This is a genomic window from Bradyrhizobium sp. ISRA430 (genome assembly GCF_029909975.1).
Lineage (GTDB): Bacteria > Pseudomonadota > Alphaproteobacteria > Rhizobiales > Xanthobacteraceae > Bradyrhizobium.
The window spans coordinates 5,216,233-5,269,560 of the sequence record NZ_CP094516.1; the positions used below are offsets into that span (position 1 = coordinate 5,216,233).

General features: G+C 62.7%; 69 protein-coding genes (2 of these 69 cut by a window edge). 24 read left to right on the forward strand and 45 right to left on the reverse strand.

The features are described 5' to 3' along the window. Positions 1-352 carry the 5' end (the start) of a UDP-glucose 4-epimerase GalE gene (galE, locus tag MTX21_RS24700; RefSeq protein ID WP_280967281.1) on the reverse strand. Its footprint begins 761 nt before the window's first position, so the window shows 352 of its 1,113 coding nt (coding positions 1-352); its start codon is at positions 350-352; its stop codon lies off the left edge, out of view. Positions 353-579: 227 nt separating this feature from the next. On the opposite strand from galE, the gene MTX21_RS24705 reads away from it, so the two are divergent. Next, positions 580-2,277: a hypothetical protein gene (locus tag MTX21_RS24705; protein ID WP_280967282.1), complete on the forward strand. Its 1,698-nt coding sequence runs from the start codon at positions 580-582 to the stop codon at positions 2,275-2,277. Positions 2,278-2,353: 76 nt separating this feature from the next. Here the strand turns inward: MTX21_RS24705 and MTX21_RS24710 are convergent, their stop codons facing one another. The 10 genes from MTX21_RS24710 to MTX21_RS24755 form a co-directional block, all read right to left on the reverse strand. Next, complete coding sequence (locus MTX21_RS24710) at positions 2,354-2,764, reverse strand: DUF2304 domain-containing protein (RefSeq protein WP_280967283.1); 411 nt, start codon at positions 2,762-2,764, stop codon at positions 2,354-2,356. Beyond that, positions 2,761-3,450, reverse strand: coding sequence for a glycosyltransferase family 2 protein (locus MTX21_RS24715; protein ID WP_280967284.1), 690 nt, complete (start codon positions 3,448-3,450; stop codon positions 2,761-2,763). Before MTX21_RS24715 ends, MTX21_RS24710 begins: the two co-directional genes overlap by 4 nt. Positions 3,451-3,455: 5 nt before the next feature. Continuing rightward, positions 3,456-3,824, reverse strand: coding sequence for a hypothetical protein (locus tag MTX21_RS24720; protein ID WP_280967285.1), 369 nt, complete (start codon positions 3,822-3,824; stop codon positions 3,456-3,458). Then, entirely contained in the window at positions 3,821-4,714 is an 894-nt protein-coding gene (locus MTX21_RS24725; protein WP_280971152.1) for a methyltransferase domain-containing protein, read from the reverse strand. Before MTX21_RS24725 ends, MTX21_RS24720 begins: the two co-directional genes overlap by 4 nt. 159 nt (positions 4,715-4,873) lie before the next feature. After that, the gene (locus MTX21_RS24730) at positions 4,874-5,047 is read right to left on the reverse strand and encodes a hypothetical protein (RefSeq protein ID WP_280967286.1); all 174 of its coding nucleotides are present in this window, start codon (positions 5,045-5,047) and stop codon (positions 4,874-4,876) included. Positions 5,048-5,334: 287 nt separating this feature from the next. Continuing rightward, the gene (gene merB, locus MTX21_RS24735) at positions 5,335-5,658 is read right to left on the reverse strand and encodes an organomercurial lyase (RefSeq protein ID WP_280967287.1); all 324 of its coding nucleotides are present in this window, start codon (positions 5,656-5,658) and stop codon (positions 5,335-5,337) included. 168 nt (positions 5,659-5,826) lie between these two features. Next, entirely contained in the window at positions 5,827-6,054 is a 228-nt protein-coding gene (locus tag MTX21_RS24740) for a GDCCVxC domain-containing (seleno)protein (RefSeq protein ID WP_280967288.1), read from the reverse strand. A gap of 8 nt (positions 6,055-6,062) precedes the next feature. Next, positions 6,063-7,406, reverse strand: coding sequence for an NAD(P)/FAD-dependent oxidoreductase (locus tag MTX21_RS24745; protein ID WP_280967289.1), 1,344 nt, complete (start codon positions 7,404-7,406; stop codon positions 6,063-6,065). Positions 7,407-7,458: 52 nt separating this feature from the next. Further along, positions 7,459-7,743, reverse strand: coding sequence for a mercury resistance system periplasmic binding protein MerP (merP, locus tag MTX21_RS24750; RefSeq protein ID WP_280967290.1), 285 nt, complete (start codon positions 7,741-7,743; stop codon positions 7,459-7,461). A 14-nt stretch (positions 7,744-7,757) separates the two neighbouring features. Continuing rightward, a complete protein-coding gene (locus MTX21_RS24755; RefSeq protein WP_280967291.1) occupies positions 7,758-8,153 on the reverse strand; it encodes a mercuric transporter MerT family protein in 396 nt (131 codons plus the stop codon). A gap of 48 nt (positions 8,154-8,201) precedes the next feature. Here MTX21_RS24755 and MTX21_RS24760 point away from each other — a divergent pair, with 48 nt between their 5' ends. Next, positions 8,202-8,651: a helix-turn-helix domain-containing protein gene (locus tag MTX21_RS24760; protein ID WP_280967292.1), complete on the forward strand. Its 450-nt coding sequence runs from the start codon at positions 8,202-8,204 to the stop codon at positions 8,649-8,651. Here MTX21_RS24760 and MTX21_RS24765 read toward each other — a convergent pair. The 8 genes from MTX21_RS24765 to MTX21_RS24800 all read right to left on the reverse strand — a co-directional run bounded on the left by MTX21_RS24765 (position 8,648) and on the right by MTX21_RS24800 (position 14,188). Then, entirely contained in the window at positions 8,648-8,788 is a 141-nt protein-coding gene (locus MTX21_RS24765) for a hypothetical protein (RefSeq protein ID WP_280967293.1), read from the reverse strand. The two genes, MTX21_RS24760 and MTX21_RS24765, sit on opposite strands and share 4 nt — an antisense overlap. Positions 8,789-8,797: 9 nt before the next feature. Next, positions 8,798-9,493 (reverse strand): cytochrome c biogenesis protein CcdA, encoded by a 696-nt coding sequence (locus MTX21_RS24770; RefSeq protein WP_280967294.1) that lies wholly within the window; start codon positions 9,491-9,493, stop codon positions 8,798-8,800. Then, positions 9,493-9,753, reverse strand: coding sequence for a thioredoxin family protein (locus MTX21_RS24775; RefSeq protein WP_280967295.1), 261 nt, complete (start codon positions 9,751-9,753; stop codon positions 9,493-9,495). Before MTX21_RS24775 ends, MTX21_RS24770 begins: the two co-directional genes overlap by 1 nt. Positions 9,754-9,756: 3 nt before the next feature. Continuing rightward, positions 9,757-10,176, reverse strand: coding sequence for a heavy metal-responsive transcriptional regulator (locus MTX21_RS24780; protein WP_280967296.1), 420 nt, complete (start codon positions 10,174-10,176; stop codon positions 9,757-9,759). 71 nt (positions 10,177-10,247) lie between these two features. Next, entirely contained in the window at positions 10,248-12,704 is a 2,457-nt protein-coding gene (locus MTX21_RS24785) for a cation-translocating P-type ATPase (protein ID WP_280967297.1), read from the reverse strand. A gap of 44 nt (positions 12,705-12,748) precedes the next feature. Next, complete coding sequence (locus tag MTX21_RS24790; protein ID WP_280967298.1) at positions 12,749-12,982, reverse strand: cation transporter; 234 nt, start codon at positions 12,980-12,982, stop codon at positions 12,749-12,751. A gap of 252 nt (positions 12,983-13,234) precedes the next feature. Further along, on the reverse strand, positions 13,235-13,465 hold the full coding sequence (gene nrtS, locus MTX21_RS24795) for a nitrate/nitrite transporter NrtS (protein ID WP_280967299.1): 231 nt from the start codon (positions 13,463-13,465) through the stop codon (positions 13,235-13,237). 24 nt (positions 13,466-13,489) lie between these two features. Further along, positions 13,490-14,188 (reverse strand): haloacid dehalogenase type II, encoded by a 699-nt coding sequence (locus MTX21_RS24800; protein ID WP_280967300.1) that lies wholly within the window; start codon positions 14,186-14,188, stop codon positions 13,490-13,492. A 374-nt stretch (positions 14,189-14,562) separates the two neighbouring features. Between MTX21_RS24800 and MTX21_RS24805 the strand changes: the two genes are divergently transcribed. Next, a complete protein-coding gene (locus MTX21_RS24805; protein WP_280967301.1) occupies positions 14,563-14,925 on the forward strand; it encodes a thioredoxin family protein in 363 nt (120 codons plus the stop codon). 2 nt (positions 14,926-14,927) lie between these two features. Next, positions 14,928-15,653, forward strand: coding sequence for a cytochrome c biogenesis CcdA family protein (locus tag MTX21_RS24810; RefSeq protein WP_280967302.1), 726 nt, complete (start codon positions 14,928-14,930; stop codon positions 15,651-15,653). A gap of 132 nt (positions 15,654-15,785) precedes the next feature. On the opposite strand, the gene MTX21_RS24815 is transcribed toward MTX21_RS24810, so the two are convergent. Continuing rightward, a complete protein-coding gene (locus MTX21_RS24815) occupies positions 15,786-16,022 on the reverse strand; it encodes a hypothetical protein (RefSeq protein WP_280967303.1) in 237 nt (78 codons plus the stop codon). A 356-nt stretch (positions 16,023-16,378) separates the two neighbouring features. Next, entirely contained in the window at positions 16,379-17,410 is a 1,032-nt protein-coding gene (locus MTX21_RS24820) for a DUF3179 domain-containing protein (protein WP_280967304.1), read from the reverse strand. A gap of 401 nt (positions 17,411-17,811) precedes the next feature. Between MTX21_RS24820 and MTX21_RS24825 the strand changes: the two genes are divergently transcribed. The 11 genes from MTX21_RS24825 (at position 17,812) to MTX21_RS24875 (ending at position 24,829) form a co-directional block, all read left to right on the forward strand. Continuing rightward, positions 17,812-18,159, forward strand: a complete 348-nt coding sequence (locus MTX21_RS24825) for a DUF2282 domain-containing protein (protein WP_280967305.1) — start codon at positions 17,812-17,814, stop codon at positions 18,157-18,159. Positions 18,160-18,219: 60 nt separating this feature from the next. Then, positions 18,220-19,107 carry a DUF692 domain-containing protein gene (locus MTX21_RS24830; protein ID WP_280967306.1) on the forward strand — a complete coding sequence of 296 codons (888 nt, stop codon included), beginning with the start codon at positions 18,220-18,222 and terminating at the stop codon, positions 19,105-19,107. Further along, entirely contained in the window at positions 19,091-19,879 is a 789-nt protein-coding gene (locus tag MTX21_RS24835; protein WP_280967307.1) for a DNA-binding domain-containing protein, read from the forward strand. Before MTX21_RS24830 ends, MTX21_RS24835 begins: the two co-directional genes overlap by 17 nt. After that, the gene (locus MTX21_RS24840; RefSeq protein ID WP_280967308.1) at positions 19,876-20,379 is read left to right on the forward strand and encodes a DoxX family protein; all 504 of its coding nucleotides are present in this window, start codon (positions 19,876-19,878) and stop codon (positions 20,377-20,379) included. The genes MTX21_RS24835 and MTX21_RS24840 overlap by 4 nt, the downstream gene beginning before the upstream one ends. Before the next feature lie 58 nt (positions 20,380-20,437). Beyond that, a complete protein-coding gene (locus MTX21_RS24845) occupies positions 20,438-21,070 on the forward strand; it encodes a sigma-70 family RNA polymerase sigma factor (protein ID WP_280967309.1) in 633 nt (210 codons plus the stop codon). After that, positions 21,067-21,738, forward strand: a complete 672-nt coding sequence (locus tag MTX21_RS24850; RefSeq protein ID WP_280967310.1) for a DUF1109 domain-containing protein — start codon at positions 21,067-21,069, stop codon at positions 21,736-21,738. The genes MTX21_RS24845 and MTX21_RS24850 overlap by 4 nt, the downstream gene beginning before the upstream one ends. A gap of 123 nt (positions 21,739-21,861) precedes the next feature. Then, on the forward strand, positions 21,862-22,431 hold the full coding sequence (locus MTX21_RS24855) for a peroxiredoxin-like family protein (RefSeq protein WP_280967311.1): 570 nt from the start codon (positions 21,862-21,864) through the stop codon (positions 22,429-22,431). Positions 22,432-22,502: 71 nt separating this feature from the next. Continuing rightward, positions 22,503-23,489, forward strand: coding sequence for a hypothetical protein (locus tag MTX21_RS24860; protein WP_280967312.1), 987 nt, complete (start codon positions 22,503-22,505; stop codon positions 23,487-23,489). Between the two features lie 21 nt (positions 23,490-23,510). Next, positions 23,511-23,708, forward strand: coding sequence for a hypothetical protein (locus tag MTX21_RS24865; protein WP_280967313.1), 198 nt, complete (start codon positions 23,511-23,513; stop codon positions 23,706-23,708). 268 nt (positions 23,709-23,976) lie between these two features. Next, positions 23,977-24,642 carry a hypothetical protein gene (locus MTX21_RS24870; RefSeq protein ID WP_280967314.1) on the forward strand — a complete coding sequence of 222 codons (666 nt, stop codon included), beginning with the start codon at positions 23,977-23,979 and terminating at the stop codon, positions 24,640-24,642. Between the two features lie 16 nt (positions 24,643-24,658). Further along, complete coding sequence (locus MTX21_RS24875) at positions 24,659-24,829, forward strand: hypothetical protein (RefSeq protein ID WP_280967315.1); 171 nt, start codon at positions 24,659-24,661, stop codon at positions 24,827-24,829. A gap of 28 nt (positions 24,830-24,857) precedes the next feature. Here MTX21_RS24875 and MTX21_RS24880 read toward each other — a convergent pair whose 3' ends face one another. The 3 genes from MTX21_RS24880 to MTX21_RS24890 are packed head-to-tail and all read right to left on the reverse strand — an operon-like array spanning position 24,858 to position 27,653. Beyond that, positions 24,858-25,688 (reverse strand): class I SAM-dependent methyltransferase, encoded by an 831-nt coding sequence (locus MTX21_RS24880; RefSeq protein ID WP_280967316.1) that lies wholly within the window; start codon positions 25,686-25,688, stop codon positions 24,858-24,860. Then, positions 25,685-27,250: a radical SAM protein gene (locus MTX21_RS24885; RefSeq protein ID WP_280967317.1), complete on the reverse strand. Its 1,566-nt coding sequence runs from the start codon at positions 27,248-27,250 to the stop codon at positions 25,685-25,687. Before MTX21_RS24885 ends, MTX21_RS24880 begins: the two co-directional genes overlap by 4 nt. Before the next feature lie 7 nt (positions 27,251-27,257). Then, entirely contained in the window at positions 27,258-27,653 is a 396-nt protein-coding gene (locus tag MTX21_RS24890) for a vitamin K epoxide reductase family protein (protein ID WP_280971313.1), read from the reverse strand. 792 nt (positions 27,654-28,445) lie between these two features. Between MTX21_RS24890 and MTX21_RS24895 the strand changes: the two genes are divergently transcribed. Next, complete coding sequence (locus MTX21_RS24895; RefSeq protein ID WP_280967319.1) at positions 28,446-30,029, forward strand: cytochrome c/FTR1 family iron permease; 1,584 nt, start codon at positions 28,446-28,448, stop codon at positions 30,027-30,029. 74 nt (positions 30,030-30,103) lie between these two features. Here the strand turns inward: MTX21_RS24895 and MTX21_RS24900 are convergent, their stop codons facing one another. The 5 genes from MTX21_RS24900 to MTX21_RS24920 all read right to left on the reverse strand — a co-directional run bounded on the left by MTX21_RS24900 (position 30,104) and on the right by MTX21_RS24920 (position 33,301). Continuing rightward, positions 30,104-30,307 carry a VOC family protein gene (locus MTX21_RS24900; RefSeq protein ID WP_280967320.1) on the reverse strand — a complete coding sequence of 68 codons (204 nt, stop codon included), beginning with the start codon at positions 30,305-30,307 and terminating at the stop codon, positions 30,104-30,106. Between the two features lie 136 nt (positions 30,308-30,443). Beyond that, the gene (locus tag MTX21_RS24905) at positions 30,444-30,875 is read right to left on the reverse strand and encodes a nuclear transport factor 2 family protein (protein WP_280967321.1); all 432 of its coding nucleotides are present in this window, start codon (positions 30,873-30,875) and stop codon (positions 30,444-30,446) included. Continuing rightward, a complete protein-coding gene (locus MTX21_RS24910) occupies positions 30,875-31,114 on the reverse strand; it encodes a hypothetical protein (protein WP_280971314.1) in 240 nt (79 codons plus the stop codon). The genes MTX21_RS24905 and MTX21_RS24910 overlap by 1 nt, the downstream gene beginning before the upstream one ends. A gap of 122 nt (positions 31,115-31,236) precedes the next feature. Then, positions 31,237-32,544: an MFS transporter gene (locus MTX21_RS24915; protein WP_280967323.1), complete on the reverse strand. Its 1,308-nt coding sequence runs from the start codon at positions 32,542-32,544 to the stop codon at positions 31,237-31,239. A gap of 397 nt (positions 32,545-32,941) precedes the next feature. Continuing rightward, a complete protein-coding gene (locus MTX21_RS24920; RefSeq protein ID WP_280967324.1) occupies positions 32,942-33,301 on the reverse strand; it encodes a hypothetical protein in 360 nt (119 codons plus the stop codon). Positions 33,302-33,459: 158 nt separating this feature from the next. On the opposite strand from MTX21_RS24920, the gene MTX21_RS24925 reads away from it, so the two are divergent. Then, positions 33,460-33,684: a hypothetical protein gene (locus MTX21_RS24925; protein WP_280967325.1), complete on the forward strand. Its 225-nt coding sequence runs from the start codon at positions 33,460-33,462 to the stop codon at positions 33,682-33,684. Between the two features lie 86 nt (positions 33,685-33,770). Here the strand turns inward: MTX21_RS24925 and MTX21_RS24930 are convergent, their stop codons facing one another. The 3 genes from MTX21_RS24930 to MTX21_RS24940 all read right to left on the reverse strand — a co-directional run bounded on the left by MTX21_RS24930 (position 33,771) and on the right by MTX21_RS24940 (position 35,529). Further along, the gene (locus MTX21_RS24930) at positions 33,771-34,199 is read right to left on the reverse strand and encodes a CBS domain-containing protein (RefSeq protein ID WP_280967326.1); all 429 of its coding nucleotides are present in this window, start codon (positions 34,197-34,199) and stop codon (positions 33,771-33,773) included. A gap of 136 nt (positions 34,200-34,335) precedes the next feature. After that, positions 34,336-34,629 carry a hypothetical protein gene (locus tag MTX21_RS24935; protein WP_280967327.1) on the reverse strand — a complete coding sequence of 98 codons (294 nt, stop codon included), beginning with the start codon at positions 34,627-34,629 and terminating at the stop codon, positions 34,336-34,338. Positions 34,630-34,842: 213 nt separating this feature from the next. Beyond that, positions 34,843-35,529: a DNA-3-methyladenine glycosylase I gene (locus tag MTX21_RS24940; RefSeq protein WP_280967328.1), complete on the reverse strand. Its 687-nt coding sequence runs from the start codon at positions 35,527-35,529 to the stop codon at positions 34,843-34,845. Between the two features lie 241 nt (positions 35,530-35,770). Between MTX21_RS24940 and MTX21_RS24945 the strand changes: the two genes are divergently transcribed. Continuing rightward, positions 35,771-36,598 carry a metallophosphoesterase family protein gene (locus MTX21_RS24945; protein ID WP_280967329.1) on the forward strand — a complete coding sequence of 276 codons (828 nt, stop codon included), beginning with the start codon at positions 35,771-35,773 and terminating at the stop codon, positions 36,596-36,598. Here MTX21_RS24945 and MTX21_RS24950 read toward each other — a convergent pair. From MTX21_RS24950 to MTX21_RS24965, 4 genes are all read right to left on the reverse strand, one after another. After that, positions 36,537-37,022 carry a cyclic nucleotide-binding domain-containing protein gene (locus tag MTX21_RS24950; protein ID WP_280967330.1) on the reverse strand — a complete coding sequence of 162 codons (486 nt, stop codon included), beginning with the start codon at positions 37,020-37,022 and terminating at the stop codon, positions 36,537-36,539. The two genes, MTX21_RS24945 and MTX21_RS24950, sit on opposite strands and share 62 nt — an antisense overlap. A 129-nt stretch (positions 37,023-37,151) precedes the next feature. Further along, positions 37,152-37,883 (reverse strand): di-trans,poly-cis-decaprenylcistransferase, encoded by a 732-nt coding sequence (locus MTX21_RS24955; RefSeq protein WP_280967331.1) that lies wholly within the window; start codon positions 37,881-37,883, stop codon positions 37,152-37,154. Positions 37,884-37,914: 31 nt separating this feature from the next. After that, a complete protein-coding gene (locus MTX21_RS24960) occupies positions 37,915-38,289 on the reverse strand; it encodes a transcriptional regulator (RefSeq protein WP_280967332.1) in 375 nt (124 codons plus the stop codon). Then, positions 38,276-38,893, reverse strand: a complete 618-nt coding sequence (locus MTX21_RS24965; protein WP_280971153.1) for a hypothetical protein — start codon at positions 38,891-38,893, stop codon at positions 38,276-38,278. The genes MTX21_RS24960 and MTX21_RS24965 overlap by 14 nt, the downstream gene beginning before the upstream one ends. A gap of 203 nt (positions 38,894-39,096) precedes the next feature. Between MTX21_RS24965 and MTX21_RS24970 the strand changes: the two genes are divergently transcribed. Then, positions 39,097-40,344, forward strand: a complete 1,248-nt coding sequence (locus MTX21_RS24970; RefSeq protein WP_280967333.1) for a serine protease — start codon at positions 39,097-39,099, stop codon at positions 40,342-40,344. A 29-nt stretch (positions 40,345-40,373) separates the two neighbouring features. Here the strand turns inward: MTX21_RS24970 and MTX21_RS24975 are convergent, their stop codons facing one another. The 5 genes from MTX21_RS24975 to MTX21_RS24995 all read right to left on the reverse strand — a co-directional run bounded on the left by MTX21_RS24975 (position 40,374) and on the right by MTX21_RS24995 (position 43,474). Continuing rightward, positions 40,374-41,111 (reverse strand): thioredoxin family protein, encoded by a 738-nt coding sequence (locus tag MTX21_RS24975; protein ID WP_280967334.1) that lies wholly within the window; start codon positions 41,109-41,111, stop codon positions 40,374-40,376. Between the two features lie 20 nt (positions 41,112-41,131). Then, entirely contained in the window at positions 41,132-41,476 is a 345-nt protein-coding gene (locus MTX21_RS24980) for an SRPBCC domain-containing protein (protein ID WP_280967335.1), read from the reverse strand. Next, positions 41,476-41,928, reverse strand: a complete 453-nt coding sequence (locus tag MTX21_RS24985) for a metalloregulator ArsR/SmtB family transcription factor (protein WP_280967336.1) — start codon at positions 41,926-41,928, stop codon at positions 41,476-41,478. Before MTX21_RS24985 ends, MTX21_RS24980 begins: the two co-directional genes overlap by 1 nt. 120 nt (positions 41,929-42,048) lie before the next feature. After that, the gene (locus tag MTX21_RS24990; RefSeq protein ID WP_280967337.1) at positions 42,049-42,339 is read right to left on the reverse strand and encodes a DUF3551 domain-containing protein; all 291 of its coding nucleotides are present in this window, start codon (positions 42,337-42,339) and stop codon (positions 42,049-42,051) included. A gap of 160 nt (positions 42,340-42,499) precedes the next feature. After that, complete coding sequence (locus MTX21_RS24995) at positions 42,500-43,474, reverse strand: tripartite tricarboxylate transporter substrate binding protein (protein WP_280967338.1); 975 nt, start codon at positions 43,472-43,474, stop codon at positions 42,500-42,502. Positions 43,475-43,608: 134 nt separating this feature from the next. Here MTX21_RS24995 and MTX21_RS25000 point away from each other — a divergent pair, with 134 nt between their 5' ends. Both MTX21_RS25000 and MTX21_RS25005 read left to right on the forward strand, forming a co-directional pair. After that, positions 43,609-44,019, forward strand: a complete 411-nt coding sequence (locus MTX21_RS25000; protein ID WP_280967339.1) for a VOC family protein — start codon at positions 43,609-43,611, stop codon at positions 44,017-44,019. 170 nt (positions 44,020-44,189) lie between these two features. After that, positions 44,190-45,770, forward strand: coding sequence for an AMP-binding protein (locus MTX21_RS25005; RefSeq protein ID WP_280967340.1), 1,581 nt, complete (start codon positions 44,190-44,192; stop codon positions 45,768-45,770). 71 nt (positions 45,771-45,841) lie between these two features. Here MTX21_RS25005 and MTX21_RS25010 read toward each other — a convergent pair whose 3' ends face one another. The 3 genes from MTX21_RS25010 to MTX21_RS25020 form a co-directional block, all read right to left on the reverse strand. Next, entirely contained in the window at positions 45,842-46,936 is a 1,095-nt protein-coding gene (locus MTX21_RS25010) for an HD domain-containing phosphohydrolase (protein ID WP_280967341.1), read from the reverse strand. A 416-nt stretch (positions 46,937-47,352) separates the two neighbouring features. Then, positions 47,353-49,638 (reverse strand): molybdopterin cofactor-binding domain-containing protein, encoded by a 2,286-nt coding sequence (locus tag MTX21_RS25015; protein ID WP_280967342.1) that lies wholly within the window; start codon positions 49,636-49,638, stop codon positions 47,353-47,355. Beyond that, the gene (locus MTX21_RS25020) at positions 49,635-50,126 is read right to left on the reverse strand and encodes a (2Fe-2S)-binding protein (RefSeq protein ID WP_280967343.1); all 492 of its coding nucleotides are present in this window, start codon (positions 50,124-50,126) and stop codon (positions 49,635-49,637) included. The genes MTX21_RS25015 and MTX21_RS25020 overlap by 4 nt, the downstream gene beginning before the upstream one ends. A gap of 465 nt (positions 50,127-50,591) precedes the next feature. Here MTX21_RS25020 and MTX21_RS25025 point away from each other — a divergent pair, with 465 nt between their 5' ends. The 3 genes from MTX21_RS25025 to MTX21_RS25035 all read left to right on the forward strand — a co-directional run bounded on the left by MTX21_RS25025 (position 50,592) and on the right by MTX21_RS25035 (position 52,589). Continuing rightward, on the forward strand, positions 50,592-51,365 hold the full coding sequence (locus MTX21_RS25025; RefSeq protein ID WP_280967344.1) for an alpha/beta fold hydrolase: 774 nt from the start codon (positions 50,592-50,594) through the stop codon (positions 51,363-51,365). 14 nt (positions 51,366-51,379) lie between these two features. Continuing rightward, a complete protein-coding gene (locus MTX21_RS25030) occupies positions 51,380-51,727 on the forward strand; it encodes a hypothetical protein (RefSeq protein ID WP_280967345.1) in 348 nt (115 codons plus the stop codon). Between the two features lie 190 nt (positions 51,728-51,917). Further along, on the forward strand, positions 51,918-52,589 hold the full coding sequence (locus MTX21_RS25035; RefSeq protein ID WP_280967346.1) for a dienelactone hydrolase family protein: 672 nt from the start codon (positions 51,918-51,920) through the stop codon (positions 52,587-52,589). Positions 52,590-52,748: 159 nt separating this feature from the next. Here MTX21_RS25035 and MTX21_RS25040 read toward each other — a convergent pair whose 3' ends face one another. Further along, positions 52,749-53,328 carry the 3' portion of a polysaccharide biosynthesis/export family protein gene (locus tag MTX21_RS25040; RefSeq protein ID WP_280967347.1) on the reverse strand. It continues 152 nt past the right edge of the window, so 580 of the gene's 732 nt are visible here — the last part of the coding sequence; its start codon lies beyond the right edge, outside the window — the gene reads right to left on this strand; its stop codon occupies positions 52,749-52,751.

Consider the following 53,328-nt stretch of genomic DNA (forward strand, 5'->3'; position numbering starts at 1 on the left):
CCGTCGAGGAAAGGATGAAACGCTGCACCCCGCTCCTGATTGCGAGCTCGATCAGGCTTCGTGAATTTGCGGTGTTGTTGCGATAGTATCGAAGCGGATCGGCAACCGACTCCGCAACAACTGCCGAAGCCGCAAAATGAATGATCTCCGAAATCCCATACTTCGCGATCAGCGGCGCCACTCGCCGCTGATCGCCGATGTCCCTGGCGAAGATCGGAACGCCGGAGGGTATTGCGGCTTCGAAGCCCGATGAGAAATCATCGATGACAATAGCTTGTTCGCCACGATCAGCGAGTTCGTATGCCATGTGGCTGCCGATGTATCCGGCACCTCCGGTGATAAGGATCGCCATTGCCAGTCAACCTTGGGAGGCCCGATTTTGACCCTCGGAACAAAGTTCCCTTCAGGCGTGTTATGAAAGCCCAGCCGTGGACAACACTTGAGGTGCGCTGACGGTTCGTTCGCGATTAAGCAGTTGAGCGGTATGTCGCCTGTGATGCAGGCGGCAATGTCGGCCGATGGCAAAAACCGATCGGGCGCCCGAATTCCTTGTGCAGCCGCTCGATCGCAGGGCAATGCATGGCGGTTGAACGGATAGATGACGACGGCTCTGGGTTTGCGAGGCCGAAACTCGGCCTCGTATTTGCTGCTCGCCATGCCGAGACGCTGCTCGTGCTCCTTGTGCTCTGCGTGGCCTTGATCATCGGGCTCGCGACTGCTGCGGATTACGGGGTGTCGACTGACGAATTCAACACAGAGGAGTACGGCCCCAAGGCGCTTGCCTGGTACACGAGCGGCTTTGCGGACCGGTCTCAGTTCGAGACGGTCGAAGAGTATCTGTGGATGTACGGGCCGTGGTTTCAGATCCTCGTCGCGGCCGTGCAATCGCTGGAGCTCGCGAACCCGCTCACGGTCCGGCACGCCATGACCTTCCTGTTCGGCCTCGCCGGGCTCGCCGCCGTCGTGCCGCTGGCGCGGCTCACGGTCGGGTACTGGGCCGGGTTGATGGCGCTCACCCTGTGCCTGCTGACCGGTTACCTGTACGGCAACCTGTTCTTCGCCCCGATCGACGTGCCGTTCCTGTTCGCCATGAGCTGGTCGACGCTCTTGATCGTCCTGATGGTCAGGCAGGCGGTGCCGGGCTGGCGTCTGACCCTGGCGACAGGCCTTGCCACCGGCCTCGCCATCGCGACGCGCACCGGCGGGGTGATCACGCACGCCTACCTCGTCGGCGCGATGAGCCTGTGCGCGCTCGAGGCGCTGCTGCGCCATGGCCGCGCGGGCTACGGCCAATTGCGCCGGATCGCCTTGCATACGTTGCTGGTCATCCTCATCGCCTGGCTGACGGCGATTGCGCTTTGGCCGTGGTTGCAGATCGGAAATCCGCCAACACAATTCCTGGAGGCCTATCGGCACTTTGAGACGCTCGATACCTCGTTCGATTTCCAGAACTGGGGCCGGCGCACGTTCACTGAGAACGTGCCCGCCTGGTACATCCCCGGACAGCTCCTGGCGCGCTTGCCCGAGGGCTTTTTGGTGTTGCTGTTGCTCGGCATGGCGGTCTGGATCGGTGCTGCAGCATCATGGATCCGCGCCGCGCTCGGCGCCCTGCACAGGTCCGGCATCGCCGGACTGCGACCGGTTGCAGCCGAGCTCGCAGCGTCGCGCGCGGTGCTGGTCGTCGGTGTGGCGGCGTTCGGGCCGATCGCGGTGCTCATCCTGAAGGGCTCGACGCTCTATGACGGTATCCGCCACGTATTGTTCGTGATCCCAATGCTCGCCATCGTGGCGGCGCGCGGGCTCACGAGCTTCTTGCCCTTCTTGCGACGCTTCCCGATCGTGTCCGTGGCCCTCGGGGGCGCGTACACGGCCGCCATCGTGGCGACGCTCGTCATCCTGCATCCGCTCGAATACATCGCCATGAACAGTCTGGCAGGCGGCGTCGCCGGCGCTTACAGCCGATTCGACCTTGACTATTGGAGCATGGCGGTTCCCGAGGCGCTGCGCCGCCTCGAGCACAGAATTGACGCCGAAGGTCGGTTCGCAGGCAATCCACCGCGCGTGCTGGTCTGCCTGGCCTGGCGCGAGCAACTGGCCGGCGTGATGCTCCCTCGCAATTGGATTGCCGAAACACATCTGGACAAGGCCGACTACCTGATCGCCACCGAGCGCTGGCCTTGTGCCGACGGCACGGGTGCCGTGCTGGTTGATGAGGTCACGAGATTTGGTCGCCCGTTCGCCAGGATCTACGCCAATCGGCGCGGGCTCGGCGAGTGACGCCAAGTCAATGCACGACTTGTCCAGCCCGACTTGTCCAGGCCCGACTTGGCCCGGCACGGCTTGGCCATCGCATCTACTTTTTCGCCTGGGATTCGATCGGGGGTGCCTCGGTCTTTCGGCCCAACATGACCTGGCGACGCCCTCGCGGAGGGACTGCCTCTCGTCGGCTCTTCTTGGCGCGATCGATCGCAACGGCGCGCGCCAGCCGCGTGATCATGTCGAGCTGGCGCCGCAGCTTGAGATGCAAATTGAGCATGATGAGCAGGCTGATCACGACCCAGGTGTAGACGATGAGGTCGACACCGCGGCCGATTCCCGCGAAGGCCGCAAGTGCTGTGGCGTGCGCCGGCACCCAGACAAAGTAGAGTCCGGCGAGCGCAGCGCCGCTCGCGAGCAGGCCGATGATCGGCACCGTCCGGTGCGCCGACCAGGCGTAGATCAGAACCAAGGCCAGAAGGGCCGTCAGCAACAGCTGCGCGATCATCGGTAGAGCCTCCGCGCAAACAGATCGATCAGGATGGCCATCGCATCGGTGATGCGTTGGCCCTTGGCCAGCGAATAGGCGCTGTACTCGATGTTCACCGGCACCTCGACAAAGCGCAGGCGGCTCTGCGCGATCTGGTGCAGGATCTCGGACGCGTGCGCCATTCGGTTCTGTCGCAAGTAGATCGCGCGCGCGCCGCGCGCGGTCATCGCGCGAAGGCCATTGTGGGTATCGGTGACCGGCAGTCCGGTGCTGGCGCGCGTGAACCAGATCGCAGCGCTGAGCATCATGCGGCGCGACACCGGCAGATTTGCGGTCGCACCGGTGAGAAAGCGGCTGCCGAGCGCGAAATCGATGCCGGGCTGCTCGATCGCCGCGAGCAGTTCCGCGATGGCTATGGGGGAATGCTGGCCGTCGGCGTCGAACGTGACGATCGCATCTGCACGCTGCTCGAGGGCGTAGTCGATGCCGGTCTGCAGCGCGGCGCCCTGTCCGAGGTTGACCGGATGCCGAAGGACGGTCGCGCCTGCGAGCAACGCGACGTCGCCGGTGCGGTCGGCGGAGCCGTCATCGACTACGACGACCGCGTATCCGGCGTGGCGAATGCCGGACACGACGCTGCCGACCACTGGCGCTTCATTGTACGCCGCGACGACGACCCAGGGATTGCGAATCCGGCCGGTCATTCTCGTTAACCCACAACAAGTACAAGACCGCAGGCGATCACTGCGATTCCTGCCAAAAGACGTGCAGACAGCGGTTCGGCGAACACCAGCGCGCCGAGGACAGGCGTCAGCGCAAACGCGACCGCCACGAACGGATACGCGCGCGACAGCGGCGTGAATGTCAAAAGCCAGACCCACAGGACGGACAGCGCAGCATAGAGCACGATGGCGCTGATAAACGGTGCGTTCTGCAACAGCAGCAGCGCACGCTTCGACAAGGGATAGCCGTCGCCGACGCGCAGCGCGGCGGCCTTGAACAGGAGCTGGCCCGCCGCCATGCCGGTCGCGTAGGTGATGAGCAATGCGATCTGGCCGAGGTTGAGGCGCTCTGTCATGGGAGGCTCTGATCCGAACATGGGGGCGCCTTGCTCAAGACCACGCGCATTGCGTCGAACAGGTTCACTGGAATAGCGAACCGGTTGCCGGTCGGGCTGGCCGCGATCTTGCGGCCGAGCATGCGACCGACCTGGAAGGCGATCAGCGAGAACGGCACGAATTTCCAGGGGTAATCGGAACTTTCGACGCGCAGGCCCACCGAATGGGCGAGAGACCCGATGCTGTCGCGGTTGAAGAACCACAGGTGCTGCGGAGGCGTCATCAGGCGCCAGTGCGCGCCGGTCAACCGCGCCGCCAAGGAACCGAAGTCTCCGGTCGTCAGCACGATGATTCCGCCCGGCCGGAGATGGTCCGCGAACAGTGCGAGGGCTTCCTGTGGGTCGGGCAGATGCTCGATAACATCGAGGAGGACGATAACATCCAAGGTGCCAAGCGACTTGAGAGTCGCTTCGCTCAGCAGGCCGCAGACGACGTTCAAGCCGAGATCGCCAGCATGGGCAGCAGCCGCTTCCGCCGGCTCGATGCCGCTCACCTCAAATCCGGCGCGGCGGGCCTCATCGAGAAAAAAGCCGTAGGCGCAACCGATCTCGAGCAGGCAGCCCTGTGGCTTGCGGTGCCGGATGAACTCGACCGTACGGGCGAACTCGCGCCGTAGCACGGGTTCGGCGCCGCGATAATCGGCATAGCCGTCGGACTGACGGCCGGAAAAGTAGCCGTCGTCATAATAGGCGAGGGGATCGAAGCTCGATGCCTCGGTGCGTCCCAATCCGCAGTCACGACATTGAACGATTTCGCAGCCGTTCTTGATGTAAAGAAACCGATGCGGCGTCTCCCGACTGCACGCGGGACACTTAAGCGTAAGCGCAGTTCGGTCGTTTCGCATCAGCACATGCGCCAAAGGCGTTCTTCTCAGTGCGAAAAAACGCCTCCGATGCCGAACGGTTCCGCTCGCCGAACAGCCACGGGGTCGCGGGCTGCCTGGCTGGCAGCTGCGAAATAGATCAAGGACGGTCCACACTCTCGCCGGTGCAGCACGGTGAGACGGCGGTCATCCGAGGGTACGACGCCGGAGCTGCTGGGCGCCAGCGTGACGACGCTGGCCCCAGGGTCGGCTCGAGCTGATCTTAAGCGGCTTGGCCGAGTTGTCGCCCAGGATGCCGGCGCGCTGCACGTCCGCAAGCTCCGGCGTCTTCATGGCGTGCTCGATCGGATAGGAGGGCACGGCGTGTTCCCGGCTCCCTCGCCTTACTCCATCACTTACTACTTTCGGCGCGATCTGGAATTAGATGGCGATCTCAAGCACATAAGAGTTCGCAGTTTTATTCTGGGTGGCGCGCCAATTTCTGTTTATTTGCAGCACGATGTGTGCACCCGGACCAGGACTTGGGCGCCGTCTCATTGATGCGAGTAAGCAATTCCGAATGAAACTGACCGTGCTCACTGACGGCGCGCTCTCATCGAGAAGCATGTCACTCAGTGGACGGCTCCCTCGGTGAGCATCGGCCACACTCAGCACCTCCATTCCCGGCTGCAGGTGTTGCCAGTCCCGCGCTGCAGTGGCGTAGCAAAGAAACGACCGGGATTGCAAAAGGCGGTGCGGACCGAGTTCATCTGCTCCGGCGTCACCATAGCGACGACCGCGGTCGACGGCTCTAGCGCGCTGACGCCGGTTGCCGGATCGACCGTCAACATGATGGGAATGCCGGTGATCGCGCAGGGAGATTCGAGATGAGCCGGACGGCCGATCACGGCAGGGAAGAACAGGGTGTCCAGTGCACACCATGTGTGCAAGCGTTTACCATCGATGTTGAAGCGGTGCGGTGTGGGACGCAAGGTTAGTGCCCAGCCAATTATGCGGCCTTGCTGATCGTATTCGGTATCATTCCAGCCGGCGACTGCACACTACTTCCGGCTTGGCCGACACTGGCGACTAGCCGATCGGAGAGATTTGCAGATGTGGATTACTGGCGCAACACGACACCGTGCTCCAACGTGATCGCTTTATCCCCCGCAACAATGCGCCGTACCGGACCTGCCTGAACGCTCGGCTTGGATTGGCGGGCACGGGACAGAGCCGTAGGAGCAAAACACGCAACAATCGCCTGGCTTTGGCCGCAGCCTCGCCCCGCAACCGGTGCAGTCATAAAAGAACTGGCAAGCATCGGTCGGCATGATTTCCAGCTTGGCAGTAGCGCAGTGCGGACAGTTGATGATGGATTCGCGGGTCATGGCGCTTCCTAAAGCATGTAGCCGATATCGGAGGCTCCGGTCGGATAGCCGAAGATCGTCGATTTGAGATCGTCGATCGTGAGATCGTTCCGAATCGCAAGCGCGAATAGATTGATGACTTCATCGGCGTGCGGTCCGACGAGGTGTGCGCCGAGAATGCGATCGCTATCTTCGTCGACGAGCGTCTTGTAGCCGTAGACGGATTCGGCAACACGGCGGGCGGTATACCAATTTGGCACGCTCGCGGACTTCACGCGCAATTTTGGTGCCTGCATACGGGCGGCGCTCTCGGAAAGCCCGACCGCGGCGATCGGGGGCAGTGTGAATGCGACGCTTGGGACGCCCCGATAGTCAGGCTTGTGACGATTGCCTTCCAGGATGTTGGCCGCGGCCACCTTGGCATCGTGACTCGACACGGGCGTCAGCGGCGGGCCCTTTGCCGCGGCGTCCCCCGCTGCATAGACGATCGGGTTGGACACACTCTGCAAGAAGTCGTTGAGTTCAAGTCTCCCGTCCGCGATGGCAACATTCGCGGCCGACAAATTGAGCTCTGTCAGATCAGGAACGCGGCCTGCTGCATGTACCACGAGATCGGCGTTCACGATCGCTTCGCCCTGCGGCGTCTGCACATGCACGCGGTATTCATCGCCGCACTGCTCGATCGCCGTCACCGCATTTCCAGTGCGTACGTCCACGCCGATTTCGGCAAATTTCTCCATCAGCCAGTCAACCAGTTCGGCGTCGAAGGCCGGCAGCATCCGTACCGCGCGCTGCAGGACCGTCACTCGGGCGCCTGCGCGCGCGGCTATGTGCGAGAATTCAGCGGCAATGTAGCCGCCGCCGACCATCACGATGCGCCCGGGCAGTTCCGCAAGATCCATGAAGGCATCGCTCGTGGTGAGATGCCCGGCGCCGGGGAAAGCGAGAGGGGCCGGCCGGGCACCGCTTGCAATCAACACGTGACGGCCTCGAAGGGTGTGATCACCCACCGCGATGCGATCGGGCCCGGCGAAGCGAGCCAGGCCATGAAACGCATCGATGCCTTGCTTGGCGAAGTCTTGCTCGCGCTTTTTCGGCACGGGATCAGTGAAGGATCGCCTGAAGGCGATCAGGTCTTTCCATTCGATGGATAGGTCTCCTATCACGCCGCGAGTTCGCATACGGCGCGCGAGATCGATGGCCTCGGCGCCGCTGACCATCATCCTCTTGGGATCGCAGCCGCGCAGGGCGCAGGTGCCACCAAATGGGCGATGGTCGATCACCGCCACCGACCGTCCCGCTTTGCGGACCCGGCTTGCAGCCACCTGAGCCGCGGTTCCAGTACCAATCACGATGAGATCATATGAATCCATACGTCACCCTCCGCGCAGGTCGAGGCTGGTGCACCCGCTTGGATTGCTCGGGCTAACCCTTGGGAGCGGAAGGATAGCCGGCATTGGTGGTGGCGGCAGTCAGCGCGTTCACGCCAGTTTTCTCATCATCGAAGGTCACGATGGCCGTCTTGTCCTTGTAAGACACGGCGACCTTGGCCACGCCCGGCACCCGTTCCAGGCTTGCTTTGACGGTGTGAGGACACGCCGCGCAATACATATTCTTGACCGCAAGCGTAACCGTCTTCTCGGCAGCCAACGCAGCGGAAGACGCCAGCAGGCAAACTGCGAATGTCGTGGACATAAGCGCTTTGTTCATGGGGAACCTTTCACTCATGAGTCGAAAAGCAGTGGCGCCAGGAAATCGAAACCAAGCGCCGCAACGACGAGGACCGTGGCCACGACCAGCGCGGTCTTGGCCAGCCGGTTCGGCAAAGGACGACCGCAGGCTTCGCCCTCGACGCAGGCCCTTTGCGATGCACGATGAACGAGCCAATAGCCAATTCCGAGACATACCACCGTGGCGGCGAGAAAATAGGGTTGATAGGGCGCAAGCTGGGTGAAGTTGCCGATCCAGGCGCCGCTGATCCCGAGGCTGAACAGAACCACAGGCAGGATGCAGCAGGACGAGGCGGCGACCGCACTCAAAAGGCCGCCTGCCGCCAGCAGGGTCGTTCCGCGCCCTGAACCGCCGGCAATAGGGTCTTGAGGATCTTGCTTGATTGTCATGCAAACGAGGCTACATCCCGTAGCGACTACAGGATCAAGGGGTTTCCCATGGCTGCGATCACGGGTGCGCGAGCGGAGGAGATCACCATCGGCAAGCTGTCGCAGCTTACCGGAGTGAACATCGAGACCATTCGCTACTATGAGAAAATCAAGGTGCTGCCCGTCCCCTCGCGCGCCGAGAATGGGCGCCGGATGTACGGTCCGGCCGAACGGCGTATCCTCGCCTTCGTGCGGCGCTCGCGCGAGTTAGGGTTTTCGCTCGACGAGATACGCGCCTTGATGCGCCTAGGCGGCCCTCAAAAAGCCTCTTGTCGCGAGGTCCGGGAGATTGCCGCAAACCATCTCGATGACATCCGAGCCAAGATCAAAGACCTCCGCAAGCTCGAACGCTTGCTTACAAAAACCGTCGCCCAATGCACCGGCACCACGGCGCCCGAGTGCCCGGTGCTGGACATTCTCGATGTCCAATCTCCAAGTCGCACGAGAGTGACGATCTAGACGCCGCTTGCGCCAAGCGTGAACAGAACCAGGGGCGGCATGCAACACGCCGATGTTGCGACCGCCGCAATGAGGCTGCCGATGGCAGCGGTGTTGCGAGCCAGTTCCTGAGCCCGCGTGAGCTGTTCGGTCGTCATGGTTTAGGCTCACACCGCCAACTCGGGTATCCAAATATAAACTGCGTTCAGCATGTAGAGCCCCATCACAATGAGTGTGAGGCCGCCGACAATTTCGAAGCCGCGCCGATATCGCGAAAAGATCTTCAGGTTTTCAAGCCAACCGACTGCGAAGGCGCCTAGGGCGATGGGGATCGCCCGGCCGATGGCGAATGCAAAAAGCAGGACGATGCCGAGCACGACCGAGCCGAGTCCGACCGTAACCCCAAGCAGCACGACCAGCGCAGGGGTGCACACCGGACAGACGGCAACCGCGAACGGAATTCCGAGAAGAAAGGCGCCCCACGTAGCAGTCGGACGGGTCGCCTGGAAGCCGAACGAAGGCAGCGGAATGCGAAGCCAACCGGCCCACATGAGGCCAAGCACAATCAAGAGAGGTCCTAGAACGAGCCCCCATCCTCTTCCGGTAACGTCGGCGGCCCATTTGCCGCCAAGACCCGCTATGAAGCCGAGAACGACATGGGTGAGGATCATGCCCAGGATGAACAGCGAACCGAAAATCAGGGCTTGGCCCTTGTCCCGGCCCTTGGTCACATAGGCAAGTGAGACCGGGATGGAGGCCAGAGCAACTGGATTGAAGCTGAACGCGAGTCCTGCAAGGAAAGCCACGCCGACTGCAGCTAGGCCAGCGTGCTCCACGGCCGTCCGCAGCGCCTCCGCGTCCATCACTTCCTCGCTCCGCTTCGTTCGACCAGTTCTTTGCAGAGTTGGACTCTTGTCGGCAGGGAGGTGAAAACGACCTCGCCGTCGATCACAACGGATGGCAGCGTGATGACACCAAGCTCGACAGCGGTGTCCATGTTGTCAAGGACGTTAACGTTCCGCCACTCTAGGTCCTTGACCGCGTCTTGTGCCGCCGCGCGAAGCTCGGCCTGGCGATCCTCGCAGCCCGCGCAGCCTGGGCTATAGAACATCTCAACCTTCATAGCTCACTGCACCGTCTTCGAACCGTTGGCCCGTTCCAGCGCAGCGATGATCGTGCATTCTTTCACCGGCTGCCCCTCGTTTGCACACTCGGCGATCAATTGATCGAGAGCCTTGGACATTGCCCTCATCGCCCGAATCTTGCTTTCGATCTGCAGCTTCTTCTCGATGGCTCGTGTGCGAACGTCCCCGCAACAGGCCTTGTCGCGACTGCGCAACTCCAGAAGATCGCGGATTTCGGCCAGCGTGAACCCGCACTGCTGGGCGTGCTTGATGAAGTGAATGCGCCGGGCAGAATCGCGGTCGTACAGCCGATACCCCGCAGGACTCTTCCCCGCCGGGCTGATCAGGCCTTCCTGCTCATAATAGCGAAGGGTGTCGTTGCTGACGCTCGTCAGGCCAGCCAACTTGCCGATTGTAAGCATGCACTTGTACTCCAAGGGGCCCTTTCTGAACCTTGGAGTATACTCCAGGGTCAAGCCCATCGGGCGCGGCTCTAGACCGATTGCGGTGCCGGCACATTCACAATCGGCTGACCGACGCTGCGGATCGCGTCGAAGAACAGGCGCGGCGCCCCCCAAAGCGAATTGAAGAAGATCGCGGTGACGCTGACCGCCATCGCCACCATGGCCCACACGGGGAAGATCAGGCCAGTCGCCGCGATCGGAATGCCAACGCCATTGAAGAGGAAGGCGAGCATGACGTTCTGGACCATCTTGCGGTAGCTGCGGCTGCTGATTTCGCGGGCCTCCGCGAGCGCATTCAATCGATTCGACAGGATAATGATATCGGCCGATTCGATCGCGATGTCTGTTCCGCCGCCCATGGCAATGCCGACATCGGCCTGCATGAGGGCCGGGGCATCGTTGATGCCATCACCAACCATGGCGACTCGGCCGGTGTTTTGAAGCTGGCGTACGATCGCGGCCTTGTCCTGCGGCAATGTGCCGGCGTGGACCTCTTCGATCCCGATCCCGCGAGCCACCCATCGCGCCGCTCGCTCATTGTCACCGGTCACAAGGATTGCTTTGAGGCCCTCCCGGCGCAGCGTGCCGATAGCCTGGACAGCGTCGGCTCGGAGCGTGTCGCCGAGCGCTATGATGCCCAACGCCTGCTTATCCCGCGCCACTCCAACCACCGTCAGTCCGCTGGCCTCAAGAGCCTCGACGCGTGTACCGAGTTGGCTGAGATCGACCTCTTGATCCGCGAGGAAACGCGGATTGCCGACGATAACCTCGCGACCTCCGATCCGGGCAGTGATGCCCTTGCCTGGCAAGGCCTTGAAGCTTTCGACGTCCGGGGGTGTCACGCCGCGCTCGAAAGCAGCCGCGACCACTGCCTGGGCGAGCGGATGCTCTGAAGAGGCCTCGGCAGCCGCCGCAAGGGCGAGTAGCTCAGATTCGGCCGCGCCAAAGGCTTTGACCTCGCGTACGACCGGGCGTCCTTCCGTCAACGTACCGGTCTTGTCGAGTACGATCTGCTGCACCAAGCGGAAGCCCTGGAACGCCTCGCCGGTGCGCATCAGGATGCCTCGCTCTGCGGCTTGGCCGGCGCCGCGCACGATGGAGAGCGGCGCGGAAATGCCGACCGCGCAGGGATAGCCCATCACCAGCACGCTAAGGCCGGCGAAGACTGCCCGCTCGATGCCGGGATGCCCGCTGGCAAGCCATGAACCGACCAGCCAGCCGATGACAGCAAGTGCCGCCACCACGAGAACGGTGGGCGTGTAAATGCGCAGCACCCGGTCAACGAGATGCAGAATGCCGGGCTTCAGCGCCCGCGCGTCTTCCACGTGCCGGATCACTTGATTGAGGAAACTACCCTCGCCAACCGCCGCGATCTTCACGAGCAGCGTGCCGGTGCCATTGATGGAACCGCCGATCACGGTAGCGCCTTCCGTTTTTTCGACCGGGATCGACTCGCCGGTGACCAGCGATTGGTCGACACCAGAATGTCCGCTGACCACGACGCCGTCGGCAGGAATGCGCTCGCCGGGCCGGACGCGCACGAGATCGCCAATGCGGACTTCCTCGATCGGCAATACGATTTCTTTGCCGTTGCGCACGACGCGAGCGGTCTCCGGCTGCAGATCAAGCAGCCGCTTGACCGCTTGGGAGCTGCGCGTCTTCACGACGAGCGACAGCCATTCCGAAAAAATATGATAGGTGCCAACCATCACCGAGACGGCAAAGAACGGCGCCGTCGGGTAGTCCGGCCGATTGAGCACGAGGCCGATGATGCCGCCAGCAATGCCCGCGAACGCGCCGATCTCAAGCAGCACATGCTGGTTGAGAATGCCGCGCCGGAGCGCCTGAGCGGCCATGTGAAGAATGTGTTTCCCGACCCCGAAGACGAGCACCAGGGCAAGGGCACCGGTCAACCATGGAGCAGCGCTGACAAGGTATCCGTGCAAATTGAGATACAGCAGCGTCAACGCCATCACCGCCAGGCCGATGAAGCTCGCGGTCGCGACCCAAAATCCGGCCGATCTCAGGACCAGGAAAACAAAAGTGCCGAGGCTCAGGCACACCAGGGCCGGAAGGAAGCCGATCCAGCCGACGGACGGATTGGCAATGATCGGGATCGACGCGACGCTCAGGACCACGGCCAGCACGAACCGTCGCGCCTCGTGCACCAGGTCCCGCTCCTCTTCCTCAAAGGGTCTGAGCTTGCGGGGATCGGAAATTGTGTAGCCGATGTCGCGCAGCGTCTGCAGGAACTGGTCAGGGCGGGCAATGGCCGGATCGTATTCGACCAGCGCTTGCTCATGGGTCAAGCTGACGGCTACCTTATCGACTCCGGGTAGCCGCCCGAGTGCTTTCTCGATGGTGCCCGTACAGAGGGAGCAATGCAGGCCGCCGACGCGAGCCCGAATCTTCCGGCGATTTGGCCTCGCCGACGGCTCCTCGCTCCACGGCGTGACGGTGGAAGCAGTTCCCATCGCGATCGTCATTGCGTTCTCCATTGCGGCTGCCCCTCGCCTGCGTCGGACGTAGGTCAGCGGGGGCTTCCGTCGGTCTCGCAGGACACGACCTGAAATCGGCGCCCTTGGATCACGTCTACAAGGCGGTCTTCCTGAACGGCTTGCGGATCAAAGAGGACACGCGCTTGCCGATCCGCGAACGAAACCGACGCCATGCGCACGCCCGGCTCCTTCTCAAGGAGGCTCTGGATGTTGTCCGCGCACCCGTCGCACTTCATGCCGTCAATGTTGAAGATGATCGTTTTCATCAGGCTCCTCTTATGGCATCCGTCTAATGTAGACGTGAGACTAACCATTGGACCTAGCTCCAAGGTCAAGCCCGCAAACCGAACCGCCGTTAGCCCCGGAATTCCGCTCTCGCGATCGTGCCTGCCGACATAGTTGCGGTGATCTTCGAAGGCCTGGAGGCGACCCGGTGCGCTACGCGGCGGGAGCGATCACGTTGGTCAACGACATCGCCGAGAACGATCGCGTCCAGCAGCGTCAATGTCCAAAGAACATCACTGTTCTTGGTGCATTTTGCGAATTTGGAAGGAGACCGCGCCATATGTGCAAACAGCATACGGGACGAAGTAAGTCAGAATCATCTTGATCCAATTGATTGACGCTGCGCCAAAGAGAGCGTCCCCCTGATTGATCACGTTCAACACCGTCCCAACAATAAGGGCGACAAGAAATGAACGGCGAGGCACGCCATCAGAAAAGGCACAACGACAGGCGAGCCTCAACATCGACATCTATCTCCCGACTTGCGTTTATATTTGTCGGACCGCTCCGACGATTCTCGGCAGGTCCGCCAGCGTTTCGATCTCGTGGTCGGGGTTTCCCGGCAGACGCTCTTTGCGCTGTCGGTAGCGATTGCACCAGATGACTTTCATCCCAAAGGACGATGCGGCGTAAGCATCCCAGGCGTTTGAAGACTGAAAAGAGATTTGCGGGGCTGGAATGCCTAGTTGATCAACCGCAAGCTGATAGACTCGAGGATCCGGCTTGTAGACGCCGACGTCTTCGACCGACAGCACCGCATCAAGCAAGCTATCGATCCGCGCATTCTTTACCGCCGAATCAAGCATCGCGGGCGTTCCGTTCGACAGGATTGCGGTCTTCAGCCCTGCAGCCTTCAACTGCTCGAGAACGCCTTGCACTTCCGGGAACGTGTCGAGCGTCAAGTAAAGTTCCATCAAACGATCGCGGAGCCCCTGCTGATCCAGCATCAAAGTCTCCAACGAAAAGTCCAAAGCGTCGCCCGTCACCTGCCAGAAATCAGCGTGACGTCCTTGTGCGGCGCGAAGCCAGGTGTATTGGAGCTGCTTTTCGCGCCAAAGGGTGGTCAGCTTGTCGAAGCTATCGCCGAGCACATCGCGGCAGCGGCGCGCAGCGGACGCAAAATCGAATAGCGTCCCGTAAGCATCGAAGACACAGGCCCGCACGGCGCCCGACAAGTTCGTGCTCATAGCCTTAACCTCCCTCGATCTCTAGACGGTCGAGCTTTGCGTGAGGTCCTATCCCTCCGGAAACCGCAAGTTGCGCTTTGGGCCTATTCGTTCTCGGCCCGCCGAATGTTACACCGATATCGACCAATCTTATTGCCAAGCCGATCTTATTGATAAGCCGAAGCCCAGGCTAGGCGTTGGCGAGTTTGGTCGCGGCGCGGTCATTCAGCGGCCTCCCGGGTAACCTGTGGTCAGTTCGAGGCATCAACGCGCAAGCGGAATTTTCTGAGATGGCCTGGTAACTTTTCGGGCCTCCGAGCGAACTAGTGCCGCAGGGACCTTGAGGTTCGTGCGGCAACCGACGGAGATCGAAAATCATGCCTTCAAAACTCCACATGGCCTCGCTGGCGACGGCGACACTCCTCATGTCGTCACTTGTCGCTTGGGCGGGGCAACCGTTTGACGCGAAGGCGTTTCAATCCGCCCAAGCCGAGGAAAAGGCCATCCTCGTTGACGTTACCGCGTCCTGGTGTCCGACCTGCAGGCAGCAACGGCCGACTGTCCAGCAGATCGAGAAGGAAAAGCCGGACCTCGTTGTCTATGAGGTCGATTTCGACAAGGCGAAGGACGTGCTGAAGCAGTTTCGTGTCCAGTACCAGAGTACGCTCATCGTCTTCCGCGGCAATAAAGAGGTTGCACGTTCGACCGGTGAAACCGACCCCGCTCTCATCCGCGGGTTGATCGCGAAGGCGTTCTGACGGTGGTCGGTATCGGCAACCTGGCGCTCGGCTACGCTGCCGGCGCGTTATCGACGTTGTCGCCCTGCGTGCTGCCTATTCTGCCCATCATCCTTTTCGCGGTGATCGAGCGGAACCCATGGGGACCGCTCGCGCTGGCTGCGGGACTCTCGACTTTGTTCGCGGCCGTCGGAATTGTCGTCGCGGCGGTCGGCTTCAACATCGGAATTGATCCGTCTACGTTGCGGCTCGTGACTGCTGCCCTGATCGCCGGAATGGGAATCGTTCTTCTCATTCCGACTCTTCAAGGCAGATTGACAACCATTGCGACGCCGGTGGCAACCAAGGGACAAACCCTGCTTGAGCGGGTTCAGCCGTCGGGACTTGGCGGCCAGTTCGTCCTTGGCACTCTGCTTGGAGTGATCTGGTCTCCTTGTTCGGGCCCCACGCTTGGGGCAGCGGTTGGGCTCGCCGCCCAGGGCAACAGCATCGCGAGCGCAGCGGTCACCATGATCAGCTTCGGTCTTGGTGCAGCGACGCCGATCCTGGCTCTCGCCTACGGCTCAAGACAAGCCATCTTCGCGCGCCGCGACTGGCTGAAGCGCGTGTCGCTCATCGGAAAGCCTCTCATGGGCGCGGCCTTCGTTGGCATCGGCGCCTTTGTCCTTACCGGCCTCGACAAGATCGTCGAGGCCGCCTTGACGCGCGCCATGCCGGAGTGGCTGGTCACCGTGACGACGCGGTTATAACCGCACCGTCGGGTAGGAAGTGGCACCGCAGGGCGATAGTTGGGTGCGCTGCCGGGCTCCGGACCCGGCCGCGAAATCTTGGCATGATTGGAATCGCGCCGCGCCACTTTCACCAATGCCAGTGAAGCAATGCTAGCGGTGCGCCCTGACGTGCCGTTTCGCGTGGCTCTTGCCCGGAGGCAGGAATGCCATCGCGGCCAGGCTGTGCGCCGGCGTGCGCACGCCTGCATGCAGGATACCTGCATTCGGATGCATCGACGCGAATGCACCCGGCTCCTGTTGGGCGAACTGAGAGGGCTGTGCGAATACCGGCGTTGCCGCCATCATCAACAGAATGGTCGCCGCACTGAGGCTTGTGAGTTTGGTCATGGCGTTTCTCCATGTATCGATCACTAGCGAAATTCGTAGATCCTCGAAGAACGACTCGGGCAAGTCCGTCCGATCGTTGATGACGCGCGGACTCTCCTGTCTGCGCTCCTCAACGCTCAAGAAGGCCTAGCGAGAGCGAGTCGAGAATCGTTTGAATTGCGGAATGCACTTCTGTTGAATTATTTGTTGAATTATTCGGAGTAACGTCTGCGAAGGTTACGCTCTCGCGGCGACGAGAAGCCGCCTGCCCTTACCTTCGCAACAGCCGCCCAAGTGCCGCGCCCGCGAGCGCACACGATACGATTGCAGGAGCTGTCGATGGGCCTACAAAGAGGTCACGTGCGCGGCAACGAGCGTCACTTGCGATTTTCCGGACCGGCCGATGCTCTCTTGTGAATGGGGCTGTCCGGCCTGAAGGCGTGGAATGCAAATGCAAAGGCGACGTCGTAAGGAATGTCGGACAACTGTCCGCCTTGCTGTCGCTGCACGACGACATTGCCGATGTCGCGGCCACCTGCGACGGTCCCCTTGTCGAGCGCGGAGGTTTGCCCGGCCTCCCATTTGAGAACGATATCGCCGGCTTCGATCGTGCCACGCTCTCTCAGCAGCGGCAGCGACCATGCTTCGTGATACCCCGGCCTGGTTTCGACGGCGATGACGCGTTCCATCGGATCGATGTCGTCAGGCAACGAGCCGTCATAGAGGAACGGCTTTTGCCCGCTCGCGTCGTACCCGGCATAAGGATTCCTGCCGTAGTTGCGCGCGCCAGGGTCGTTCGGGATCAGCACCTGCCCGTGAGGAAAGCGCTGACGGAAGCGCTCAAAGGATTCCAGGCGCGAAGGAACCAGCCGAAGGTGTTTCCCGCTCATGACGCCCACGATGGCATCGCCCCCGAATTGTTGCCACCAGCTCTCGGTCTGACGGTCGTACATCACCAGATCCGAGTTTCGGAGCTTGCCCGTCGTGCCGAAATCGAGAACGCGGTTCTCAATTGTGCGCTCGAAGACAAGCGAGCTGTTGCAGAGCGGGCAATAGGTGATGGTTACAGGCATACCTCCCACAATATCGTTCACAATCTCGTGCCAGATCAGGATGCTCAGCGGGTACGCGCGCGCGTCGTCGCGGATGGCAAGCGAAATGACCGGCTCCGCGTTACCGATCCGGGCGGCCGATGCGGAGGCAGCGCCGTCGTTAAGTCGCTCGAAGCGAGGCTTATCGATCGACCGAATGCCGTCCTTGGGCGGGCCGCCTGACTTGATCTCATTTAGCGGGACGGTGTGCTGCGAGAAATCGGTGTGGGGCCATTCTGCTCGCCAACGACTTGGCTCGGCCGCGGCACTGCCAACAATCGTGGTGCCAGCGACGACAAGCGCCGGGGCAAGCGCCATCAAACGTATCCAGTTTGCCAATCTCAATGTTTCGCCGTTGAGGATTCTTAATCTTGCCTCAGCGCCTCGGATCACGACCGGAGTCGATTTAATCTCCACTGTTCGCTTGATGGACCACAATGGTTACCGGCGGGTCGGGTTGCGAGGCGAGGCTCCCCGCTGACGAAGGACGGCTTTGCCGCGGTTACGCGGCGCTGCACACAAACCGCGGCAAAGGCGTCATGAATTCCACCCAGCTACCGACCACCTCCAGCCAACCGGCTTTGCGGAACCGGGGGCTCCAGGTCTTTCGGCGTAACCTTTCGGCGTCCCGAACGAATCTTTTCTTGGCGGGCAGGTTCGGCCTGCCGCACGGGCGACTGCGTACGCTCGCACAACAACCTGCAATCGGAGGAACAGAAATGTCCAATCGCACGCTATCCGCACTGGTCGCCGGCGCCTTTGTCGCAGCCGTGGGATCGCTCGCCGTCGCACCGGCCGCGGCGCAGATGAAGAAGGGCGACATGGAAAAAATGATGAAGGAAAAGCAAGCCGAGACAATGAAGGCGCTGAAGGGCGGCAAGGTGGAGAAGTGCTTCGGCGTGGCGCTGAAGGGTCAGAACGACTGCTATGCGGGGCCGGGCACGACCTGCGCCGGGACCAGCACGGTCGACTATCAGGGCAATGCATTCAAGCTCGAGGCCAAGGGTACCTGCACAACCATACAGACGCCAAAAGGGCCGGGAAGCCTGACCGAGAGGAAGGCCTGATACCGTATCGTGGGCGGGCACCCCGCTGCCTGCCCACTCTCCTCTGATCGGAGGTTGCCCGTGTCGCTTCCGTCGTCTTGCACAAGAAGTTGCATCCCCGCACGCGGCGGCGTCGGCCTGAAGGCCGAGCATTACCGCACGATCCTCGAGCAGCAACCCGACATCGGCTTCTTCGAAGTCCATGCGGAAAACTACATGGGCGCGGGCGGGCCGCCGCACCGCTATTTGTCGGCCATTCGCGAGCGATATCCGCTCTCGCTCCACGGCGTGGGTCTTTCGATCGGCGCCGATCGGGCGCTCGATAAGGAACATCTTAAGCGCCTCAACCGGCTAATTCTTCTCTACAGGCCAGGCTTGTTTTCGGAGCATCTGGCGTGGTCATCCCACGACAGCGGGTTTCTCAATGACCTGCTGCCTGTTCCCTATACCGCCGAGACGCTCACGCGCGTCATCGAACATGTGGATCAGGTGCAGAACGCACTCGGCCGGCAGATGCTGCTGGAGAATCCGTCGACCTACCTCGCCTTCGCCGAAAGCACTTACTCCGAGATCGACTTCATCACCGAGGTGGTCCGGCGCGCTGGCTGCGGCCTTCTGCTCGACGTCAATAACGTCTACGTCGCCTCCACCAACCAGCAGTGGGATCCGTTCGCCTACATCGACGCCTATCCGCTCAAACATGTTCGGGAAGTTCATCTCGCCGGCCATACGCGAGACGCCGACGGCAAGGGGCGGCCACTCCTGATCGACACCCACAATCACCCCGTCGACGAAATCGTTTGGGATCTCTACGCGCATACGGTCCGGCTCACCGGGCCGCTTCCCACCTTAATCGAATGGGACGCCGACGTGCCGACCTGGCCCACGCTGCAACGCGAAGCCGAATGCGCCGAGGCGATCATGTTCGCAACCAAATCGGAGGCCGTACGTCGTGCAGCAGCTCGCTGAAAGGCAGCGCGATTTCGCTGCATCTGTGCTCGATCCAGCGCTCCCGATGCCCGAGGGTCTTCTTGGCCCGGACGGTGAGCCGGATGCGAAGCGGTTCGCCGTCTATCGCAACAATGTCGTGGTCAGCCTGATCGAAGCGCTGCAGCACGCGTTCCCGGCCGTGCACCGCGTTGTTGGCGACGATTTCTTTCGCGCCATGGCACGCGCCTACGTCATGGTCCAGCCGCCGCGCTCGCCAATCATGCTTGACTATGGTGCCGGCTTCCCGGACTTCATCCGGAACTTCAAGCCCGCGGCCGGGCTGCCCTACTTGGAAGACGTTGCACGGATCGAGCGCGCCTGGACGGAAGCATATCACGCACCCGAGGCTTCGCCGATTGATCCAAGCGCATTCAGCGAGGTCGCCCCCGATGAGCTGCCTGCAATGCGGCTCGAGCTTCATCCTTCGCTGCGTCTGGTCCGATCGCAGTTTCCCGCGCTGGCCATCTGGCAGATGAACGTCGGCGACGGCATCCCGGCTCCGGTCGATCTGGCTTCCGGCGGCGAGGACGCGCTGATCATTCGCCCCGCGGCCGACGCTGAGGTTCGCTTGATCCCAAAGGGCAGCCTGGAGTTCATCCAGGCACTGCGCGACGGAAGGCCGGTGCTCGCTGCGTTAAAGGAAGCTTTGACTGCGAATTACCGCTTCGATCTCTCGGCCAATCTTTCCGATCTAATGCGCGCGGGTGCCCTGGTCGGGTACAGCCTGGCACAAGAGGCGGCCCAGACATGACCGTGCATGTGAACATCGCAACGCTCGAGAGTGCCACTCGCGTACTGGCCGATTGGCTCGCCCGCGTCGCTCGGGTGTTGGCTCCGCCGGTGCTGCGGATCGCGCTTGCTGTGCCCTTCTTCAAATCCGGGCTAACCAAGTGGGACGGCTTCCTGTCGCTGTCGCCGGCTGCCGAGTTCCTCTTCGAGGACGAGTTCAAGCTGCATATTTTTGGTCAAGCTTATGACTTCCCTTTGCCCACCGTGGTCGCATACCTCGACGGCATCGCCGAGATCGTGCTCCCCATCCTGCTCGTTGTTGGCCTTGCAACTCGTTTTTCCGCACTGGGGATCCTGGTCATGACCGGCGTTATTCAATTGGTCGTGCCGGAGGGATGGGCGAATTTCCATCTGCCGTGGGCTGGCTTGGCAGTAGCCATCATCGCGCTTGGACCTGGGACGCTCTCCGTCGATCATTTGCTTGAACGGCTGCCGCGGCCCTGGAAGCAGGGAGGCGCCTGATGTTGGCGAGCTCCCGTTCCTCGTTATATGTGCCTCGAGCCCAATGGAACGCTCGGTCATGACGCACGACTCTCGCAGCCGCGGACTTTCGCTCAGGCTTGTCGGGAAGCATGAGAGCGGCGCGCACGAGACAGCGTCGGTCGCCAGAGATGTCGACTGGTCGATCCTGATGGCCTGTGCACAGGAGGGAGACCGAACCGCCTATCACCGGCTGCTGCAGGAAATCACGCCGTATTTGCGTTCTCTTGCGGCGCGGTGGCACCGTGACCCCGGCGATGTTGAAGACTCTGTTCAGGATGTCCTTCTGACCATCCATTCGATCCGAAAGACCTACGACCCGGCCCGGCCATTTGCGCCGTGGCTGGTTGCAATTGCGAACCGGCGTTTCATTGACCGGCTGCGCCGTCAGGGCCGCACCAGAGACCGTGAAATACCTTTAACCACCGAGCATGAAACCTTTTCCGAACCTCAAGCGAACCTGGAAGTGAAGCAGGACAGGCTGGAGCTTGAAGGCATGGTCAACGATCTGCCCCCTGCGCAGCAGAACGCCGTCCGGCTGCTCAAACTCAAGGAGATGTCATTGAAGGAGGCCGCGGCGCTGAGCGGCATGTCGATCAGCTCCCTCAAGGTCAACGTCCACCGTGCGCTGAAGAGCCTTCGGAAAATGCTGGTCGATCGGAGCGAACCGTGATCAAGACACCCGATCTCATTGCTTCCCTTGCGGCGAACGCCACGCCGGTACGGCGGCTGCGGCCGCCGGTCATGCGGGCGGCGTGCTGGCTCCTGCTTGCAGCGGTCGTCTTGACGCTGCTGGCCGTCAACCAGGGAATTCGCCCCGACCTGGTTCGGCGGCTGCAGGAGCCGGCCTTTGTCGTCTGCATAGCGGCCTCGCTTCTGACCGGGGTACTCGCGGCGATCGTTGCCTTCCTCGTGAGCCTCCCCGACCGGTCGCGGCTCTGGCTTCTGCTTCCGATCCCGGCGCTGATCCTGTGGCTTTCGAATATCGGCTATCAGTGCCTCACTCAATGGGTCGCTATTGGACCTGACGGCATGAGTTTTGGGGAGGCCGCGCGCTGCTTCGCTACGCTCGTGCTGACCAGCCTGCCATTGTCGCTCGCGATGCTGGTGATGCTGCGCTATGCGGCTCCGCTTCGCCCAATCGCCGCGACCTTCATGGGTAGCTTGGCGGTCGCTGCGATCACGGCAACGGCACTGTCGCTCTTCCACGTCATCGATGCGACCGCGATGGTCCTGATGTGGAACTTCGGAACCGCAGCTCTGTTCGTCGGCCTGGCAGGTCTGTTCGGTCGGACAATGTTCCGATGGGCCGCGCCTCGAACGCTATACGCACGAGACTAGGCGTTGAGGTCACTGAAAACGTTCGGTGACGGCAGGCCGCATTTCTTCCCGCGCCCAGGGCTCAGGGGATCACAGGCCTCGATGCCGAGTTCTGATAGAAGAAACTGAGAAGGAGCAAGACACATGACCGATTTCCCACACCTGTTTCCGAGGCGGGCCGTTCCACCTCTTCGAGTTGACCTCGCGAGCGGCGGCACCTTCGATCTTGCGCGCGAGAAGCCTGCGCAGTTCACGCTTCTCGTGTTCTACCGCGGCCTTCACTGCCCGATCTGCAAGACCCAGCTTAGGGACCTGGAAGCAAAGCTCGATGAGTTCGACAAGCGCGGCGTTGCGGTGGTGGCCGTATCGTCCGATACGAAAGAGCGGGCCACACAGACCATGGACGGCTGGGGATTGACGCGGCTGCGTCTCGGCTACGGCCTCGATCTGGCGGCGGCGCGGCGGTGGGGCTTGTTCATCTCGTCAGGGCGCGGCATGACCTCCGTCGGAGTCGAAGAGCCCGCGCTTTTCTCCGAGCCGGGACTCTACCTGATACGGCCGGACGGCACGCTCTACTTCGGCAGCGTCCAGACCATGCCGTTCGCGCGACCGCACTTCGCCGACATTCTCGCCGCAATCGACTATGTCCTGAAGAACAATTACCCGGCGCGCGGCGAAGTCATGGATCTGTCGGAAGCAGCCCCGGCAGCGTGACGCGACGCAACGGCACTCCGCGAAACGCACGCGATGAGCGTGATCGCGCTGGGCAAAGCTGAAAATGGGCCATGAGAATTGCTATCGCGCCATTGGTGCTGGCAATGGCGCTCCGATTGGGGGCGGCGATACCTGCTACTGCCCAGACATTTACTGAATTCACTTTACCTACTCCCGCCAGCCGTCCCTCCGCAATCACGGCAGGACCAGACGGCGCGCTGTGGTTCACCGAGGCCGCGGGGAAGATCGGGCGAATCACCTCCGATGGCACCATAACCGAGCTCCCAATCAAGGGGGGCGGCATTTTGCATTCCATTACAACGGGGCCTGACGGCGCGTTGTGGTTCACAGAGTTCACCTCCAAGAGGATCGGGCGCATTCCGACCACCGCCACGGCAGAAAACCTGCAACTAACCGAATTCGCGATCCCTGGGCCGGCCGGACCACTTGGCATAACGAGCGGGCCAGATGGTGCCCTGTGGTTCATCGAGCCGGTCGGAGGCAAAATCGGGCAGATCACGACCACCGGCGTGGTCACCGAATTCCCGATCCCCTCGGCCAAGAGCGGAGAGATCACGGCTGGACCAGACGGCGCGCTGTGGTTCACATATGCTCGTGGCAAAATCGGGCGGATTGCCACCACGGGCGCGGTCACCGAATTCACGATCCCTCCGGAGGATAGCAGCCCCGGGAGTATTACGACCGGGCCCGACGGCGCGCTGTGGTTCGCCGAACCGGTGAGTGGCAAAATCGTACGAATGACTACCGATGGCAAGATAACCGAATTCGCGCTTCCCAATCCCTATTCCCAGCCATGGGGCATCACGACGGGGCCAGACGGCGCCTTGTGGTTTACCGAATCCGCTTGCGTTCGCCAGCCGGGTCCACGCTGCGCCATCGGCAACAAAATCGGTCGGATCACGACGACCGGTTCAGTCACCGAGTTCGCGATCCCGTCGGACGGTAGCGGGCCTCACAGCATCACGAACGGGCCCGACGGCGCGCTGTGGTTCACCGAGTACTATGGAAGCAGGGTCGGACGCCTGGTGCTTCCTTGACCTACACGATTGTCGTTGGAGATGGAGAAAACACAGACGCGCCGTGGTATCGTCCAGCCAAACGCCGCGGTATTCTTCATGTGCCGACTGACATCAACAGGGATCATCGCGATGATGGAGCCCGTGGTCGGTCTGGTTGAACGTCTCCTGAAGCGAGTCATCGTCGTCGCGATCAAGGTAGACGACAACTTCCACATCAATGCCAACCCGGCTTCTTAGCCGATTTCTATCGCCGCAAAAGAGAAGTAAGCGGGTTCAGCCTCATCAAGGCGGCGAGGAGGGTGGCTACAGCGCGGCGCGGTTGGGCTGTGCGACCATGCAACCTTGAGCCCGAGGAAATGCTTGTCCCGAGACCGTCTGACCCAAAATTTATTCTCAATGGCCGTAACCTTCTCGGCAGAACTATCGAATGGCATTTTGGGGTAGCTGCACGTCTCGCTCGGCGCGAACCGTCTTGCGTCCTCATCAATCTTGGAGCAGGGATTCAATGAACCTAGCAAACTATGCAGGCCGCTCGTTCGGTGCACTACTCACGTTGGCACTGACGGTCCTTTCGGTACCTAGTCAAGCCGACGAGGCGATTCACCTGGATTTCACGGCGCACGCCTCCTTTTTCTCGGCTGAGACGCATCAGCCGAAACCGCTTGACCCGCATGTCTTCGTTGCGGACGCGTCCGCAGCCGCCGCGGTGGGACCTCAAAATATACAGCACGTGGCTGGCATCCGCCCGGCGCTGATTGACCAGGACCCAAAGACTGCCCCTCTCGTCAACGCCAAGGGTGAAGCCTTGGGATTCGATCTCGGCGACTGGCTCGCGGCCAAAGGCACCGTTACCATCACTCCGTCTACCGGTGGCAAGGTCGAGATTTCGGTTCAGTTCAGCCACTTGCAACCGGGCGGCCATTACAGCCTTTTCGAAAATCATTTCGACCAGAAGCCCGTCGGCTTCACCCCGCTCGACGACACGGGCAAGACGAACGATTTCGTGGCCGGAGCGGATGGAACCGCCAAGCTTACGGTGATGGCTCCGCAGAAGCTGACCCACGACAATGCGGTACTGCTCGTCTACCACAGCGATAAGACCGCACATGGCGAGCAGCGCGGCGAAATCGGCGTCAACGCCCATCATCAGCTCATCGCCAGGATACAGTAAGCCTACAGGGGTAGGAGTGATCGCCTCGCGCGGCCCCTTCCAGCTCATCGTTCCGGATGTGCCGAGCATCGGCGCCACCGGCGCCTATCCGGATGTGCTGTCCCCTGATTTCGTGGTGCCAAGCTCGATTCTGCTGCACGCGTTGTCGCTGCGGCAGTTGTACCGGCGAGCCAAGCCTCGTGCCTAGGCCGCGCGAGGCTTCGTTGTTGCCCGGACTATCCTCCTTTGGCAGCAATCAAGATCGCGTAGCCTAACTCGCCCGCCCCTATCGCTTCCAGCACGCGCCGCGTGAAATCCTTCACCATCGCAATATCGAACCCTGGCAGCGATAGCTTGTTCAAGCCCACCATCACTTCGGTCATGAGAAGTCGCGTGCGGATCTGGTTCACGAAGTCGATCAACGCGCCATTGTGCACTTCAGTTGCCACTACCCTTAGACCGGCTGCGGCGAGCAGGGCCCCGTATTCCGTGAGCGGCTGAGCATCGGCTATGCAGGCAATCCACGCCGCAAGGCACTGAAGTTCGGACGGCAGGGTCCCTCGGCGCGTCGGGTCGCTTAGACCGACTTGCCCACCCACGCGAAGCACGCGCGCAAATTCCGTCGCGGCAGACGCCTTGTTTGGGAACGTGCACAGCGCGCACTCGCAAACGATTGCGTCGAACGAGGCATCGGCAAAGGGCAATCGCTCGGCATCCCCGCAATAAAAGGTGACCTTGTCGCTCAAGCCTCGCTCGCTGGCGCCGCGTTTCGCCTCCTCGATATTGCGCGGACTATAGTCAAGGCCGATCACCTCGCACCCGAACCGCGTCGCAAGCGTCAACGCCGTTGTTCCCCGGCCGGCGGCAACATCCAGAACCCGCTTTCGCGGTCCCAAGCCCAGCATGCGGCCGAGCCGCTCGGTCATCTCGGTGCCGCCTGGATGCAGCGCGTCGCCCAGCAGCAGCTTCACTGCGTCGCTTTCATAGACAGTTGCGCAGCACTGCTTAATCGCCGTGGGCGAAAGTGCGCCTGGCTCGGTTGTGCGCTGGTTGTCCGCCTCGTTCATCGGACGTGCGTGCGGTCGCCGAAGTCGAATACGACGGGTCTTGGCTTGTAGGCTCGGCCTTCCCGCCTGGCGCGCCGTCGCTCTGGCTCCATGGCATTGAGCTGCCGCCGCGCCTGCTCGCGATAGCCGACCGAATTGTAGGCGCAGAACGGAATCTGCTTATCCCCCGGCAGCAGAAATTCCTTGCAGCACTTCATGAGGTTCTTTTGATTGAAGGTCCAGGGGTCCATGAAATCTTGGAGCATGATCATGATCATGCTTTTCGCGATCTCGTTGATCGCCAGCCCATCCGGAAGCGCGCACGCTTGGCACGATATCGCGACCTGCTGCAGCGATTTTTCCGAACCTGCGACAGAGGACGACGACCACAGGCCTTCCAGCGCCGTCCTGACTTCGTGGCTGAAATCCGGTACGATCCGGTTGGTGATGTAGTCGAGGTAGTCGTTGACGTTGATGATGCGCGGCAGTGGGGTGACCTTATCGCCTTCGACGAAGGCATAGGTCACCGAATTGCACGTCGGAAAGCAGCACGGCACTGGCACAAAGTCGGAGGCGACGAATTTGCCGCCCGTTTGGATCTCGATCTGCCGAATGATATCGGGAATCGTCATCCGGCTCATCGGGTCGTGGTTCATATGCCGGCCTGCGTGAAATGCCGGCTGAAAGGTGATGCCGCGGATGGTCGGATGTTCGATCGCAAATTCGACGATTCGGCCGATTTCACGCTCGTTGACGCCGCGCTCGATGGCGGGGACGATGGTCACGTCCAAGCCGATCTGCGCGAGCCGGTCCAGGGCGAGAAGCTTTTCCTCCAGGAGGTCCGGCTCGCCGCGAATGATCCGATAGGTATCCCGCTCAAAGCCGTCGAACTGGAAGTAGAGCGCGGGCCTCACCTCGTTGAGCTGTTCGAGGAATCGATCGTCGCGGGCGATGCGCTTTCCGTTGGTGTTGATCATAACGAAGCGGATATTGCGGGCGTATGCGGCGCGGACGAAATCGATGATCTGCGGGTGCATCGTCGGCTCGCCGCCGGAAAACTGCACCACCTCGGGCTGACCTTCCGTCCGCACGTAATCGTCGAGCATCTGCTCGACTTCTTCCACGGTGAGGCTGAAGCCGGGCGCTGCATCGGCAAAGCAAAGGGGACAGTCCATGTCGCATGCACTATTGACCTCTATGATGCCGAGGCAGGCGTGCTGCTCGTGGTCAGGACAAAGGCCGCAATCATGCGGGCAGCCATGTTCGACAGCCGCTCCGTGGGCCAGCGGGATCGTGCCCGGCTTGTTGTAGCGCGCGAACGAGATGTAGGCATCGGCATCGCCGTACACGAGCGACATGAACGGCCCGCACTGCGGGCAACGCTTGCTCATATAGACTTTGTTGTCGCGCAGAAGAATCTTGGCATCGATAACCCGCCGGCAGGCAGGGCAGATACTTCGCGTCAATTCATGGAATACATAGTCTGAATCGCCACGATGACCGTTGGCAATCTCGCTTGCGCCGGCGTCCCGACCAACGTCAATGGCCTGCTTGGCACCTAAGTCAAGAATGCGCTCGTTCATTCGGCTATCACCCTAATTTCCATACCGACCACAGCAGCACCGGCGATAAGAACGCAGTCGTCAGGCAATAGAAGCAATAACCTCCAAAAATCATCATATCGCGCACACCGAGAATGTTTGCGAGCGTTGCCGCGGTCGAAAGCACCAGCAACACGATCCAGGCCCAGCGACCCAACGGCGCGAGCAATAACGCGACGATCACGATGTAAAGGGCGGCGCCGATATAGCCGTCGGGAATGCCAAACGGTCGCGCGAACGGAGCATTGGCGACCCCTTCGCAGCCCTCGCCGAAAAAGGGACAAATGAGGCGACCGACGAGCCGGCTCTGATATAGCCCGACGTAGAGCATGGCTGCAGCACTCGCTAGTGCGACAGCAAATGCAATATAACGATACACGCTCATTCGTCTGGCCAAATCCCTCGTGGCTTCAAATGCCGCAGTAGGCTGGGCTCGATGATTTATCATCAACCGCCTGCCGCGCCGCGCCTGCACAAAATGATAGCCGTTGTGGAGGTTCGGCTGGGCTCTGAGAAAGGTTACCAGCACTCAGAAATTTTATTGCGTAGAACCCTTTGCAGCTCGTTTTTGAGAGCGGCTGATGTCCCAGCATGGTCACCGCCCGCCGGGACCTCGATGCTGTTCACTTCGAGGCAGGCGACACAGCACTTCTCGGGTCGCGTGCATGCGGCTTGCGCCTGGCGCAGTTGGCAGCGAGCGGGTCAGCGGCCCGGCGGACAGGCCTCAAAAGAAGTTGACCTGGAGCCGAATTAGAACGCCTCAAATTGCACCGACCCGAAACCGGCGGTACGACCATCGTCGGGCCCAACTTTCAATTGGCATCCCGTGAAGCTGCTATCCTTACCATCTCGTCTTGTAGTGCTCGCCATGCTGCTGGCTCTGGCTTTCTTTGGCGCAGCGAGGGCCGAGACAAGCGATGTCGAGACCACATGGCGACTATTGGATTACATCGCGGTGGATTACGCCGGCGCCGTGTCGCACGGTACGGTTACGAGTCCTTCCGAATATGCCGAGCAGAACGAGTTCGCGGCGACCATCGCTGCGAAGCTCGCTGCGCTCCCGCCCAAGCCGGAGCGGCAAGCGCTTGCGACTGAAGCTGCCCGCCTGCAGCGTGCCATCGCCGACAAGACTGACGCCGAGCAAGTCGCAACTATAGCGCATGGCCTGGCGGCGGCGTTGCTCGCGGCCTACCCGGTGCCGCTGGCGCCGAATAAGGTTCCGGACTTCGCACGCGGCGCGACGTTGTTCGCTCAGAACTGCGCCACCTGCCATGGCGAGGCCGGCGACGGCCATGGACCAGATGCCGTCAAGCTTGATACGCCGCCCATCGCGTTCACGGATGCCGAGCGCGCTCGCCAGCGCAGCGTGTTCGCACTCTACCAGGTGATCACCCAAGGTCTCGACGGAACGGCGATGTCGAGCTTCGACAGCCTACCGACCGATGATCGTTGGGCTTTGGCGTTCTACGCTGGTCATTTCGCCTTTCCCGATCCAGCAGCGGCCGAAGGCGAACGGCTGTGGAGGCAGAACGCCTCGCTTCACCGGCTCGTTCCCGATCTGAAGACGCTCGCCGGCACAACACCCGCAGCGCTCGCGAGCAAGATCGGACAGGACAAGGCCGACGCTCTCATGGCTTATTTGCGTCGCCATCCCGACGCGGTCCTGCTGCAGCAGGGCGGATCCCTGTCACTGGTGCGCGGTCGCCTGACCGAGAGCCTTGCCGCCTATCGTGCAGGGGACCGCCTGCATGCCGGCGAGCTGGCTTTGTCTGCCTATCTCGATGGATTCGAGCCGATCGAACCGGCGCTGGGCGCGCGCGATCGTACGCTCATGGAGCGGATCGAGGGCGCGATGGGCGACTATCGCGCCGCCATCCAGAGCGGAGAGAATGCCGACGCGCTCGCCGATCGCGTGCAGGTCCTCGACGATCTTTTTGACGACGCCGAGGCGTCGCTCTCCCCCGATGCGGCAAGCGGCCTCTCAACGTTTATCGGGGCGGCGACGATCCTGCTGCGCGAGGGGCTGGAAGCGCTGCTGATCGTCGTTGCGATGATCGCTTTCCTGCGCAAGGCCGAGCGGATGGAGGTCATGCCCTACGTCCACGCGGGTTGGGTGGGCGCCCTCGTCGCCGGCCTCCTGACCTGGATCGTCGCGACCTGGGTGATCGGAATCAGCGGCGCGAGCCGAGAGCTGACGGAGGGGTTCGGGTCGGTCTTCGCCGCCGTCGTCCTGCTCTCGGTCGGCATCTGGATGCATGGCAAGGCACAAGCCGACCAATGGCAACGCTACATTCGCGAAAGGATGGCGAATGCCTTGTCCGGAAGTTCGGCCTGGTTGCTGTTTGGGCTCGCTTTCATCGTCGTCTACCGAGAGGTGTTCGAGACGATCCTGTTCTACGCGGCGCTGTGGGCCCAGGGAAACGGCAGCATGATACTCGCCGGAGCACTGAGCGCGTGTGCAGCACTTGGGGGCATCGCGTGGGCGATGCTGCGCTATAGCAGTCGGCTGCCGATCGGTAAGTTCTTCACCTACAGTTCGTGGCTCATGGCGGTTCTGACGGTCGTGCTGGCCGGCAAGGGCATCGCAGCTCTGCAAGAGGCCGGCATCGTCAGCATCGCCCCGCTACGCTCGGTGCCGCGTATCTCGTTGGTTGGTCTGTTCCCAACTGCGCAAACTGTTGCGGCCCAGGTGCTGATGATCGCGGCTCTGGCCATAGGGTTCGCTCTCAATCGTCGAAAGATCGCATGGAAGGATGGATAAGGCCTAGGTCGAGATTTATGAGCGGCGGCTTGCCGAGTTGCCCCGTGATTAGACGTGGATGATTCTGACTCGGCTCAGCGACGAGGCCGCCAAGCGGCGGTCCACCTCAGTAGCAGGCCGCAGCCGGCGCCGCCCGGCGGCCGCACGACCACCCAGCGCTTGCCGCCACCGAGCGGTGTGTCTTCGCAGAGCTCGAAATTCAAAGCGCGTGTGAAGAAGGTGATCGCTTCGTCATAGTCCGCGACCACAAGACTGACGAGGGACAGACGCTGATTCATTGCCGAACCGAGAGGATGAGACAAGCTTGCAACGGCAAGATCAGGTTACATCGGCCCAATTGTTGTCGGACTCCAAACGAGAGGCGAGCCTGTGTCGATATTCGCGCGGTGCGACCTTTCCACGCAAGAGTCGCCGCTAACCGATGCCGTGCTGCTTCAAAAGCGCCTGCTCATCGCCTGACACCCAGCCGAAGACCTTCGGGGTCCCATTCAATTTTTGAACGAAGTAGTGAGTATCGAAATCTATCGGCATGTCCGGCTGACCTTTGCGGGTGTAGATCGCCGTCCAGGCGACGTGGGCCACGCAATGAGATTCGTCGATTGGGGAAAGGCGGATATTGCGTATCCGCACATCCTTCGTCCCGATCGCCCGATAGTGGGCATACCCCTGCGCCATGACCTGCCTGAATTGGTCGTCGTTCCTTCCGGTCCTGACCCCAGCAGGCGCGGCGCCAATAAACTCGGACGCATATAGCGAGGCGACCTCATCCATATCCACGTCGCCATCGAGGGCTTGATTGAAAAGGCGCTGATATCGCTCGAATAGTTTCCTGACGTCGGCTTCCATTATTTGCTCTCCAAGTGCTGGGATCCGATGATCTTGCGCCATCCGTCGACGAGCGCTTCGGACTCACCTGCGACCAACTCCCCGGCATCCTGGAGAGCGCGCTTGTCATCATCGGTGAAGCCCACCACAGCCTGCAGCCGCATGAATTCCTCCAGCGTCACCGGCGAGCGTTGGACCTTGCCATAGTCATATCCGGAATGTGGGAGACCGGCATCTCTTGCTCCCTCGCCGCCCCACATGTCCCGTAATCGTCGCAGCGATCGTGCGTTCCTATTTCTCCCGTCGTTCAGTCCTGCGCTGGACTGCCAGGATCGCCTCCGCGAACGCCACGGGTGCTTGTCTCGGCGCGAAGCCAAGCGAGTCAACGCTCCGACGCTGGAGCCGACCTGGCATTGGCTTGCATGGGCCCGCGCGTATAGCCCTCCGGGATCACGATCGAGGGATCGGCCGGATCCAGCGCATCATGCGTGACCACCGTGCCCACAAGTGCGGTTGTGGCAAGATCGAACTCGGTCTTGCGCGGGGAGGTAAGCGAGGCCTGGACACGTGTGCGGTAGAATACGTAGGCCGCAAGCAGCGCCTGGGCTATCGCGGTAAACAGGAATAGCGCGCGCGGTCCTGCCGCCGACATGAAGGTGGCGGCAATGAGAGGCCCGACCACCGAACCGAGGCCGTTGGTAAGCAGGATTGTAGCAGCGATCGCTACGACGTCACTCGCTGGGGTCTTGTCGTAGGCGTGGGCCGCGGCAAGCGAATAGCCGGGCAGCGCGAGCGCCCCGAAGAGAATGCCAAATAGCAGCAGCGTCGCTCCCGATGCGGCGATCAGCCATGAGGCGACGCCCGCGGCGGCAGCTCCTATCAAGAGAACAAGCAGAACCCAGCGACGATCGACGCGGTCGGATAGACGGCCGACCGGGAGCTGGACGATCGCGCCGGCCAGCACCGCGGTACTCATGAACAGCGCCACCTGATCGATGCTGAGGCCGCTGCCGGCGGCCGACAGCGGCGCAAGGCCCCAGAATGCACCATTAGCGGCTCCAATCATGAAACTTGCGACCAGCGCAACCGGCGCCGCGCGATATAGCTGCCCGACGCGAAAGCTGACGATGGTAACCGGTGCTGGTTGCGCGGCGCGGGTCAGTGCCACCGGAACAATGGCCAACGAGGACAGTATGGCGGCCACCATGAAGTTCCCGGCTTCGGCGACCGGATAAAGCGTCACCAAACTCTGACCAAGTGTGATGGCGCCATAATTGACCATCACATAAGCCGACAGTACGAGTCCGCGCGTCTCGTTCGAGGCCCGATCGTTGAGCCAGCTCTCGACCACCAGATAGAGACCGGCGAGGCAGAGGCCAGTTACGCCGCGCAGCACGATCCAGGCCGCGACCACCGGCGCGAGCGCGTAGGCAAGCGCCACGGCAGCCGCCACCGCGACCATTGCTGTAAAGGCGCGAATGTGTCCTGCGCGCAGGATCAGATAAGGCGCGAGCAGGCAGCCGCTGACGAAGCCGACATAATAGGCTGAACTGATGACGCCGAGCGCAAGATCGTCAAAACCTTCCGCGCTGCCCCGCAGCGGCAGCAAAGTGAATTGCAGGCCGCTGCCTGCCAGCAGGAACGCGAGCCCCAGGAGCAACGACACGATCGGGCGCAAGGTCTTCGGCATCCGGATCGCCCCAGCAGTCATCGAGTCCAGATTCATCGAATCCACAATCTCTTGGCAAGACACGATAAAGAGCTGCGTACCAATTCAGAGGTGTGTCCGGCGAGATCGTTCTCGGAACCTTCGCCTCGAAGGCAAAAGATCGCGCGTTCGAAACGTGATGCCTGCACACGATCGATGGCCTACGAACTGGAAGGAAACAAACAGCGGCTACGATTGACGTCGCCCGGGACGGTTGCGCCATGTCAGAGGGCTTCGCAGAATAGCGAAGCAGTAGTACCCATCCTCATCGGCCGTGGCACGCCACGGCCGATGAGTGATTGTCCTGTCTCACCGCGGTGCGGTGTCTCGATGCGCGGTCTTGAGACGCGATTGCGCGCCTCGGAGGCGGCCCGCGAGGTCACCGGGACTGGTAGTCGGGGCTCTTCATGTGTTTCCTGGTACCGCTTACGCCGACAGATCGCTTCGAAGGACGCTCACGCATCTCGGCACGAGCGTTGTTCGGATTGTTCGCGTTGCCCATAGCATTGGCGGAGCCCGCTGCAGCATTGGCGGAGCCCGCTGCGTTGGGGGAACCTGCAGCGCCACCCGGCCCTATGAGGCCCGACTTTCCGGCGGGCGTCTGCGTATTTTTGTTGAGGGCATCACGATCCGGATACATTGCGCAGTCTACGCATTGCGCGGACGCGAAGGATGTCAGGGAAATCGACATCAAAACCGACATCAAAGATGTGGCGACCAGGGTCTTGTAGTTCATCATTGGATCTTCCCTTGGTTTTGTCGTTGCCCAGCTAAGCCGGGATTCTCGCCGATCGCTCGGCAGAGTCTGCTACCCGAGAAACAGTTCGGCGTGCTTTGGTTCGCCGCCTCACGAACAGGGCTGATGTGCGCGCGCGTCAGGGCGATCGCCCGACGCTCTTGACCGGCGATACGGTGCTGAGAATGCTCCGCAACGAGCATCCGCACACCGTCCTGGGCCCGTCGATGGAAATGAAACTCAGAGCGGAACTGACAGCGGAAGAAGCGGCTGAAGCTGTGGACCAGGATCACGTCGAGCGGTGGCCGCCTGACCCTGCCGCCAAGGTCGTCTATGACCTCAATCCCAGCAGCGTACGTCGTCGGGCCAGCCATGAATCAGCATGAGAGGCCCGCCCGCGCCGACGGGCCATTACGACGTCCCGCTGCTGCGAGCGCAGACATCAGGCTCCCTCTGCCCCGGCGATCGATCGCTAGAACTGCGTATGCTCGCCGCCAGGCTCGGATATCTGGGCAAGAGCCACACCGGCGCTCCCGTTCGCCTTGCGTGCGACATCGCCGAGTGCAATCACACCAACGAGGCGTTTGTCGCTGTTAAGGACCGGCAGCCGGCGAACCTGAAGATCCCCCATGGATTGACAGGCCGCTTCGACGTCTTCGTCTTCAAAGCAATACATCACGTCCGCGGTCATAGCCTCGGCGACCGGTGTCTCGGGCCCTCGCCCTTTGCCAATCGCGCGAATAGCGATGTCCCGGTCGGTGATCATTCCGACGAGCCGGTCATCGGCGCCAACCGGCAGAAAGCCGACGCCAAGGGCGGACATGAGCTCTGCGGCGGATTGAATCGTGTCCTGGGGATTGACGACTTTTGGTTCGGTGGTCATTGCCTCGCGAACAAGCATCTGGGTGCTCCTATTTGGCGCGGCGAATTTACGATCGGTAACTGCCGGCGATGCGGTCCCCCGCCGGCACAAGTCTCGTTTGCGGCTGCCGAAGATCGACTCACCGTCTATTGAAGGCGCCGATCCGAGTGGCCTCTCAGTGTTTCACGTGCTCGAACACCACGATCACGCCGGTTGGCTCGGGTTCATGTGCCATCAGGCGCGTCAGATCCGAATCGCCCCAGTCGGCCAGGCTCACGACTTCGCCGCTCTGGCGATCGGCCCCGACCGACTGCGCGGGCTCGAGAACCTTGAGTCCGCTCTCGTCGACGAAGAACGTGTGCTCGCCAAACATGCTGTTGAGTTGCGGCATGGCGGGATGCTCGTCGGGGAGCACCTGAGCACCCAGTTGCCTGACGGTCTGCTTCACCTGTTCGGACGTTAGCTTCATGGGCTGCTCCGTTTCTGTCATGTCAGGTTTCATAGCGGCCGAGGCGAACGTTCCATGCGCCCTGGTTCGCCTGGCTCAAGTTTCCGAACGGGTGCTGCGGACAAATGTTCCAGCGCAATGCATTTCGTGATGACGGATTGCATCCGCCGCGCTGATGGCACTGGATCGCCACGATAAGCACATCATTGAGCGACCCGGTACGACCGGATCCGGCTATTCGCTCCGGTTCTCGCCGACCGACAGCGCGCAGATCCGCGACATATGCGTGTAGGGCAGACCGGTCTCCTCGGCCCAGGCGTTGAACTGCGCCTGCACCTTGGCGAGATCGCCCTTCGACTTCACCTCCTCAGCAATGTCGAGGCCGGCGCCACGCAGGCAGGCAACGACGTCCTTAGATGTGACAAAGCCGTCCCAGCCGATGAAGCGCAGCAGCATCTGGCCGGTGTTGCCTCCGAGCCGGCTGCCGCGCTTGGTAAGGAGATCGAGCAGGCCGATCTCGTCGGATGAGGGCCACTTCGCTAGGAACTTGCCGAAGCTGCCGTGCTCTCGTGCGATCTCCTGGACGAAGGCAGCGTTCTCGCGCACCGACATGATCTTGGCGCCATTGCGAACGATGCGCGTGTCGCGCATCAGGTCCTCCCAATAGTCCTCGGGCTGGAAGGCCAGCTTGGCCGGCTGGAAGCGCAGGAATGCATCTTCAAACCCGTCCCATTTGGTCTCGATCACGCTCCAAGCGAAGCCTGCGCAAAACACCCGCTTGGTCATCTCCGCAAGGATGCGATCGTCGCCTAGTTTCGTCAGCCGCTTCAGGTCGGGCTTTGCCGGCATCAGCTTTTCCAGTGCCGTGGGCCCGCCCTTGCGCTTTTCGGCACGGGCACGAATGGTCTTGAAGGAGGTCATACGGTCACCGCGGGTGGGGGCGCATCACGACAGCAGACTTCGATGACTTCGTCCAGTGCGGTGCCGCCAACGGCCTCCGCGAGCGCGAACGCGGTGCAATACGAACGCGCGCCAATAAGCGTCCGATGACCGGTCGCCGGCTGATTTGACGCGGCAGGCAGGCACTGGGCTGGTCTGGTTCTTGCTTTTCCAATCATCCGGATTGCCGGCTTCGTTCATTTCCTGGGCAATTGGATTTTCAATGCGCTGCCTGGTCGTTGCAGACCTGCACTACTCGCTGCCGCAGTTTGACTGGCTGGTGAGCGCCGCGCCGCATTTCGACCTGATCATCTTTGCCGGCGACGCCCTCGATGTCGGCTCCATGGTGGACTTTCGCGCACAGATCGTGGTGGTGAGAAAGTACCTTGCGCTGCTGGCCGGTCAGACGCGCGTCATCCTTTGTTCCGGCAATCACGACCTCGACGAGCGCAATGCGGAGGGCGAGAAGATCGCACGCTGGATCGCGGGGGTGCGCGAGCTCGGGATCGCCTGCGACGGCGACAGCCTCACCATCGACGACACGTTGTTCACGGTGTGCCCGTGGTGGGATGGGCCGCAGGTCAAGCAGTGCATCGCGGACCAGCTTCGCGACGCCGCCGGCAAACGGCCGCAGCGATGGATCTGGGCCCATCACGCGCCGCCGGCGGATTCGCCGACGAGCTGGGACGGCAAGCGCTTCTTCGGCGACGTCGAGCTCGTGCAGTGGATCATGCAGTATCAGCCCTCGATGGTGATCTCGGGCCACGTGCATCAGTCGCCGTTCATCAAGGACGGCTCATGGTTCGACCGGCTGGGTCCGACCTGGGTGTTCAACGCGGGCCTACAACCCGGCCGGCCGCCGACACATATCGTACTGGATCTCGATGCGAACCGGGCGTTCTGGCTTGCCGCCGGCGAAGCACAGTGGATCGGTCTCAACGCGCCGCTGAAGCGGCCCGCTGCATTTGTCGAGGAGCCGCCGGACTGGCTCACATCCTTGGATCGGATTGCCGATCCGAGCCTGGCGAGACCTCAAGCGGCGGCAGGTTGATCATGCTCTGGAGCACCTCGCCGACCATCGCCAGATGCGTGCCGTGGCCAGCATATTGCCGCTTGAGATCGGCGAGATAGGTGTTGGCGACGTTGAGCCGCTGGGCCAGCATGCGCGCGATCAGGATCGCCACATCCGGCTCCCGCTTGAGGAAAGAGGCGGCATCGTCGAATTCGTAGATGATCGCATCGGAGCAGGCCCGCACCGTCGCGGTGTGTGGCTGGCCGAGCAGCACGGACATTTCGCCGAGCACCGCACCGGGCTCGGTGATGGTGGCGACCACCATGTCGCCCTTGATCACCTCGAGCTTGCCCTCCATCAGAACGTAGAGATGGCCTGTGGTCCCGCCCTCGGCGATGACGAGCGTGCCGGCCTTGACCTGCCGCTCCGTCCCGCCGGTGCAAAAGTCCAAAACTGAGGGCATCAACGATACTCCCGATGCGGCCGAGACTAGGCGCGGGATCGACAGACGTCGAAGCGATAAATGTTGCGACGTTGCTCAATTTTTCGGCATCACGGCCGATGCTAAAGAGCCGATGCTAAAGACTTGGCGCTAAAGACTTGGCGCCGGCTCCAGCGGCAGGGACTGGAGGCCGCCAAAACGGCGTTCACGGCCGTGGAAGGACGCCAGCGCCTCGGCAAGATCATTGGCGTCGAATTCGGGCCACATCCGCTCGGTGAAGTGCAGCTCGGCGTAGGCGCCTTCCCATAGCAGGAAGTCTGACAGCCGTTTCTCGCCGGAGGTGCGGATGATCAGATCGACGTCGCGCAAGGACGCTTCCCCGGTGACGAGCTGGGAGAATGCCTCGCGGGTGAGGCTCGTCAGCGCGGCCGCCTTGGCCGCGGCGTTGAGGATGGCATCGCGCGCCGAATAGTCGACGGCGATGCGCAAGTGCAGCACGTTGCCATGCGCCGTTGCGTCCTCAGCACGCGCGATAGCGGCGGCGATGCCGTCCGGCAGGCGGTCGCGGCGGCCGATCACGGTGAGGCGCACGCCGTTCTTCAGCAGGCTCTGCACCTCGTTGGCGAGATAGAAGCGGAGCAGCGTCATGAGTGCGGCGACCTCGGCCTTGGGCCTGCGCCAATTGTCGGTCGAGAAGGCATAGAGCGTCAGCGTGCCGATGCCCTGCCTGGGCGCGGCCTCGACGATGCGGCGGATCGCCTCGACGCCGGCTTCATGGCCGCGTGCGCGCGACAGGCCGCGGCGCGTCGCCCATCGTCCGTTGCCGTCCATGATGATGCCAACGTGAAGCTTCTCGTTCTGGGACGTGACGCCACTTTGCATTGCAAAGTCTCCGGTCAAAAAGGGGGGACGATCAGGTCGGAAGGATGCCGAGCCTGCCGAGCGGCGGCGCTTCGCGGCCGGCGGCCTTGGCGGCGTCGCGCACGAGGCGCTCGAGCACGGCGAGATAGTCGAGGAAGCGGCGGCGGCCGGTCTTGGTCAGGCGGCAGGTGGTGTGCGGACGGTTGCCTTCGTAACCCTTGGTCACCTCGACGAGGCCGGCTTCCTGGAGCACGGCAAGATGCCGGCTGAGATTGCCGTCAGTCAGGCCGCAGAGCTGCTTGAGATCGGCAAATGCCAGGCCTTTGGGATAAGCCATCAGCGAGGTCAGGAGCCCGAGCCTCGCCTTCTCGTGGATCACGCGGTCTAACCCCTCATAGGAAAACGGCGCGCTGTCAGTCTTCGACATCATTGTCTCCGGACGCGAAATACAGAATGGCCGCCATCACCGACTGGCCGATCACGAAGGGCAGGCCCATGGTCCATGGCGACAGCGTGTGGGTCCCGCTCGCCAGCACCACCACTGCGAAACCCGAGACGAAATACCAGGCGCCGGCAAGCGCGACGGTGCGCGGCAGCGAGCGGACGGAGGCGAAGATGCCGAGCGACACCAGGATCTGCCACAGGCCCGGCAAGAGCCAGAGCGTCTCGGCGGCGAACTTCCACATCACCACTGCAAGCAGCACGCCTGCGATGCCGGCGGGAAGGAACTGCTCGGCCGCCTGATGGATCATGGCATCGGCGAGGCCGGAGTGATGGCGGCGCGAACGCGCGCGCATTTCGATCCAGATCATCAGGCCGGACAGGACGGCGGCAATGAACCAGCCAAGGAAGAAGCGGAGCGGCTCGCCGGTGGGATCGCCGAGCAGCCAGAATTGCAGGAATGCGGTGATCAGCGCGACGGCGCCGGTTGCCGCCATGGTCGCGGGGCCGTAGCCGCGAAACGCCGTGCCGGCCGCGATCTGGCTGCGGATCGCCACGATATCGGCCAGTGCCTTGTCGAGATCGCGCATCTGCGACGCCAATATCTCGCTCCGTCCGCGTTTCCTTGTGATCACTTACCGTTCACTTTGTATCGCAAAGTATACCGTATCGCAAAGCAACGGCAAGCCTGAAAGTCGATTACGGCGACACGGCCCCGAGCCAACAACTGCCGGTTGCACAGAATCGTGTCAGGCAGATAAGATGCGGATCATGGCATTCCGGGGGCGTTAATATGTTGAAGTCGGCTGTCATCGCGTGCCTGCTGCAGGCGCTCGCGATCGGAGTTGCGAATGCAGCGGGACCGTTCGGCTCGGTGAGCACCGGCAATTGGATCGGCGGTGCCTTCACCAATGATGAAACGCGCGCCTTCTCGCATTGTGCGGCGACCGCGCCCTATGCCAACGGCGTCAGCCTCGTCGTCGGCCAGAACGTGGCCGGTTCCTGGCTTTTGAGCTTTGCCAGCCCCGCATTCAAGTTCACCAAGGGCGAGAACGCCGCGATCGACGTGATCTTCGACGGCCAGGAGCAGGCTCGGCTGTTCGCGACCGCCAATGCGCCGAACATGCTCACCGCCATCATGCCGCCCAACGTCACGCGCACGTTTCAGAAGGCGAGCCTGATGGTGGCGACCGCGGGTCGTACCGCGCTGCAGTTCCAGTTGACCTCGACCGCGCCCTTGATCGCGGCGCTCGCCAATTGCGTCACCAGGGTGAAAGCCGACGGGATCGACAAGGCCGGCGATTTTACGAAGGTTGCCGCAAAGCCCCCGGCTGCCGCGGATAAGCAGACGCCCTCGCCAGCAGGCAAATCCGGTCGAGCCGTGAGCATCAGCGGCACGGGCTTCGTGGTCAGCCCGAGCGGGCATATCGTGACCAATCATCACGTGATTGACGGCTGCGTCGGGGATATCAAGGGCAATCTTGCCGGCGAGGCCGCGATGGTCTTGCGGGTCGTATCCAGCGATGCAACCAACGATCTCGCGCTGCTGCGAGCGCCGGCAACGGTCACATTCAAGGATTTTGCAAGAATCCGCGACCGCTCGATGCACTCCGGCGATTCCGTCGTGGCCATCGGCTTTCCCTTGCACGGCTTGCTCACCTCCGACCTGACCGTGACCACCGGCGTCGTGAGTTCACTCAGCGGCATCCGCAATGACACAGGTCGCTTGCAGATCAGCGCGGCAATCCAGGCAGGCAACAGCGGTGGGCCGTTGTTCGATATGTCCGGCCAGGTGGCAGGCGTCGTTGTGTCCAAACTCAATGCACTGAGGATGATCAAGGAGACCGGGCAGCTTACCGAGAACATCAACTTCGCCATCAAGACCGGTGCGCTGCGCGACTTCCTCGACAATTCGGTGGTGCCCTATCAGACCGCGGAGCCCAAGGGCGAGCTCAAGACCACCGACATCGCCGGCAATGCACGCCCCTACACCATGCTGATCTCCTGCAACGGCACCGAGCAGGCGGACGCGAAGCGGTAGGGTGATGGGCGCAATGGCCGGCGCGCCCCTCACCCGTGACAGCACGCCCCCTTGGTCGCCTGCGGCTCGTACTGGTCGCGCAGGCGGACCCAATCCATTGGATATGGCAGCCCCTCCTCGTGACGGCCGAGCGGCGTGAGGTCGAGGTACTGATAGGCGGCATTCATCATGTCGAGGCCGCGCGCAAAGCAGGAATAGGTGTGAAAGATCTCGCCGGCCTCGTTGCGGTAGAACACGCTGATGCCGGGCAGCTCGGGGCCATAGAACGGCGTGGTACCGAAATTGTACTTCGGCACGCCCTTGTCGATTTGCTCGCGACTGAACGTGACTTCGTAGTCGGAGTTGAAGTCGTTGTCGCCGGAGGAGACCCAATCGAAGGTCCAGCCCATCCGCTTCTTGAAGGCCTCGAGCTTGGCCACCGGCGCCAGCGAGACCGCGACCATAGTGGTGTCGCGCGCGGCGAGGTGCGGCACCATGCGCTCAAACCCGTCGGCCCAGAACGAGCAGCTCTTGCAGGCGGCGTCCCAGTCGGGCGCGAACATCACGTGCTGCACCACGAGTTGCGGCCGGCCCTTGAAGAGATCGCCGAGGGTGATCTTACCGTTCGGGCTGTCGAAGACGTAGTTCTTGTCGACCTTGACCCACGGAAGCCGGCGGCGTTCCTCGGCGAGGCGCTCGCGCGCCTGTGTCAGCTCCTTCTCATGCGCCAGATGGGCTTTGCGGGCCGCAATCCATTGCTCGCGCGAGACGATCTGATGTTGTTGCATGGCGTCCTCCTCTGAAGGGATCAGGCGACGAAGGCGTCGAGCTTGTCGAAGAACGAGCTCCAGCCGCGCTGATGGTTGTCGCGTGCGGTTTCGTCGAAGAACTGGGCGTGATGGAACACCATCAACGTGCCGGTGCTGTCCGGCTTCAGTGTGATCGTCACGAGCGATTCGCGCTCTGGCGTCGAATGCCAGGCCCAGGTGAAAACCAGCCGCTCGTTCGGCACCACCTCGCGGTAGGTCCCGCCGGCTTCGAAATATTCGCCGTCGTCGCGGGTGAAGCTGATCCGGTAGCGGCCGCCGGCGCGGACGTCGAGCTCGGCGTTCAGCGTGGCCGGTTTCATGTTCGGCGGCCCGAACCATCGCACTAGCTGCTCGGCTTGCGTCCAGGCGGCGTAGACCTTTTCCGGCCGCGCGCGGAGGCGGCGCGTGAGCGTGAGGCTTGGGCGTTCGGCGGCACGGAGATCGGCGCCAGCGGCTGCGTTGGCCATGGGTTTTCCTCCACAAAGGCGGCAAGGCGATCGAGATTGTCGGACCAGAACTGCGCGTAGCGATTGAGCCAGTTCATCGCCTGCTCCATCGGCCTCGCGGTGAGCCGGCAAGAGACCGTACGCCCGCTCTTCTCCCGCACGATCAGTCCGGCATCCGACAACACATCGAGATGTTTCATGATCGCCGGCAGCGAGATCGGAAACGGCGCGGCCAGCTCACTCACCGACAGGCTGTCCTGCGCGCCGAGGCGTGCCAGCAGCGCGCGCCGCGTCGGATCGGACAATGCCGCAAAGGTGCGGTCCAGCGTCTCGTCCTGATACTTAACCATATGGTTTAGTATAGGGGCGAACGAACGGACGTCAAGCCGGAACCCACGCGGGGCGGGTTGCACGACTGCGTGATTGGGCGACAAGACCGCCCACGGAACGATCAGACTGGAAAAGCGCCTCTAGTACGGCGTGACGGGCCGCGCGCGCCGACGCGGCTGCGGTAGCGGCTGCGGTTGCGGCCAAGGCGCCTGACCATAGGCGACAAGCGGATTGGGACCGCAGTACAACAGCCGGCCGGAGACGCTGGCCAGACATTGCTCATAGGTGCTGTAGGCGCATTCGCCGGGATAATCGAACTCGCCGCCCTGGGCGCACCAGGGATAGTCGCGCGCCGCCGCGGGAGTGACGCTGACAACACCGGCAAGGACCGTCGCACCCAGCGTCAGCAACGCCAATTGCGTCTTGCGCATGATCCCAACTCCTCTCTTCACGGCGCGAGATGCAGCGCCATCCATCATCAGGTCTCGGCACACCGTTTTATTCCGGATCAACCGGACTAGGCACCAAGAAAAAAAGCCCTGTCATACGACAGGGCTCCATTCCTGGCCGCCTCCGGCCATCACAAGACCGCTACTCGACCTTGAGGCCGGCGAATTCGACGACCTTCTTCCACTTGTCGGTCTCGGCCTTGATGTCATCGCCGAACTTTTCCGGCGTCTGGACCAGTGGATCGCCGCCGAGCTCGACCAGGCGCTTCTTCATATCGGGCTCGGCGAGGATCGCGTTGATCTCACTGTTGAGCTTGGCGATGATCTCCTTCGGCGTGTTCTTCGGCGCGCCCATGCCGAACAATGCGCTCGCCTCATAACCCTTCACGGTCTCTGCGACCGCTTGCACGTCGGGCAGCAGCGGGGAACGCTCCGTCGTGGTCACGCCGATCGCGCGAAGCGCGCCAGAACGGATGTGTTGGATGATCGAGGGCATGTTGTCGAAGATCACCTGCACCTGGCCGCCGAGCATGTCGGTGATCGCGGGCGCGGCGCCACGATAAGGCACGTGCTGCATCTTGCAGCCGGTCATCGCCATGAACATCTCGCCGGACAGATGCACCGAGGTGCCGTTGCCGGACGAGGCCATGTTCACCTTGCCGGGATTGGCCTTCACATATTCGATGAACTCGGCGACGTTCTTCGCCGGCACGTCCTTGTTGACGGTCATCACGTTCGGCACGCGCTGGAACGAGGCGACCGGTGCGATGTCGCTCACGAATTTGAACTTCAGATTGGCGTAGAGCGAGGCGTTGATGTAGTTGGCCGGATTGACCAGCAGCAAGGTGTAGCCGTCGGGCTCAGCGTTGACCACAGATTCGGTACCGATGTTGTTGCCGGCGCCCGGCTTGTTCTCGATCACGAATTGCTGGCCGAACTTTTCCGACAGCCGCTGGCCGATCAGGCGCGCCAGGATATCGGTGGCTCCGCCCGGCGGATAGCCGACAACCCATTTCACCGGATGCGCCGGATAATCGGCGGCAAGCGCCTTCGACAGCGGGGTGGCTGCAAGCGGACTGGCTGCGAGCAGGCCCAGCGCGGTACGGCGTGTGATCATCTCAAAATCTCTCCCGACTTGTTGTTCTTGAAAGCGTCGTGGGCGGCGTTGTAACAAAGCTTGCCGCATGCGGAAAGTGCGCGCGGCACGCCGCGACGAAAGGATAAGGCAAAGGATAAGCAAAGGATAAAGACATGCCGGTCAAGGTCGAGGCTCTCGATCACCTCGTGATCAATGTCTCTGACGTCGCACGCACCACCGAGTGGTATCGCAAGATCCTCGGCATGGAAGTCAAGGTCTTCGACCCCGGTGGCGGCAAAGCGCCGCGGACTTCGCTTCAATTCGGTAACCAGAAGATCAACGTCCGGCCGCGCGATGCCGACAGGGTGGAATGGTTCACCGCGGACCGGGCGACCGCCGGCAGCGAGGATCTGTGCTTTCTCACCTCCGCCACACCCGATGAGGTCGTGGCGCATTTGCAGGCAAACGGTGTCGCGATCGAGGAAGGCCCGGTTCCCAAGCAGGGCGCCCGCGGCACGCTGCGCTCGGTCTATTGCCGCGATCCGGACGGCAGCCTGATCGAAATTTCGTCGTACGAAGATTAGGGCGTGCGGGCGCCACTCGCTCGATCCTCAAGCCCGGCCATGACGATGGTGAGAGCGCGTGTGCCATAGCCGCATGTCGCGCATGCATTTGCCCCTCGCCCCATCCGATGGCAGAAAGACTCCCGACACAAAAGCAGCCGCCACCCAAAACAGGCTGCACGGGAGGACACATGCCGAATTCGCAAGCCGTAGCCGGAGTAGTGGGTCCATTTGCAGGTCTCGACGTGCCCTGGCTGCTCAAGATGCGCGCCGAGGTGCGCCGCGATCATCCGTTTCTGATCTGGGCGCCGTTCGACGCGCCGGCGCGGCGCTGGAGCTACGGCGAATTCCACGAGCGGGTCGGCGCACTCGCGGCGGGACTCGCAAGACGCGGCGTGAAGCCGGGCGAATATGTACTGATCCATCTCGACAATTGCATCGAGGCGATGCTGGCCTGGTTTGCCTGCGTCGAGCTCGGCGCGATCGCGGTGACCACCAACACCCGTTCGGCGCCGGCCGAGATGGAATATTTCGCCGGTCATTGCGGCGCGGTCGCCGCGATCACGCAGCCGGCCTATGCGGAAATCGTCGCAAAGCACTGCCGCGAGCTGCGCTGGATGGCGGTGACCTCGCATGATGCGGGCGCGACACCCGCGCAAGCCATAGCGCGCGGCGACAGCTTCGAGGCGCTGTTTGCCGACAGCGCCGACCGTCCGCGGCGCGCCACCGATCCGCTCGCGCCGTGCAGCGTGCAGTACACCTCGGGCACGACGTCGCGCCCGAAGGCGGTGCTCTGGACCCACGCCAACGCGCTGTGGGGTGCCAAGATCAACGCAGCGCATGAGGACCTGCACGCCAGCGACGTGCACCAGACCTATCTGCCGCTGTTTCACACCAATGCGCTGGCCTATTCCATGCTGGCGACGCTGTGGGTCGGCGGCTCCTGCGTGATCCAGCCGCGCTTCTCGGCGAGCCGCTTCTGGGGTGTCGCGCGCGAGCACGGCTCGACCTGGACCTCGACGATCCCGTTCTGCATGAAGGCGCTGCTCGAGCACGAGATCCCCCGGGATCACAAATTCCGCCTATGGGGCACCGCGGTCAACGAGCCGCCGGCCTTCGCGGCCCTCGGCGTCAAAATCATCGGCTGGTGGGGCATGACCGAGACCATCACCCACGGCATCATCGGCGAGGTCGATCAGCCCAACATCCCGATGTCGATCGGCCGCGCCGCGCCGGAGTATGAGATCCGCATCACCGATGACGATGGCCGGCCGACGGAGGTCGGCGACACCGGCAATCTCTCGATCAAGGGCATTCCCGGCCTGTCGCTGTTCGCGGAATATCTGCACAACGAAAAGGCGACACGCGAGAGCTTCGACGAGCACGGATTCTTCATCACCGGCGATCGCGTCGTGCGGCTCGACAACGGCTACATCCGCTTCGGCGACCGCGCCAAGGACATGCTGAAGGTCGGCGGCGAGAATGTCGCGGCGTCCGAGATCGAGCAGGTGATCGCGCTGGTGCCGGGCGTGCGCGAGGCGGCCGTGGTGGCCAAGAAGCACCCGATGCTGGACGAGGTGCCTGTGGTCTTCATCATCCCGCAAGGCGGCGTCGCCGGCGCGCCGCCCGACCTGCACGACACCGTGATGGCCGCCTGCCGCGCCGGCCTTGCCGACTTCAAGCTGCCGCGCGAGATCCGCTTCGTCGACGACATGCCGCGCTCGACGCTGGAGAAGGTGGCGAAGGCGGAGCTGCGGAAGATGGTGGAGTAGCGCGTGGCCGGTCGTTGTCGCGTGAACCATCGCCACAACGTCGTCCTGGCTTTCGCCAGGACGACACCGAGTCAGAACGACCCCAGCGCCACGGGCCGGAACGCCTGCAGGAGCTGCTGGTCGAGCTTGCCGCCCATGCCTTCCATCATCGCGAACGCCCGGGAGTGGGTGAAGGGCATGCGGTAGGCGCGCTTCTCCACCAGCGCGGCGTAGATGTCGACGATGGTGGTGAGTCGCACGATGTCGCTGATCTGGTTCGACGACAGGCCATTGGGATAGCCGCTGCCGTCGAGAAATTCGTGGTGATGCAGGACCACATCCAGCATCTCCGGCGGAAAGCCGCCTTGAGCTGCGAGCGCATCATAGCCGCGGCGCGGATGCTGGCGGACCTCGTCCATCTCCTCGTCGGTGAGCTTGCCGGGCTTGTCGAGCAGTGCGGTCGGAACGAAGGCCTTGCCGACGTCGTGCAGCAGCGCGGCCCGGGTGAGCCGGCGCTGGTCGTCCTCGCGCATGCCGAGATGCTGCGCGAAGGCGACGGCAAAGCCGGTGACGAACAGGCAATGCCGATAGCTGCCGACATGGTGGCAGCCGACGGTGGTGAGCCACTCGCGCAGCGAGGAATGCTTGATCGCCTTCAAAATCTTGCTCTCTGCGGCGATCACATCGTCGAAGGTCAGGGGCACGCCGAGCGGCAGCTTCTCGAACATCTTGGTCAGGACCGCATGCGCCGCCTCGACGCCGCGATTGAGCGTCTTGCCGCGATCGGTTGCATCATAGGCGGCAGTGTCGGGGAAGGCAGCGCGGATCCGCTGCAGGATGGCCTCGGCCTGGAGCGGCCGCGAGATCGTGTCGGTGGCCCCGAGCGCCCAGGCCTGCATGGTGCCGTGATGCAGGGCATCCGCGAGCACGAACAGCCGCGGCATCGAGCGATAGGCATCGCCGCGCAGCTTGTTGCGCACCCGCTGCACGCTCTCTGGCGAGCGCAGGTTGATGTCGACCACGATGCCGGAGAGATCGCGCCCCGGCTGCTCGGGGATGTCCTCGGTCGAAACCGTCGAAACGTCGCCGACCGCCTGCAAAATGCTGGCGAGTTCGCTGCTCTCGTCGCTCCGATCGGAGGCGAGCAGAAGCCGGCGTTTGGCGGCTGGTTTGGCTGAGGCGGTCATGGCTTCCCCAAAGCAACTGAGAGCACGTGCGTATTGTGCGACAGCCTAAGCCGGATCAGGTTCTCCGGCCCTTAAGATGCGTGCTCAATGGAACCCTGCGGGGAATGGTCAAATTTTAGGGAATTTGGCAGCGCTGGCGCGCCCGAACCAAAATCTCGAAAACAACCCCATGCAAAGTAGCAGGGCCATTGATGACAAAGGAGATTTCGAGCTCTGAAATCTCCTCACTGTCATCGCCCGCGAACGCGGGCGATCCAGTACTCCGAGATGTCGGTCGAATACGGAGAGGCCGCAGCGTACTGGATGCCCCGCCTTCGCGGGGCATGACAGAGAGACTGCGGAGACGGCATGCCACAAAAAAATCCGCCGGAGGTTGTCCTCCGGCGGATCGTCTGACCTCGCGACCGCGAGCCGGCTTACGCCTTCATGCCCGCCTTCACGGCCTCGGCCGTGATCGGCAGCGCCCGCACGCGGGCACCGGAGGCGTTGAAGATGGCGTTGCCGATGGCGGGGGCGACGACCGTCACCGCGGGCTCGCCGACGCCGGTGGCTTTCTCGCCATTGGCGATCACGGCGACCGCGATCTCTGGCATCTGGCTCATGCGCAGAGGCGTGTAGCTGTCGAAGTTGGTCTGCTCGATGCCACCATCCTTCAGCGTCGCCTTTTCGTACATCGCCAGCGACAGGCCCCACAGCGCCGCGCCCTCGACCTGGGCGCGGATGTTGTCGGGATGCACCTGGGTGCCGACGTCGGTCGCGACCGTGAGCTTCTTCACGGTCACCTCGCCCGAGGGCGCGACGGCGACATGGGCGACACACGCCGTCCAGCTTGCGGTGGCACGCTCCTGCGACGACACGCAGGCAACGCCCATGCCCTCGCCTTTCGGCAGCTTCTTGGTGCCGTAGCCGGAGAGTCCCATCGCCGCGAGCAGCGTGTTGCGCAGCCGCTGCGCGCCGCCATCGTTCTTGCCCTTGCCGTCGAGCAGCGCGATGCGGAACTGCGCCGGATCCTGGTTGGTCGCAGCCGCGATCTCGTCGATCATGCTTTCGACCGCCCAGAAGGTCCAGCCGGGCGCCACCGAGCGGAGCTGACCGGACGGCGTGGCATTGTGCGCGAGCTCGTTCTTGATCGCGCGCACGTAGTGGTTGGGCACGGTGTAGAAGAAGTCCGCACCGTTCACCGTGAAGGAGTCGAGCGGCCCCTTCTTGTCGACCGAGGGCGTCAGGAAATCGGGGATTCCCCAGCGTGCGGTCGGCCAGGCCGAGACCACGTCGTGGCTAATCGCGACGAGCTTGCCGTCGCCGTCCACGCCGGCCTTCACCTTCTGGTAGGTGAGGGGACGCGAGAAATCCATCGTCATGTCGTTCTCGCGCGTATAGATCACCTTCACCGGCTTGCCGACCGCCTTGGCCGCCTGCACCGCCGGCACCATCATGTCGGCGTCCAGCCTGCGGCCGAAGCCGCCGCCGAGCCACATCTGGTGCATGACGACGAATTTCGGATCGATCCCGGCCGCGCCCGCAGCGATCGCGCCGGAGCGCGTCGCGAACTGGTTGCCGGAATAGATGTGCAGGATGTCGCCCTTGAACTCCGCGGTGGCGTTCATCGGCTCCATCGGCGCATGGATGTTGATGTTGGTGGTGTATTCCGCCTCCAGCACCTTGGCCGCCGAGCCGAACGCGGCCGTGGGATCGCCATCCTTGACGAAGAACTGGCCGGAATCGTCGAGCTGCTGAAGCCGCTTGGCCTCATCGAGCAGCGACTGGCTCGACAGCTTTGCATTCGGACCGCCGTCATAGGCGACCTTCAGCGCCGCCGCCGCCTTCTTGGCGTTGGCGTAGGTGTTGGCAACTGCCACAACCCACCCCGACGTCGTCCCCGTCTTGTCGTCGAGGGTGACGGTCTTGATGAACCCCGGCACCTTCTTCGCGCCGCTGTCATCGACCGATTTCACCGTCGCGCCGAAGCGCACCGGCGGCGTGACCACCGCGCCGTGGACCATGCCCGGCAGCATCACGTCGATGCCGTACTTCGCCGTGCCGTTGGTCTTGGAGGGGATGTCGAGCTGCGGCACCGACACGCCGATCATGGTGTATTGATCCGGTGTCTTCAGCGTGATCGCCTTGAGCTCGTCCGGCGTGAACGTCTTTGTCGCCTTGCCGCTTCTCACGACGTCGGCGAACGACATCTGCTTCTTCGACTTCGGATGCGCGATCACGGAATCGCGCACCACGAGCTCTGAGGCCGGCACGCCCATTGCCGCGGCCGCACCTTCCGTCAGCGCGATGCGGCCGGCGGCACCCGCGCGGCTCATCGCCTCGAAGTTCATCATGGTCGACCAGCTTCCGCCGGTGATCTGCGCGCCCAGCACGGGATCGTTGAACTTCGGATCGTTGGAGGCAAGCGCAACGCGCATGTCGCTCCACTTCGCCCCCAGCTCCTCGCAGACGATCTGCGCCATGGTGGAGGCGATGTGCTGGCCCATGTCGGCCTTGCCGCAGGTCACGGTGACGAGACCATCGGGCGCGATCGCATACCAGACGCTCGGCTCGAAATTGGCGGGAGCTGCAGCGAGTGCTTCGCCGATGCCGGGCACGCCGGCATAGCCGAGCACGAGCCCGGTCGCAGCGGTGCCGACCAGGAACGAACGGCGGCTGAGGTCAGCCGTCTCGGGGGTAACGTTCTTCACGTGCCGATTCATGTGTGCCTCCGCTCGTTGCCGGAGGCGGATGCGGTGCGCATCTCGGATGCGGCGCGCATGATCGCCTTCTGGATCCGCGAATAGGTCATGCAACGGCAGAGATTGCCGTCCATGTGCGCGACGACCTCTTCCTTGGTCGGGTTGGAATTCTTCGCAAGCAGCGAAGCTGCCTGCATGATCTGTCCGGACTGGCAGTAGCCGCATTGCGGGACCTGCTCGGCGATCCACGCCTTCTGCAGCGGATGATCACCCTTGGCGGACAGGCCTTCGATGGTGGTGATCTTCTTGCCGGCGACATCGCCGACCATGGTCTGGCACGAGCGCACAGCCTCGCCGTTGACGTGCACGGTGCAGGCACCGCACAGGCCGGCTCCGCAGCCGAACTTGGTGCCGGTCATCTGCAATTGCTCGCGGATCGCCCAGAGGAGCGGCGTGTCGTTCGCCGCATCCACGGACATACTCCGCCCGTTGATGGTGAGAGTTGGCATAGGCGTCTTCCCCTGCCGGTGCATGAAGCCGCTTACGGCGGCAACTTGTATGGCGGGCGCCCACCGGGCCCGCGCCCGCCTTGGCGGCAAGAATGATCGCGTTCAGGCGCCGAGGCAAATGCAATTTGGAATCGATCGAAACAAACCGGCCGCTGCCTGTTGTGCGACGCGACAAGGGCATCCGTGCACCACGAAGGTTCAGCCTCGAGCATGCATGCCATCGCGGCCAGGCGGTTTCCTCCGAGTAACCCGGCGGCTAGAGTATGATGAGATGAAGGCGTCCGCCGCGTGTCCACCTCTCCCCAGCGGGGAGAGGTCGGATTGCGAAGCAATCCGGGTGAGGGGCCGCAGCATCTAGTGAGACTGTTACCCCTCACCCGGATCGCATCTTTCGATGCGATCCGACCTCTCCCTTCGGGAGAGGTGAAGCGCCAGATGGGCGTCGAAACATAAAGGGCGGATGCAATGCCAAGGATCGATCGGGACGGCGTCGGGATCTATTACGAGGTGCATGGCGAGGGTGCGCCGCTGCTGCTCACCCACGGCTATTCCTCGACCTCGGCGATGTGGCACGGCCAGATCGACGCGCTCGCAGCGAACCATAAGCTCGTTTTGTGGGATATGCGCGGCCACGGTCAGTCCGACTATCCGGACGATCCGAACGCTTACAGCGAAGCGCTCACGGTCGGCGACATGGCGGCGATCCTCGATGCGGTCGGCACCGATCGCGCCATCATCGGCGGGCTATCGCTCGGCGGCTACATGTCGCTCGCCTTCTGCCGCGCCCATCCGCAGCGCACCCGCGCGCTCCTGATCATCGACACCGGCCCGGGCTTCAAGAAGGACGATGCACGCGAGGCCTGGAATGCGCGTGCGCTCGCCACGGCCGACAAGCTCGATCGCGAAGGCCTCGACGTGCTGAAAGCGGCGACGCGCGAACGCGCGACCGCCAGCCATCGCAACGCCAAGGGCCTTGCGCATGCCGCGCGCGGCATGCTGACCCAGCGCGATGCGAAGGTGATCGAGCTCCTCCCCGACATCAGGGTACCGTCGCTGATCGTGGTCGGCGCCGACGATGCGCCATTTCTCGCGGCGTCCGACTACATGGCGGCAAAGATCCCCGGCGCACAAAAGGTCGTGATCCCCGCGGCCGGACACGCCGTCAACATCGATCAGCCGCAGGCTTTTGTTGACGCGGTCGTGCCTTTCCTGAAGAACTTGCCGCGACAAACCGGTTGAACGAGGGTGCGGCAATGAAGCAGGCGATGTTGGCCGCCGGCATGGTGGCGGTGGTCATCTCAATGCCGGCCTCAGTACAGGCCGATCCGTTCGGCGCGCCACCGCCGCGCCTGCCCTTCGTAATGACGCTCTCGAACAATACGCCGTTGGCATTCGGCATGGACACCGAACAGACCACACGGGCATTGGGCCAGCCCTTGCAATATGTGCGGGGCCGCCCGGGCAACGAGCTCTATCTTGCTCTGCGCAACATCGGCGGCAGCCGGCTGATACCGTATCGCCATCGCCTCTTCCTGCAATTCCGCCATGGACGGCTGGCAGGATGGAAGGAGGATTACGGTGAGAACTGGATGTGGGAGTGATTGCAGCTCTCATTCTTCACGGTGAGGAGCGCCGCCAGGCGCGGACGATGCTGCGTATCGCCGCGAGAACCATGAAAGGCCCCGCTGCCACCTCTCGGCCTTCATCCTCCGAGTCGCGCTGACGCGCTCCTCGGGATGAGGGGTGAGAGCGGGGCTCGCGATCGACGATCAACAAAGAAGGACGACCCGCGTGGGACAAGACATCAAACTGACGGCTTCCGACAATTTCCAGCTCGGTGCCTACCGCGCCGATCCCAGCGGCGCGCCGAAGGGCGCGATCGTGGTGATCCAGGAGATCTTTGGGGTCAATCACCACATCCGCTCGGTATGCGATCGCATCGCCAGCGAAGGTTATGTCGCGATCGCGCCGTCGATCTTCGACCGCACCTCGCCCAATTTCCAATCGGGCTATTCGCCCGATGAGATCGCCGAGGCGCGCAAGTTCGTCGCCAGTCCCGACTGGACCGCGATGCTGCGCGACACGCAGGCCGCGATCGATGCGGTGAAGAATGTCGGCCCGGTCGGCATCATCGGCTTCTGCCTCGGCGGCAGCGTCGCCTATGTCGCGGCCACGCGTCTGTCCGGCCTCAAGGCCGCGATCGGCTATTACGGCGGCGCGATCGTGCGCTTTGCCGACGAGGCGCCGAAGGTGCCGACGCAGCTCCATTTCGGCGAGAAGGATGCCGGCATTGCCTTGACCGATGTCGAGACCATCAAGACGAAGCGGCCGGAGGTCGAGGTCTTCATCTATCCGGGCGCCCAGCACGGCTTCCATTGCGACGAGCGCGCGAGCTACGACAAGGCCAGCGCCGACACCGCCTGGCCGCGCAGCCTGGCGTTTTTCGCGAAGCATTTGAAATAGCGCGCGGCTCTCACCGCCGTCATCCCACGTTGCGCAAGTGCGCAACGGGGATGCGCCGCAAGGCGCAGGCCCGGACTCCATCGTATCTCAGAGTTGGTGGCGCGATGGAATCCGGGCTCGCGACTTCGTCGCGCCCCGGAATGACGGAGGAGAGAGCTTTTAGAACCAGCGCTCGCCGACCAACACCGTGTCGCCGGGGCTCAAGGGGGTGCCGAGCGGCACCACGGCGCGCATCGCGCCGCCGGCTTCGGTATGCGTGACAGTCACTGCGTCACGTTTCGCACGCGGCGAGAAGCCGCCGGCGATTGCGACCGCGCTTTCGACCGTCATGTTCGGCACATAAGGATACTGGCCGGGCGCGGTGACTTCACCGAGAATGAAGAAGGGGCGATAGGCCTCGATCTCGACCGCGACCGAGGGCTCGCGGATATAGCCGTTGCGCAGGCGCGCCGCGATCTCGCTGGCGAGCCCCGCCGTGGTGCGGCCACGCGCCGGCACGGCGCCGATCAGCGGCATGGTGATCGCGCCGCCGGCATCGATCGCATAGCTGTTGGTGAGGCCTTCCTGGCCGTAGACCACGACGCGGAGCTTGTCGCCGGCATCGAGATGATAGGAGGCAACATAGCGGCCCTGCGCGGGCGCGGCATAGCCGGCGGGCATCGGCCCAGGCGCTGCGGCAAAGGAATTGCGGAGTGCGCTGATGGCGCCGCCACCGGACGTGTCGGCGACGGCAACTGCT

Coding starts and splice junctions, on each gene's coding strand:
- MTX21_RS24950 (WP_280967330.1), bottom strand. CDS start 37,022: ATGCCCTCAGTTTTGGACTTTTGCACCGGCGGGACGGAGCGGCAGGTC.
- MTX21_RS24990 (WP_280967337.1), bottom strand. CDS start 42,339: ATGCGCAAGACGCAATTGGCGTTGCTGACGCTGGGTGCGACGGTCCTT.
- MTX21_RS24965 (WP_280971153.1), bottom strand. CDS start 38,893: ATGCGCGATCTCGACAAGGCACTGGCCGATATCGTGGCGATCCGCAGC.
- MTX21_RS24705 (WP_280967282.1), top strand. CDS start 580: ATGGCGGTTGAACGGATAGATGACGACGGCTCTGGGTTTGCGAGGCCG.
- MTX21_RS25010 (WP_280967341.1), bottom strand. CDS start 46,936: ATGACCGCCTCAGCCAAACCAGCCGCCAAACGCCGGCTTCTGCTCGCC.
- MTX21_RS24775 (WP_280967295.1), bottom strand. CDS start 9,753: ATGAAGGTTGAGATGTTCTATAGCCCAGGCTGCGCGGGCTGCGAGGAT.
- MTX21_RS24800 (WP_280967300.1), bottom strand. CDS start 14,188: ATGAGCACGAACTTGTCGGGCGCCGTGCGGGCCTGTGTCTTCGATGCT.
- MTX21_RS24860 (WP_280967312.1), top strand. CDS start 22,503: ATGAGAATTGCTATCGCGCCATTGGTGCTGGCAATGGCGCTCCGATTG.
- MTX21_RS24805 (WP_280967301.1), top strand. CDS start 14,563: ATGGCCTCGCTGGCGACGGCGACACTCCTCATGTCGTCACTTGTCGCT.
- MTX21_RS24865 (WP_280967313.1), top strand. CDS start 23,511: ATGGAGAAAACACAGACGCGCCGTGGTATCGTCCAGCCAAACGCCGCG.
- MTX21_RS24715 (WP_280967284.1), bottom strand. CDS start 3,450: ATGACCGGCCGGATTCGCAATCCCTGGGTCGTCGTCGCGGCGTACAAT.
- MTX21_RS24765 (WP_280967293.1), bottom strand. CDS start 8,788: ATGACGACCGAACAGCTCACGCGGGCTCAGGAACTGGCTCGCAACACC.
- MTX21_RS24790 (WP_280967298.1), bottom strand. CDS start 12,982: ATGAAAACGATCATCTTCAACATTGACGGCATGAAGTGCGACGGGTGC.
- MTX21_RS25000 (WP_280967339.1), top strand. CDS start 43,609: ATGCCGGTCAAGGTCGAGGCTCTCGATCACCTCGTGATCAATGTCTCT.
- MTX21_RS25025 (WP_280967344.1), top strand. CDS start 50,592: ATGCCAAGGATCGATCGGGACGGCGTCGGGATCTATTACGAGGTGCAT.
- MTX21_RS24825 (WP_280967305.1), top strand. CDS start 17,812: ATGTCCAATCGCACGCTATCCGCACTGGTCGCCGGCGCCTTTGTCGCA.
- MTX21_RS24780 (WP_280967296.1), bottom strand. CDS start 10,176: ATGCTTACAATCGGCAAGTTGGCTGGCCTGACGAGCGTCAGCAACGAC.
- MTX21_RS25020 (WP_280967343.1), bottom strand. CDS start 50,126: ATGCCAACTCTCACCATCAACGGGCGGAGTATGTCCGTGGATGCGGCG.
- MTX21_RS24930 (WP_280967326.1), bottom strand. CDS start 34,199: ATGCTTGTTCGCGAGGCAATGACCACCGAACCAAAAGTCGTCAATCCC.
- MTX21_RS24855 (WP_280967311.1), top strand. CDS start 21,862: ATGACCGATTTCCCACACCTGTTTCCGAGGCGGGCCGTTCCACCTCTT.
- MTX21_RS24920 (WP_280967324.1), bottom strand. CDS start 33,301: ATGATGAACTACAAGACCCTGGTCGCCACATCTTTGATGTCGGTTTTG.
- MTX21_RS24975 (WP_280967334.1), bottom strand. CDS start 41,111: ATGCAACAACATCAGATCGTCTCGCGCGAGCAATGGATTGCGGCCCGC.
- MTX21_RS24995 (WP_280967338.1), bottom strand. CDS start 43,474: ATGATCACACGCCGTACCGCGCTGGGCCTGCTCGCAGCCAGTCCGCTT.
- MTX21_RS24745 (WP_280967289.1), bottom strand. CDS start 7,406: ATGGATTCATATGATCTCATCGTGATTGGTACTGGAACCGCGGCTCAG.
- MTX21_RS24970 (WP_280967333.1), top strand. CDS start 39,097: ATGTTGAAGTCGGCTGTCATCGCGTGCCTGCTGCAGGCGCTCGCGATC.
- MTX21_RS24985 (WP_280967336.1), bottom strand. CDS start 41,928: ATGGTTAAGTATCAGGACGAGACGCTGGACCGCACCTTTGCGGCATTG.
- MTX21_RS24815 (WP_280967303.1), bottom strand. CDS start 16,022: ATGACCAAACTCACAAGCCTCAGTGCGGCGACCATTCTGTTGATGATG.
- MTX21_RS24760 (WP_280967292.1), top strand. CDS start 8,202: ATGGCTGCGATCACGGGTGCGCGAGCGGAGGAGATCACCATCGGCAAG.
- MTX21_RS24740 (WP_280967288.1), bottom strand. CDS start 6,054: ATGACCCGCGAATCCATCATCAACTGTCCGCACTGCGCTACTGCCAAG.
- MTX21_RS24845 (WP_280967309.1), top strand. CDS start 20,438: ATGACGCACGACTCTCGCAGCCGCGGACTTTCGCTCAGGCTTGTCGGG.
- MTX21_RS24960 (WP_280967332.1), bottom strand. CDS start 38,289: ATGTCGAAGACTGACAGCGCGCCGTTTTCCTATGAGGGGTTAGACCGC.
- nrtS (WP_280967299.1), bottom strand. CDS start 13,465: ATGTTGAGGCTCGCCTGTCGTTGTGCCTTTTCTGATGGCGTGCCTCGC.
- MTX21_RS24785 (WP_280967297.1), bottom strand. CDS start 12,704: ATGACGATCGCGATGGGAACTGCTTCCACCGTCACGCCGTGGAGCGAG.
- MTX21_RS24910 (WP_280971314.1), bottom strand. CDS start 31,114: ATGTGGGGCGGCGAGGGAGCAAGAGATGCCGGTCTCCCACATTCCGGA.
- MTX21_RS24755 (WP_280967291.1), bottom strand. CDS start 8,153: ATGACAATCAAGCAAGATCCTCAAGACCCTATTGCCGGCGGTTCAGGG.
- MTX21_RS24890 (WP_280971313.1), bottom strand. CDS start 27,653: ATGAGCGTGTATCGTTATATTGCATTTGCTGTCGCACTAGCGAGTGCT.
- MTX21_RS24710 (WP_280967283.1), bottom strand. CDS start 2,764: ATGATCGCGCAGCTGTTGCTGACGGCCCTTCTGGCCTTGGTTCTGATC.
- MTX21_RS25005 (WP_280967340.1), top strand. CDS start 44,190: ATGCCGAATTCGCAAGCCGTAGCCGGAGTAGTGGGTCCATTTGCAGGT.
- merP (WP_280967290.1), bottom strand. CDS start 7,743: ATGAACAAAGCGCTTATGTCCACGACATTCGCAGTTTGCCTGCTGGCG.
- MTX21_RS24955 (WP_280967331.1), bottom strand. CDS start 37,883: ATGCAAAGTGGCGTCACGTCCCAGAACGAGAAGCTTCACGTTGGCATC.
- MTX21_RS24945 (WP_280967329.1), top strand. CDS start 35,771: ATGCGCTGCCTGGTCGTTGCAGACCTGCACTACTCGCTGCCGCAGTTT.
- MTX21_RS24840 (WP_280967308.1), top strand. CDS start 19,876: ATGACCGTGCATGTGAACATCGCAACGCTCGAGAGTGCCACTCGCGTA.
- MTX21_RS24915 (WP_280967323.1), bottom strand. CDS start 32,544: ATGCCGAAGACCTTGCGCCCGATCGTGTCGTTGCTCCTGGGGCTCGCG.
- MTX21_RS24720 (WP_280967285.1), bottom strand. CDS start 3,824: ATGACAGAGCGCCTCAACCTCGGCCAGATCGCATTGCTCATCACCTAC.
- MTX21_RS24935 (WP_280967327.1), bottom strand. CDS start 34,629: ATGAAGCTAACGTCCGAACAGGTGAAGCAGACCGTCAGGCAACTGGGT.
- MTX21_RS24885 (WP_280967317.1), bottom strand. CDS start 27,250: ATGAACGAGCGCATTCTTGACTTAGGTGCCAAGCAGGCCATTGACGTT.
- MTX21_RS24900 (WP_280967320.1), bottom strand. CDS start 30,307: ATGAATCAGCGTCTGTCCCTCGTCAGTCTTGTGGTCGCGGACTATGAC.
- MTX21_RS24770 (WP_280967294.1), bottom strand. CDS start 9,493: ATGGACGCGGAGGCGCTGCGGACGGCCGTGGAGCACGCTGGCCTAGCT.
- MTX21_RS24905 (WP_280967321.1), bottom strand. CDS start 30,875: ATGGAAGCCGACGTCAGGAAACTATTCGAGCGATATCAGCGCCTTTTC.
- MTX21_RS24940 (WP_280967328.1), bottom strand. CDS start 35,529: ATGACCTCCTTCAAGACCATTCGTGCCCGTGCCGAAAAGCGCAAGGGC.
- MTX21_RS24870 (WP_280967314.1), top strand. CDS start 23,977: ATGAACCTAGCAAACTATGCAGGCCGCTCGTTCGGTGCACTACTCACG.
- MTX21_RS24880 (WP_280967316.1), bottom strand. CDS start 25,688: ATGAACGAGGCGGACAACCAGCGCACAACCGAGCCAGGCGCACTTTCG.
- MTX21_RS25030 (WP_280967345.1), top strand. CDS start 51,380: ATGAAGCAGGCGATGTTGGCCGCCGGCATGGTGGCGGTGGTCATCTCA.
- MTX21_RS24820 (WP_280967304.1), bottom strand. CDS start 17,410: ATGGCGCTTGCCCCGGCGCTTGTCGTCGCTGGCACCACGATTGTTGGC.
- MTX21_RS25015 (WP_280967342.1), bottom strand. CDS start 49,638: ATGAATCGGCACGTGAAGAACGTTACCCCCGAGACGGCTGACCTCAGC.